50 protein-coding genes, 7 tRNA genes and 4 pseudogenes (1 of these 61 running past the window's edge) are annotated in these 57,671 nt (G+C 51.0%); 45 read left to right on the forward strand and 16 right to left on the reverse strand.

The window, feature by feature from the left end; translation table 11 throughout:
• Both K0778_RS08740 and K0778_RS08745 read right to left on the reverse strand, forming a co-directional pair.
• Positions 1 to 568: pseudogene (locus K0778_RS08740) on the reverse strand (RHS element protein); the annotation flags it as partial.
• 247 nt (positions 569 to 815) lie between these two features.
• A complete protein-coding gene (locus K0778_RS08745) occupies positions 816 to 1,022 on the reverse strand; it encodes a YbfA family protein (RefSeq protein WP_000424924.1) in 207 nt (68 codons plus the stop codon).
• Positions 1,023 to 1,334: 312 nt separating this feature from the next.
• Here K0778_RS08745 and kdpF point away from each other — a divergent pair, with 312 nt between their 5' ends.
• The 11 genes and pseudogenes from kdpF (at position 1,335) to K0778_RS08800 (ending at position 14,206) form a co-directional block, all read left to right on the forward strand.
• Positions 1,335 to 1,424 carry a K(+)-transporting ATPase subunit F gene (gene kdpF / locus K0778_RS08750; protein ID WP_001272653.1) on the forward strand — a complete coding sequence of 30 codons (90 nt, stop codon included), beginning with the start codon at positions 1,335 to 1,337 and terminating at the stop codon, positions 1,422 to 1,424.
• A complete protein-coding gene (gene kdpA, locus K0778_RS08755) occupies positions 1,424 to 3,097 on the forward strand; it encodes a potassium-transporting ATPase subunit KdpA (RefSeq protein WP_000741131.1) in 1,674 nt (557 codons plus the stop codon). Before kdpF ends, kdpA begins: the two co-directional genes overlap by 1 nt.
• A 22-nt stretch (positions 3,098 to 3,119) precedes the next feature.
• The gene (gene kdpB / locus K0778_RS08760; RefSeq protein WP_063084757.1) at positions 3,120 to 5,165 is read left to right on the forward strand and encodes a potassium-transporting ATPase subunit KdpB; all 2,046 of its coding nucleotides are present in this window, start codon (positions 3,120 to 3,122) and stop codon (positions 5,163 to 5,165) included.
• 8 nt (positions 5,166 to 5,173) lie between these two features.
• Entirely contained in the window at positions 5,174 to 5,746 is a 573-nt protein-coding gene (gene kdpC / locus K0778_RS08765) for a K(+)-transporting ATPase subunit C (protein ID WP_001300431.1), read from the forward strand.
• Positions 5,739 to 8,423 (forward strand): two-component system sensor histidine kinase KdpD, encoded by a 2,685-nt coding sequence (gene kdpD / locus K0778_RS08770; protein ID WP_153449069.1) that lies wholly within the window; start codon positions 5,739 to 5,741, stop codon positions 8,421 to 8,423. The genes kdpC and kdpD overlap by 8 nt, the downstream gene beginning before the upstream one ends.
• Positions 8,420 to 9,097: a two-component system response regulator KdpE gene (gene kdpE, locus K0778_RS08775; RefSeq protein ID WP_000186076.1), complete on the forward strand. Its 678-nt coding sequence runs from the start codon at positions 8,420 to 8,422 to the stop codon at positions 9,095 to 9,097. Before kdpD ends, kdpE begins: the two co-directional genes overlap by 4 nt.
• 233 nt (positions 9,098 to 9,330) lie before the next feature.
• On the forward strand, positions 9,331 to 9,435 hold the full coding sequence (locus K0778_RS08780) for a leader peptide SpeFL (protein WP_211180488.1): 105 nt from the start codon (positions 9,331 to 9,333) through the stop codon (positions 9,433 to 9,435).
• A gap of 257 nt (positions 9,436 to 9,692) precedes the next feature.
• Positions 9,693 to 11,891 (forward strand): ornithine decarboxylase SpeF, encoded by a 2,199-nt coding sequence (gene speF, locus K0778_RS08785; RefSeq protein WP_000040192.1) that lies wholly within the window; start codon positions 9,693 to 9,695, stop codon positions 11,889 to 11,891.
• Positions 11,888 to 13,207 carry a putrescine-ornithine antiporter gene (potE, locus tag K0778_RS08790; protein WP_000075845.1) on the forward strand — a complete coding sequence of 440 codons (1,320 nt, stop codon included), beginning with the start codon at positions 11,888 to 11,890 and terminating at the stop codon, positions 13,205 to 13,207. The genes speF and potE overlap by 4 nt, the downstream gene beginning before the upstream one ends.
• Positions 13,208 to 13,297: 90 nt before the next feature.
• Positions 13,298 to 13,432, forward strand: a pseudogene (locus K0778_RS08795) (winged helix-turn-helix domain-containing protein); the annotation flags it as partial.
• Between the two features lie 123 nt (positions 13,433 to 13,555).
• The gene (locus K0778_RS08800; RefSeq protein WP_001208814.1) at positions 13,556 to 14,206 is read left to right on the forward strand and encodes a DUF2625 domain-containing protein; all 651 of its coding nucleotides are present in this window, start codon (positions 13,556 to 13,558) and stop codon (positions 14,204 to 14,206) included.
• Between the two features lie 40 nt (positions 14,207 to 14,246).
• Here K0778_RS08800 and K0778_RS08805 read toward each other — a convergent pair whose 3' ends face one another.
• From K0778_RS08805 to seqA, 3 genes are all read right to left on the reverse strand, one after another.
• Positions 14,247 to 14,741 carry a hypothetical protein gene (locus K0778_RS08805; RefSeq protein WP_000856355.1) on the reverse strand — a complete coding sequence of 165 codons (495 nt, stop codon included), beginning with the start codon at positions 14,739 to 14,741 and terminating at the stop codon, positions 14,247 to 14,249.
• 214 nt (positions 14,742 to 14,955) lie between these two features.
• Entirely contained in the window at positions 14,956 to 16,596 is a 1,641-nt protein-coding gene (gene pgm / locus K0778_RS08810) for a phosphoglucomutase (alpha-D-glucose-1,6-bisphosphate-dependent) (RefSeq protein WP_001297249.1), read from the reverse strand.
• A gap of 25 nt (positions 16,597 to 16,621) precedes the next feature.
• Positions 16,622 to 17,167 (reverse strand): replication initiation negative regulator SeqA, encoded by a 546-nt coding sequence (gene seqA, locus K0778_RS08815; RefSeq protein WP_000848387.1) that lies wholly within the window; start codon positions 17,165 to 17,167, stop codon positions 16,622 to 16,624.
• A 184-nt stretch (positions 17,168 to 17,351) separates the two neighbouring features.
• Here seqA and ybfF point away from each other — a divergent pair, with 184 nt between their 5' ends.
• The 5 genes from ybfF (at position 17,352) to fur (ending at position 19,954) form a co-directional block, all read left to right on the forward strand.
• Positions 17,352 to 18,116, forward strand: a complete 765-nt coding sequence (gene ybfF / locus K0778_RS08820) for an esterase (protein WP_000773301.1) — start codon at positions 17,352 to 17,354, stop codon at positions 18,114 to 18,116.
• Between the two features lie 139 nt (positions 18,117 to 18,255).
• Positions 18,256 to 18,549 carry a LexA regulated protein gene (gene ybfE / locus K0778_RS08825; protein ID WP_001300829.1) on the forward strand — a complete coding sequence of 98 codons (294 nt, stop codon included), beginning with the start codon at positions 18,256 to 18,258 and terminating at the stop codon, positions 18,547 to 18,549.
• A gap of 139 nt (positions 18,550 to 18,688) precedes the next feature.
• Complete coding sequence (gene fldA / locus K0778_RS08830; RefSeq protein ID WP_001018618.1) at positions 18,689 to 19,219, forward strand: flavodoxin FldA; 531 nt, start codon at positions 18,689 to 18,691, stop codon at positions 19,217 to 19,219.
• A 209-nt stretch (positions 19,220 to 19,428) separates the two neighbouring features.
• Positions 19,429 to 19,515 (forward strand): fur leader peptide, encoded by an 87-nt coding sequence (uof, locus tag K0778_RS08835; RefSeq protein ID WP_001406816.1) that lies wholly within the window; start codon positions 19,429 to 19,431, stop codon positions 19,513 to 19,515.
• Positions 19,508 to 19,954 carry a ferric iron uptake transcriptional regulator gene (gene fur, locus K0778_RS08840; RefSeq protein ID WP_000131702.1) on the forward strand — a complete coding sequence of 149 codons (447 nt, stop codon included), beginning with the start codon at positions 19,508 to 19,510 and terminating at the stop codon, positions 19,952 to 19,954. The genes uof and fur overlap by 8 nt, the downstream gene beginning before the upstream one ends.
• Positions 19,955 to 20,037: 83 nt before the next feature.
• Here the strand turns inward: fur and chiQ are convergent, their stop codons facing one another.
• A complete protein-coding gene (chiQ, locus tag K0778_RS08845; RefSeq protein WP_000733592.1) occupies positions 20,038 to 20,364 on the reverse strand; it encodes a ChiQ/YbfN family lipoprotein in 327 nt (108 codons plus the stop codon).
• 49 nt (positions 20,365 to 20,413) lie between these two features.
• On the reverse strand, positions 20,414 to 21,820 hold the full coding sequence (gene chiP, locus K0778_RS08850) for a chitoporin (RefSeq protein WP_001258839.1): 1,407 nt from the start codon (positions 21,818 to 21,820) through the stop codon (positions 20,414 to 20,416).
• Between the two features lie 259 nt (positions 21,821 to 22,079).
• On the opposite strand from chiP, the gene K0778_RS08855 reads away from it, so the two are divergent.
• Positions 22,080 to 22,238, forward strand: coding sequence for a hypothetical protein (locus K0778_RS08855; protein ID WP_152914850.1), 159 nt, complete (start codon positions 22,080 to 22,082; stop codon positions 22,236 to 22,238).
• A gap of 161 nt (positions 22,239 to 22,399) precedes the next feature.
• Here K0778_RS08855 and glnS read toward each other — a convergent pair whose 3' ends face one another.
• Complete coding sequence (glnS, locus tag K0778_RS08860) at positions 22,400 to 24,064, reverse strand: glutamine--tRNA ligase (protein WP_001287154.1); 1,665 nt, start codon at positions 24,062 to 24,064, stop codon at positions 22,400 to 22,402.
• Between the two features lie 267 nt (positions 24,065 to 24,331).
• Positions 24,332 to 26,278, reverse strand: coding sequence for a PTS N-acetyl glucosamine transporter subunit IIABC (gene nagE / locus K0778_RS08865; RefSeq protein ID WP_001023104.1), 1,947 nt, complete (start codon positions 26,276 to 26,278; stop codon positions 24,332 to 24,334).
• A 332-nt stretch (positions 26,279 to 26,610) separates the two neighbouring features.
• On the opposite strand from nagE, the gene nagB reads away from it, so the two are divergent.
• Genes nagB through nagD form a run of 4 tightly spaced genes read left to right on the forward strand, consistent with a single transcriptional unit; the run spans position 26,611 to position 30,648 of the window.
• The gene (gene nagB / locus K0778_RS08870; protein WP_001237072.1) at positions 26,611 to 27,411 is read left to right on the forward strand and encodes a glucosamine-6-phosphate deaminase; all 801 of its coding nucleotides are present in this window, start codon (positions 26,611 to 26,613) and stop codon (positions 27,409 to 27,411) included.
• Positions 27,412 to 27,470: 59 nt separating this feature from the next.
• The gene (gene nagA, locus K0778_RS08875; protein ID WP_063084760.1) at positions 27,471 to 28,619 is read left to right on the forward strand and encodes an N-acetylglucosamine-6-phosphate deacetylase; all 1,149 of its coding nucleotides are present in this window, start codon (positions 27,471 to 27,473) and stop codon (positions 28,617 to 28,619) included.
• Positions 28,620 to 28,627: 8 nt separating this feature from the next.
• Complete coding sequence (gene nagC / locus K0778_RS08880) at positions 28,628 to 29,848, forward strand: DNA-binding transcriptional regulator NagC (RefSeq protein ID WP_000187594.1); 1,221 nt, start codon at positions 28,628 to 28,630, stop codon at positions 29,846 to 29,848.
• Positions 29,849 to 29,895: 47 nt separating this feature from the next.
• Complete coding sequence (gene nagD, locus K0778_RS08885) at positions 29,896 to 30,648, forward strand: ribonucleotide monophosphatase NagD (protein ID WP_000153129.1); 753 nt, start codon at positions 29,896 to 29,898, stop codon at positions 30,646 to 30,648.
• A 50-nt stretch (positions 30,649 to 30,698) separates the two neighbouring features.
• On the opposite strand, the pseudogene K0778_RS28305 reads toward nagD, so the two are convergent.
• Positions 30,699 to 30,797, reverse strand: a pseudogene (locus tag K0778_RS28305) (hypothetical protein); the annotation flags it as partial.
• A gap of 247 nt (positions 30,798 to 31,044) precedes the next feature.
• On the opposite strand from K0778_RS28305, the gene asnB reads away from it, so the two are divergent.
• The 8 genes from asnB (at position 31,045) to K0778_RS08925 (ending at position 33,791) form a co-directional block, all read left to right on the forward strand.
• Complete coding sequence (gene asnB, locus K0778_RS08890) at positions 31,045 to 32,709, forward strand: asparagine synthase B (protein WP_000337077.1); 1,665 nt, start codon at positions 31,045 to 31,047, stop codon at positions 32,707 to 32,709.
• Between the two features lie 379 nt (positions 32,710 to 33,088).
• Positions 33,089 to 33,165: transfer RNA gene (locus tag K0778_RS08895), tRNA-Met, on the forward strand.
• Between the two features lie 8 nt (positions 33,166 to 33,173).
• A tRNA-Leu gene (locus tag K0778_RS08900) sits at positions 33,174 to 33,258 on the forward strand.
• A 23-nt stretch (positions 33,259 to 33,281) separates the two neighbouring features.
• Positions 33,282 to 33,356: transfer RNA gene (locus K0778_RS08905), tRNA-Gln, on the forward strand.
• A gap of 34 nt (positions 33,357 to 33,390) precedes the next feature.
• Positions 33,391 to 33,465: transfer RNA gene (locus K0778_RS08910), tRNA-Gln, on the forward strand.
• A gap of 15 nt (positions 33,466 to 33,480) precedes the next feature.
• Positions 33,481 to 33,557: transfer RNA gene (locus K0778_RS08915), tRNA-Met, on the forward strand.
• Positions 33,558 to 33,604: 47 nt separating this feature from the next.
• Positions 33,605 to 33,679: transfer RNA gene (locus K0778_RS08920), tRNA-Gln, on the forward strand.
• A gap of 37 nt (positions 33,680 to 33,716) precedes the next feature.
• Positions 33,717 to 33,791: transfer RNA gene (locus K0778_RS08925), tRNA-Gln, on the forward strand.
• Between the two features lie 153 nt (positions 33,792 to 33,944).
• On the opposite strand, the gene ubiF is transcribed toward K0778_RS08925, so the two are convergent.
• A complete protein-coding gene (gene ubiF / locus K0778_RS08930; RefSeq protein ID WP_000184541.1) occupies positions 33,945 to 35,120 on the reverse strand; it encodes a 3-demethoxyubiquinol 3-hydroxylase in 1,176 nt (391 codons plus the stop codon).
• 145 nt (positions 35,121 to 35,265) lie between these two features.
• Between ubiF and miaB the strand changes: the two genes are divergently transcribed.
• The 11 genes from miaB to hscC all read left to right on the forward strand — a co-directional run bounded on the left by miaB (position 35,266) and on the right by hscC (position 47,299).
• A complete protein-coding gene (gene miaB / locus K0778_RS08935) occupies positions 35,266 to 36,690 on the forward strand; it encodes a tRNA (N6-isopentenyl adenosine(37)-C2)-methylthiotransferase MiaB (RefSeq protein WP_000162740.1) in 1,425 nt (474 codons plus the stop codon).
• A 152-nt stretch (positions 36,691 to 36,842) separates the two neighbouring features.
• Positions 36,843 to 37,883: a PhoH family protein gene (locus tag K0778_RS08940; RefSeq protein WP_001018040.1), complete on the forward strand. Its 1,041-nt coding sequence runs from the start codon at positions 36,843 to 36,845 to the stop codon at positions 37,881 to 37,883.
• On the forward strand, positions 37,880 to 38,347 hold the full coding sequence (ybeY, locus tag K0778_RS08945; protein ID WP_000084469.1) for an rRNA maturation RNase YbeY: 468 nt from the start codon (positions 37,880 to 37,882) through the stop codon (positions 38,345 to 38,347). Before K0778_RS08940 ends, ybeY begins: the two co-directional genes overlap by 4 nt.
• Positions 38,348 to 38,436: 89 nt before the next feature.
• Positions 38,437 to 39,315: a CNNM family magnesium/cobalt transport protein CorC gene (corC, locus tag K0778_RS08950; RefSeq protein ID WP_001278605.1), complete on the forward strand. Its 879-nt coding sequence runs from the start codon at positions 38,437 to 38,439 to the stop codon at positions 39,313 to 39,315.
• Between the two features lie 24 nt (positions 39,316 to 39,339).
• Complete coding sequence (lnt, locus tag K0778_RS08955; RefSeq protein WP_000853021.1) at positions 39,340 to 40,878, forward strand: apolipoprotein N-acyltransferase; 1,539 nt, start codon at positions 39,340 to 39,342, stop codon at positions 40,876 to 40,878.
• Between the two features lie 396 nt (positions 40,879 to 41,274).
• On the forward strand, positions 41,275 to 42,183 hold the full coding sequence (gene gltI, locus K0778_RS08960) for a glutamate/aspartate ABC transporter substrate-binding protein GltI (protein WP_153449070.1): 909 nt from the start codon (positions 41,275 to 41,277) through the stop codon (positions 42,181 to 42,183).
• Between the two features lie 169 nt (positions 42,184 to 42,352).
• On the forward strand, positions 42,353 to 43,093 hold the full coding sequence (gene gltJ, locus K0778_RS08965) for a glutamate/aspartate ABC transporter permease GltJ (RefSeq protein ID WP_153449071.1): 741 nt from the start codon (positions 42,353 to 42,355) through the stop codon (positions 43,091 to 43,093).
• Positions 43,093 to 43,767 (forward strand): glutamate/aspartate ABC transporter permease GltK, encoded by a 675-nt coding sequence (gltK, locus tag K0778_RS08970; protein ID WP_000272824.1) that lies wholly within the window; start codon positions 43,093 to 43,095, stop codon positions 43,765 to 43,767. The genes gltJ and gltK overlap by 1 nt, the downstream gene beginning before the upstream one ends.
• A complete protein-coding gene (gene gltL / locus K0778_RS08975) occupies positions 43,767 to 44,492 on the forward strand; it encodes a glutamate/aspartate ABC transporter ATP-binding protein GltL (RefSeq protein ID WP_000631384.1) in 726 nt (241 codons plus the stop codon). The genes gltK and gltL overlap by 1 nt, the downstream gene beginning before the upstream one ends.
• A gap of 117 nt (positions 44,493 to 44,609) precedes the next feature.
• A complete protein-coding gene (gene rihA / locus K0778_RS08980) occupies positions 44,610 to 45,545 on the forward strand; it encodes a pyrimidine-specific ribonucleoside hydrolase RihA (protein ID WP_001207520.1) in 936 nt (311 codons plus the stop codon).
• An 83-nt stretch (positions 45,546 to 45,628) separates the two neighbouring features.
• Positions 45,629 to 47,299, forward strand: coding sequence for a molecular chaperone HscC (gene hscC, locus K0778_RS08985; RefSeq protein WP_063084761.1), 1,671 nt, complete (start codon positions 45,629 to 45,631; stop codon positions 47,297 to 47,299).
• A gap of 59 nt (positions 47,300 to 47,358) precedes the next feature.
• On the opposite strand, the gene djlC is transcribed toward hscC, so the two are convergent.
• The gene (gene djlC, locus K0778_RS08990; protein ID WP_153449072.1) at positions 47,359 to 48,810 is read right to left on the reverse strand and encodes a co-chaperone DjlC; all 1,452 of its coding nucleotides are present in this window, start codon (positions 48,808 to 48,810) and stop codon (positions 47,359 to 47,361) included.
• Entirely contained in the window at positions 48,807 to 49,514 is a 708-nt protein-coding gene (locus K0778_RS08995) for a DUF1266 domain-containing protein (protein ID WP_001030934.1), read from the reverse strand. The genes djlC and K0778_RS08995 overlap by 4 nt, the downstream gene beginning before the upstream one ends.
• Before the next feature lie 101 nt (positions 49,515 to 49,615).
• On the opposite strand from K0778_RS08995, the gene K0778_RS09000 reads away from it, so the two are divergent.
• Complete coding sequence (locus K0778_RS09000; protein ID WP_063084762.1) at positions 49,616 to 50,170, forward strand: tetratricopeptide repeat protein; 555 nt, start codon at positions 49,616 to 49,618, stop codon at positions 50,168 to 50,170.
• Between the two features lie 9 nt (positions 50,171 to 50,179).
• Here the strand turns inward: K0778_RS09000 and K0778_RS09005 are convergent, their stop codons facing one another.
• Positions 50,180 to 51,607, reverse strand: a complete 1,428-nt coding sequence (locus K0778_RS09005; protein WP_000786572.1) for a J domain-containing protein — start codon at positions 51,605 to 51,607, stop codon at positions 50,180 to 50,182.
• Positions 51,604 to 52,311 (reverse strand): annotated as a pseudogene (locus tag K0778_RS09010) (DUF1266 domain-containing protein). Before K0778_RS09010 ends, K0778_RS09005 begins: the two are co-directional and overlap by 4 nt.
• A 163-nt stretch (positions 52,312 to 52,474) precedes the next feature.
• Between K0778_RS09010 and ybeQ the strand changes: the two are divergent.
• On the forward strand, positions 52,475 to 53,452 hold the full coding sequence (gene ybeQ, locus K0778_RS09015; protein WP_000578178.1) for a Sel1 family TPR-like repeat protein YbeQ: 978 nt from the start codon (positions 52,475 to 52,477) through the stop codon (positions 53,450 to 53,452).
• Between the two features lie 69 nt (positions 53,453 to 53,521).
• On the opposite strand, the gene K0778_RS09020 is transcribed toward ybeQ, so the two are convergent.
• Entirely contained in the window at positions 53,522 to 54,004 is a 483-nt protein-coding gene (locus K0778_RS09020; RefSeq protein WP_001044880.1) for a zinc ribbon-containing protein, read from the reverse strand.
• A gap of 234 nt (positions 54,005 to 54,238) precedes the next feature.
• Between K0778_RS09020 and leuS the strand changes: the two genes are divergently transcribed.
• The 3 genes in view from leuS to holA are tightly spaced (at most 14 nt apart) and all read left to right on the forward strand, a layout consistent with a single transcriptional unit that may run on beyond the window.
• Positions 54,239 to 56,821 (forward strand): leucine--tRNA ligase, encoded by a 2,583-nt coding sequence (leuS, locus tag K0778_RS09025; protein WP_001157886.1) that lies wholly within the window; start codon positions 54,239 to 54,241, stop codon positions 56,819 to 56,821.
• A 14-nt stretch (positions 56,822 to 56,835) separates the two neighbouring features.
• Positions 56,836 to 57,417, forward strand: coding sequence for an LPS assembly lipoprotein LptE (gene lptE / locus K0778_RS09030; protein ID WP_001269673.1), 582 nt, complete (start codon positions 56,836 to 56,838; stop codon positions 57,415 to 57,417).
• Positions 57,417 to 57,671 carry the 5' end (the start) of a DNA polymerase III subunit delta gene (holA, locus tag K0778_RS09035; protein ID WP_000620529.1) on the forward strand. 777 nt of this gene lie beyond the right edge of the window, so 255 of the gene's 1,032 nt are visible here — the first part of the coding sequence; its start codon is at positions 57,417 to 57,419; the stop codon falls past the right edge of the window. The genes lptE and holA overlap by 1 nt, the downstream gene beginning before the upstream one ends.

Raw genomic sequence — 57,671 nt, forward strand, 5'->3', positions numbered from 1 at the left:
GGTCAGACAGCAGGCTGTTCAGGTGCTGGCTCTGTAACTGCCCGGCAGGGGTATAAGCGGTGGTGAGTTCATAACGGCCGAAGCTGCGCAGCGTTTCCCGGTGCAGGCGGTCGCGGGTGAAATCCACCAGCGGTGTGTCGCCGAGCTTCATGCCTGCCAGGTAACCGCTGCCGTAGGCCAGCCATTCCACGGCGGGCAGGCTGTCCGGTATACAGCGGTTCGCCAGTCCCTGCGCGTTGTACGCATGTCTGGTCTCATGCTGCCAGAGCAGTGCTTCCGTCTCCGGGTGATGCACCGTCTGACGCTCACCGGTCAGCCGGCCTTTCTCATCATACCCGTAATGCACCGTCACCCGGTGCCCTTCGCTGATATGGCTGATGTCTGTCAGCCAGCCGCGTTCGTCATACTGCCACCGCTCTGCGGTTTCGCCATTCACGGTGCGGTGCGTGAGGCGGTCTGCTTCGTCATAGTACCAGTGGGTGACCAGCCCCTCATCCTCGCTGCGGATAAGTTTGCCGGTCAGGTCGTGGTGATAACGCTGTGTGCGGCCGTCAAAGCCGGTTTTCCGCTCATCTGCTCATCCTTGTTTTATCGGGTTATTTGTCTGCTGACAGGCGAAACCCTACAGATTTATAAGAAAGCCTTAAGTGAGATATCTGTCAGATAAGAACAATTAGGAAAATATTTATATATATTTCATGAATATATGTTTCGATTGGTATAACGATGTCTAAATATTCCTCTGAACATCTTCCTGATACAAAAAACCGCCAGCGTTTCCGCTGGCGGTTTTCAATGTATTCAAAACTCAGCAATCAATAAAAATCACCAGTTGCCTTTTCGGCCTGATCCATCCACACCGGTTTATCGCTGGTTTTCGACCAGACGCGATGCAGGTAGCTGTAAAAGCGGGCGCGGTCTTTCCAGAAAAGCATGAAAGGCAGCGCCAGAACGCCCGCTGCAACCGCATAAGTACGGCGTAAAAAGATAAGCCATGCAGGATATTCTCTGTAGAGTTCCATACTTTTCTCCCCCTTTTGTATCTACCCGGTGAATGGCACCGGAAAAATGAATTTGTTTATCTGATGAAAATAGTACCGCCTTTTGTGTAATTTTACTACTCATCCGACCACTTATTTTTGCTTATTGATGGTTTATTTACATTCATCCTGTAATTAAGTTACACAAAAGTTAAATTAATACTAAACATTAGTTAAATCATGGCTTTTGCCATTTTTATACTTTTTTTACACCCCGCCCGCAGATTTTTGCGAAATCTTTGCAGCCAGAATTCTACCCTTCCGGTATCACTTTTAGGCCACTGGAGGTGCACTGTGAGTGCAGGCGTGATAACCGGCGTATTGCTGGTGTTTTTATTACTGGGTTATCTGGTTTATGCCCTGATCAATGCGGAGGCGTTCTGATGGCTGCGCAAGGGTTCTTACTGATCGCCACGTTTTTACTGGTGTTAATGGTGCTGGCGCGTCCTTTAGGCAGCGGGCTGGCGCGGCTGATTAATGACATTCCTCTTCCCGGTACAACGGGCGTTGAGCGCGTACTTTTTCGCGCACTTGGCGTCTCTGACCGTGAGATGAACTGGAAGCAATATCTTTGTGCCATTCTCGGCCTGAACATGCTGGGGCTGGCGGTGCTGTTTTTTATGTTGCTCGGTCAGCACTATCTGCCGCTTAATCCACAGCAGTTGCCAGGGCTGTCGTGGGATCTGGCGCTGAATACCGCCGTCAGCTTTGTCACCAATACCAACTGGCAATCTTATAGCGGTGAAACCACGTTGAGCTATTTCAGCCAGATGGCGGGCTTAACGGTGCAAAACTTTCTTTCTGCCGCCAGCGGGATTGCGGTGATTTTTGCCCTCATCCGTGCGTTTACCCGCCAGAGCATGAGCACGCTCGGGAATGCCTGGGTCGATCTGCTACGCATCACGTTATGGGTGCTAGTCCCTGTGGCGTTGTTGATTGCACTGTTTTTTATTCAACAAGGTGCGCTGCAAAACTTTCTGCCTTATCAGGCTGTGAATACCGTTGAAGGAGCGCAACAGCTGTTACCCATGGGGCCTGTAGCTTCTCAGGAAGCGATCAAGATGCTCGGTACTAACGGCGGTGGCTTCTTTAATGCCAACTCGTCGCATCCGTTTGAAAACCCAACCGCACTGACCAACTTCGTGCAGATGCTGGCGATCTTCTTGATCCCAACGGCGCTGTGCTTTGCCTTTGGTGAAGTGACGGGCGATCGCCGCCAGGGGCGCATGTTGCTGTGGGCGATGTCAGTGATTTTTGTCATCTGCGTAGGCGTGGTGATGTGGGCAGAAGTTCAGGGTAATCCTCATCTGCTGGCACTGGGCACGGACAGCAGCATCAATATGGAAGGTAAAGAGAGCCGTTTCGGCGTGCTGGTCAGTAGCCTGTTTGCGGTCGTGACGACGGCGGCTTCCTGTGGCGCGGTGATTGCGATGCATGATTCGTTTACCGCTCTCGGTGGCATGGTGCCGATGTGGCTGATGCAAATTGGTGAAGTGGTGTTCGGCGGTGTCGGTTCTGGTCTTTACGGCATGATGCTGTTTGTCCTGCTGGCGGTGTTTATTGCCGGGCTGATGATTGGTCGTACACCGGAATATCTGGGTAAAAAAATCGACGTACGCGAGATGAAACTGACTGCACTGGCAATTCTGGTTACCCCGACGCTGGTGCTGATGGGCGCGGCGTTGGCGATGATGACCGACGCCGGACGTAGCGCCATGCTCAACCCTGGCCCGCATGGTTTTAGCGAAGTGCTGTACGCCGTGTCATCCGCCGCTAACAACAACGGCAGCGCCTTTGCCGGATTAAGCGCCAACTCTCCGTTCTGGAACTGTTTACTGGCGTTCTGCATGTTTGTCGGTCGCTTCGGGGTGATTATCCCGGTGATGGCAATTGCCGGTTCGCTGGTGAGTAAAAAGAGCCAAGCCGCCAGCTCCGGCACGCTGCCAACGCACGGCCCGCTGTTTGTTGGCCTGTTAATCGGCACCGTGTTGCTGGTTGGCGCACTGACCTTTATCCCTGCCCTGGCGCTTGGTCCGGTGGCGGAATATCTCTCCTGATGATATTGAGTGAGCACTGAATATGAGTCGTAAACAACTGGCGCTATTCGAACCAACACTTGTCGTTCAGGCGCTGAAAGAAGCGGTGAAAAAATTAAACCCGCAGGCGCAATGGCGCAATCCGGTGATGTTTATCGTCTGGATCGGCAGTCTGCTGACCACCTGTATTAGCATCGCGATGGCAAGCGGTGCGATGCCCGGCAATGCGCTGTTTAGCGCGGCCATTAGCGGTTGGCTGTGGATCACCGTACTGTTCGCTAATTTCGCCGAGGCGCTGGCAGAAGGCCGCAGTAAAGCGCAGGCCAACAGTCTGAAAGGGGTGAAAAAAACTGCCTTTGCCCGCAAGCTGCGTGAGCCGAAATATGGCGCTGCGGCGGACAAAGTTCCTGCCGACCAACTTCGTAAAGGCGATATCGTACTGGTAGAAGCTGGCGATATTATCCCCTGCGATGGTGAAGTTATTGAAGGGGGTGCATCGGTCGATGAAAGCGCCATCACCGGGGAATCGGCACCGGTGATCCGTGAATCCGGCGGCGATTTTGCCTCCGTTACCGGCGGCACGCGTATTCTTTCTGACTGGCTGGTGATTGAGTGTAGCGTTAACCCCGGCGAGACATTTCTGGATCGGATGATCGCGATGGTGGAAGGCGCACAGCGACGTAAAACGCCGAACGAGATTGCCCTGACCATCCTGCTGATTGCCCTGATTATCGTCTTTTTACTGGCAACCGCCACGCTGTGGCCGTTTTCTGCGTGGGGCGGTAATGCAGTCAGTGTAACGGTACTGGTGGCGCTGCTGGTCTGTCTGATCCCAACCACTATTGGCGGCCTGTTGTCAGCGATCGGCGTCGCCGGGATGAGCCGGATGCTGGGCGCGAATGTGATTGCCACCAGCGGACGTGCAGTTGAAGCGGCAGGTGACGTTGACGTTCTGCTACTGGATAAAACCGGCACCATCACACTCGGTAACCGTCAGGCGTCGGAGTTTATCCCCGCGCAGGGCGTGGATGAAAAAACGCTGGCTGACGCCGCACAACTGGCTTCGCTGGCTGATGAAACGCCGGAAGGCCGCAGTATTGTGATCCTCGCCAAGCAACGTTTTAACCTGCGCGAGCGCGATGTGCAGTCGCTCCATGCCACCTTTGTACCGTTTACTGTGCAAAGCCGGATGAGCGGGATCAACATCGACAACCGCATGATCCGTAAAGGTTCTGTCGATGCCATTCGTCGCCATGTTGAGGCTAACGGTGGTCACTTCCCTACCGATGTTGATCAAAAAGTCGATCAGGTTGCGCGTCAGGGAGCCACGCCGCTGGTGGTGGAAGGTTCTCGTGTGCTGGGCGTTATTGCGCTGAAAGATATCGTCAAAGGCGGTATTAAAGAGCGCTTCGCCCAGCTGCGCAAAATGGGCATTAAAACGGTGATGATTACCGGCGATAACCGTCTGACTGCCGCCGCGATTGCTGCGGAAGCGGGTGTCGATGATTTTCTCGCCGAAGCGACACCGGAGGCCAAGCTGGCATTGATCCGTCAGTATCAGGCGGAAGGTCGTTTGGTAGCGATGACCGGCGACGGCACCAACGATGCTCCGGCGCTGGCGCAGGCAGATGTCGCGGTGGCGATGAACTCCGGCACCCAGGCGGCGAAAGAGGCGGGCAATATGGTCGATCTCGACTCTAACCCGACCAAGTTGATCGAGGTGGTGCACATTGGCAAACAGATGCTGATGACCCGTGGCTCGCTGACCACCTTCAGCATTGCCAACGATGTGGCGAAATACTTCGCCATTATTCCGGCGGCATTCGCGGCAACGTATCCGCAGTTAAATGCGCTGAACATCATGTGCCTGCATTCGCCCGACTCCGCAATCCTCAGTGCGGTGATTTTCAACGCCTTGATTATCGTCTTTTTGATTCCCCTAGCGTTAAAAGGCGTGAGTTATAAACCGCTTACCGCTTCTGCCATGTTGCGCCGTAACTTATGGATTTACGGTCTGGGTGGGCTGCTGGTGCCGTTTATCGGTATCAAAGTCATTGATTTACTGCTGACCGTTTGCGGTCTGGTGTGAGGTTTACCATGAGTGGATTACGTCCGGCATTATCAACATTTATCTTTCTGTTATTGATTACTGGCGGCGTTTACCCGCTGCTGACCACCGTACTGGGGCAATGGTGGTTTCCCTGGCAGGCCAATGGTTCGTTGATTCGTGAAGGTGATACGGTGCGCGGTTCGGCATTAATCGGGCAGAATTTTACCGGCAACGGCTATTTTCATGGTCGCCCGTCGGCAACGGCAGAAATGCCCTATAATCCACAGGCTTCTGGCGGGAGCAATCTGGCGGTCAGTAACCCTGAGCTGGATAAACTAATAGCCGCACGCGTTGCTGCATTACGGGCCGCTAACCCGGATGCCAGCGCGAGCGTTCCGGTTGAACTGGTGACGGCATCGGCAAGCGGGCTGGACAATAATATCACCCCGCAAGCGGCGGCCTGGCAAATCCCACGCGTGGCGAAAGCGCGTAATCTCAGCGTTGAACAGCTCACGCAACTGATCGCAAAATACAGCCAACAACCGCTGGTGAAATATATCGGCCAGCCGGTTGTCAACATTGTTGAACTCAATCTGGCGCTGGATAAACTTGATGAATAACGAACCCTTACGTCCCGACCCCGATCGTCTGCTGGAACAAACTGCCGCGCCGCATCGGGGGAAGCTGAAAGTTTTCTTCGGTGCCTGTGCAGGCGTCGGGAAGACCTGGGCGATGCTGGCAGAAGCCCAGCGACTGCGGGCGCAAGGGCTGGATATTGTGGTTGGCGTGGTAGAAACCCACGGGCGAAAAGATACCGCCGCCATGCTGGAAGGGCTGGCTGTTCTGCCGTTAAAACGCCAGGCGTACCGTGGGCGGCATATCAGCGAGTTTGATCTCGATGCCGCCCTCGCCCGCCGCCCGGCGCTGATCTTAATGGACGAACTGGCGCACAGTAATGCGCCAGGTTCCCGTCATCCCAAACGCTGGCAGGATATCGAAGAACTGCTGGAAGCTGGCATTGATGTTTTCACTACCGTCAACGTTCAGCATCTGGAAAGTCTGAATGATGTGGTCAGCGGCGTCACCGGAATTCAGGTACGGGAAACCGTGCCCGATCCTTTTTTCGATGCCGCCGACGACGTGGTGCTGGTGGACTTGCCCCCGGACGATCTGCGCCAGCGGCTGAAAGAAGGCAAAGTCTATATTGCCGGGCAGGCGGAGCGCGCCATTGAACATTTTTTCCGCAAAGGTAATCTGATCGCCCTGCGCGAACTGGCACTGCGCCGTACTGCCGATCGCGTTGATGAGCAAATGCGCGCCTGGCGGGGGCATCCTGGCGAAGAGAAAGTGTGGCACACGCGCGACGCGATCCTTTTATGCATCGGCCATAACACCGGCAGCGAAAAACTGGTCCGCGCAGCGGCGCGGCTGGCGTCACGGCTGGGTAGCGTCTGGCACGCGGTGTATGTTGAAACCCCTGCCCTGCACCGCTTACCGGAAAAAAAACGTCGGGCAATTCTCAGCGCCTTACGTCTGGCGCAGGAACTGGGCGCGGAGACGGCAACACTTTCTGATCCAGCGGAAGAGAAAGCGGTAGTGCGTTATGCCCGTGAACATAATCTCGGCAAGATTATTCTCGGTCGCCCGGCCTCGCGCCGCTGGTGGCGTCGGGAAACGTTTGCTGACCGACTGGCGCGCATCGCCCCCGATCTCGATCAGGTGCTGGTCGCGCTTGATGAACCACCCGCCCGCACGATTAACAACGCGCCGGATAACCGCTCTTTTAAAGACAAGTGGCGTGTACAAATTCAGGGATGCGTGGTTGCCGCCGCGTTATGCGCCGTTATCACCTTAATTGCCATGCAGTGGCTGATGGCGTTTGATGCCGCCAACCTGGTGATGCTGTATCTGCTTGGCGTGGTGGTGGTGGCGCTATTTTATGGACGCTGGCCTTCAGTGGTTGCCACCGTCATTAATGTAGTGAGTTTCGATCTCTTTTTTATCGCCCCACGCGGCACGCTCGCCGTCTCTGATGTGCAATATCTGCTGACCTTCGCGGTGATGTTAACCGTCGGGCTGGTGATCGGGAACCTTACTGCTGGCGTGCGTTATCAGGCGCGGGTAGCCCGTTACCGCGAGCAACGCACACGGCACTTATATGAAATGTCGAAAGCTCTGGCGGTGGGCCGCAGTCCGCAGGATATCTCTGCCACCAGCGAACAATTTATTGCCTCCACGTTTCATGCCCGCAGTCAGGTGTTGTTGCCCGATGACAACGGTAAATTGCAGCCGTTAACACATCCGCAAGGAATGACGCCGTGGGACGATGCCATCGCGCAGTGGAGTTTTGATAAAGGCCTGCCTGCGGGCGTGGGCACCGACACGTTACCCGGTGTACCGTACCAGATTTTGCCGCTAAAAAGCGGCGAGAAAACCTACGGGCTGGTGGTGGTGGAGCCGGGGAATCTGCGCCAGTTGATGATCCCGGAACAGCAGCGCCTGCTGGAGACGTTTACGCTGTTAGTCGCCAATGCCCTTGAGCGGCTGACGCTAACCGCCAGCGAAGAACAGGCGCGGATGGCAAGCGAACGTGAACAGATCCGCAACGCCCTGCTGGCGGCGCTTTCGCATGATTTACGCACGCCGCTTACGGTGCTGTTTGGTCAGGCAGAAATCTTAACGCTCGATCTGGCAAGCGAAGGATCACCCCACGCCCGCCAGGCCAGCGAGATCCGTCAGCATGTGCTGAACACTACCCGACTGGTGAATAATCTACTGGATATGGCGCGAATTCAGTCCGGCGGCTTTAATTTGAAGAAAGAGTGGTTAACGCTGGAAGAAGTAGTCGGCAGCGCGCTGCAAATGCTGGAACCGGGTTTATCGTCGCCCATCAATCTTTCTCTGCCAGAACCGCTGACCTTAATCCACGTTGACGGGCCACTCTTTGAACGGGTGCTGATTAATCTGCTGGAGAACGCGGTGAAATATGCGGGTGCGCAGGCCGAAATTGGTATCGATGCCCACGTTGAGGGCGAAAATCTACAACTGGATGTCTGGGATAACGGCCCCGGTCTTCCGCCAGGCCAGGAGCAGACGATATTTGATAAGTTTGCTCGCGGGAATAAAGAGTCGGCAGTACCGGGGGTAGGGCTTGGACTGGCAATTTGTCGGGCGATAGTGGATGTACACGGGGGCACTATTACCGCGTTCAACCGACCGGAAGGTGGTGCCTGTTTTCGTGTTACACTTCCCCAGCAAACTGCCCCTGAACTTGAAGAATTTCATGAGGATATGTGACAAACGTTCTGATTGTTGAAGATGAACAGGCTATTCGTCGCTTTCTGCGCACGGCGCTGGAGGGCGACGGGATGCGCGTCTTTGAGGCCGAAACGCTGCAACGCGGCTTGCTGGAAGCGGCAACCCGTAAGCCAGATTTGATTATTCTCGATCTCGGCCTGCCCGATGGTGATGGGATTGAGTTTATCCGCGACCTGCGCCAGTGGAGCGCGGTGCCGGTGATTGTGCTTTCCGCACGCAGCGAAGAGAGCGACAAAATCGCCGCGCTGGATGCCGGAGCGGATGATTATCTGAGTAAGCCGTTTGGCATTGGCGAATTGCAGGCCCGTCTGCGCGTCGCATTACGCCGCCACTCTGCCACCACCGCGCCCGATCCGCTGGTAAAATTTTCCGATGTTACCGTCGATTTAGCCGCCCGCGTGATTCACCGGGGTGAGGAAGAGGTGCATCTCACACCAATTGAGTTCCGCCTGCTGGCGGTGCTGCTCAACAATGCCGGAAAAGTACTCACCCAGCGCCAGCTCCTTAACCAGGTGTGGGGGCCAAACGCGGTCGAACACAGTCACTATTTGCGTATTTATATGGGACATCTGCGACAAAAACTGGAACAGGATCCCGCCCGCCCACGCCATTTCATTACTGAAACCGGTATTGGCTATCGGTTTATGCTTTGAATATTAATTTTAATACAGCCTGCCTTTTATTAATTAAAGCCGTAATAATAAATACGGCTTTTTATCTTAAACAACACACAAAAATAACAATTCAATATTTTATATTACTGAGTAAAAAGCTCATCATTAAATAAATTAAGATTGATCATTTTTTATTGATCACCTTCACAGTTCAACCGTATTTCCTGGATAGAATATCTTCACCTTCATTCACATCAGGAAAGGTAAATTAAATGGAAAATAACAGCCGCACTATGCCCCATATAAGGCGGACAACTCATATTATGAAGTTTGCTCATCGCAATAGCTTCGACTTTCACTTCTTCAATGCCCGTTAGTCTACCGACTAAGGGCACTTCAGCGTACAGGTCTTCCTGACTCTCTGTATTACAGGCATATGCCTGTATTCCGCAGTGCTCATTCTCTGTTAACCCTTGTATTATCAGCCACCTGACTGGTAAGGGTTTCTGCATTCTGAAAAAAGCAATCTACCTGATTTATTTATCAGCGGGGTAACTTTGCTTTTTTCCGGCACGATCGATTTCTCATTCGAGAAATTGAGGACCTGCTATTACCTAAAATAAAGAGATGAAAAATGTCAAAATTAAAAATTGCGGTTAGTGATTCTTGCCCGGACTGTTTTACCACGCAGCGAGAATGTATCTACATTAATGAAAGTCGTAATATCGATGTGGCGGCAATAGTTTTATCGCTCAACGATGTTACATGCGGAAAACTCGATGAAATCGATGCCACGGGTTATGGCATCCCGGTATTTATTGCTACTGAAAATCAAGAACGTGTACCCGCAGAGTATTTGCCCCGTATTTCGGGTGTCTTTGAGAATTGCGAATCGCGACGAGAATTTTATGGTCGCCAGTTAGAAACCGCTGCCAGCCATTATGAAACTCAACTGCGCCCACCTTTCTTCCGCGCACTGGTCGATTATGTCAATCAAGGTAACAGCGCGTTTGATTGCCCTGGTCATCAGGGCGGCGAATTTTTCCGTCGCCATCCGGCGGGGAATCAGTTTGTGGAATACTTTGGTGAGGCGCTGTTCCGTGCCGACTTGTGCAACGCCGACGTAGCGATGGGCGATCTGCTGATTCACGAAGGCGCGCCATGCATTGCACAGCAACATGCGGCAAAAGTGTTTAATGCCGATAAAACCTACTTCGTTTTAAATGGCACTTCATCTTCTAACAAAGTGGTTTTAAACGCCCTGCTAACACCGGGTGATCTGGTGCTGTTTGATCGCAATAACCACAAATCTAACCACCACGGAGCGTTGCTACAGGCTGGTGCAACACCGGTTTATCTGGAAACGGCACGTAACCCGTATGGCTTTATCGGTGGCATTGATGCGCACTGTTTTGAAGAAAGTTACCTGCGTGAGCTGATCGCGGAAGTCGCACCGCAGCGGGCAAAAGAGGCTCGTCCTTTCCGCCTCGCTGTGATTCAGTTAGGCACCTACGACGGTACGATTTATAACGCCCGCCAAGTGGTGGATAAAATTGGTCATCTGTGTGACTACATCCTGTTTGACTCAGCATGGGTCGGCTATGAACAGTTTATTCCGATGATGGCGGACTGTTCGCCGCTGTTGCTGGATCTTAATGAGAACGATCCGGGTATTCTGGTTACGCAATCTGTGCATAAACAACAGGCTGGTTTTTCTCAGACTTCACAAATTCATAAAAAAGACAGCCACATCAAAGGGCAACAGCGTTATGTACCGCACAAACGCATGAACAACGCCTTTATGATGCACGCCTCCACCAGCCCGTTCTATCCGCTGTTTGCCGCACTGGATATCAACGCCAAAATGCATGAAGGTGTCAGCGGTCGTAATATGTGGATGGATTGTGTGGTAAATGGCATTAATGCCCGCAAACTGATCCTCGATAACTGTCAGCATATTCGTCCGTTCGTACCTGAACTGGTGGATGGTAAACCCTGGCAGTCGTATGAAACAGCGCAAATTGCGGTTGATCTGCGCTTCTTCCAGTTTGTACCAGGGGAACACTGGCATTCTTTTGAAGGCTATGCAGAGAATCAATACTTTGTCGATCCATGCAAACTGTTGCTGACAACCCCAGGTATTGATGCACGTAACGGCGAATATGAAGCGTTCGGTGTACCCGCGACGATTCTTGCTAACTTCCTGCGCGAAAATGGCGTAGTGCCGGAAAAATGCGATCTTAACTCCATCCTCTTCCTGCTGACTCCGGCAGAAGATATGGCCAAACTTCAGCAACTTGTTGCCCTGCTGGTACGCTTCGAAAAACTGCTTGAGTCCGACGCGCCATTAGCAGAAGTGCTACCTTCCATCTACAAACAGCATGAAGAGCGCTACGCCGGTTATACCCTGCGTCAGTTGTGTCAGGAAATGCATGATTTGTATGCCCGCCACAACGTGAAACAACTGCAAAAAGAGATGTTCCGTAAGGAGCACTTCCCACGCGTCAGCATGAATCCGCAAGAAGCCAACTACGCCTATTTACGCGGTGAAGTGGAACTGGTTCGTCTGCCGGATGCAGAAGGCCGTATCGCTGCCGAAGGTGCGCTTCCTTATCCTCCGGGTGTGCTGTGTGTTGTTCCGGGTGAAATCTGGGGTGGTGCTGTTCTGCGTTACTTCAGCGCTCTGGAAGAAGGGATCAACCTGCTGCCAGGTTTTGCACCGGAGCTGCAGGGTGTCTATATCGAAGAACATGATGGTCGTAAGCAAGTTTGGTGCTATGTCATCAAGCCTCGTGATGCGCAAAGCACCCTGTTGAAAGGGGAAAAATTATGAGTCAGGCTAAATCGAACAAAATGGGCGTCGTTCAGTTAACCATACTGACGATGGTCAACATGATGGGCTCCGGTATCATCATGCTGCCGACAAAGCTTGCCGAAGTCGGGACAATCTCAATTATCTCCTGGCTGGTGACAGCCGTAGGCTCAATGGCACTGGCATGGGCATTCGCAAAATGCGGTATGTTCAGCCGTAAATCAGGCGGTATGGGCGGTTATGCCGAGTATGCTTTCGGTAAATCCGGTAACTTTATGGCGAACTATACCTACGGCGTCTCACTGCTGATTGCTAACGTCGCGATTGCTATTTCGGCGGTTGGTTACGGCACCGAACTGCTCGGCGCGAGTTTGTCGCCAGTGCAGATTGGTCTTGCGACCATCGGGGTGCTGTGGATTTGTACCGTGGCTAACTTTGGTGGTGCGCGCATTACCGGGCAAATCAGTAGCATTACCGTGTGGGGGGTCATTATTCCGGTCGTCGGTCTGTGCATTATTGGCTGGTTCTGGTTTAGCCCGACGCTGTACGTTGATTCCTGGAATCCGCATCATGCACCGTTCTTCAGTGCGGTAGGTTCTTCCATCGCTATGACGCTGTGGGCTTTTCTTGGTCTGGAGTCTGCGTGTGCAAATACTGATGTAGTGGAAAACCCGGAACGTAATGTGCCAATCGCGGTACTCGGCGGTACGTTAGGTGCGGCGGTGATTTATATCGTCTCCACCAACGTGATTGCCGGGATTGTGCCAAATATGGAGCTGGCAAATTCAACGGCACCATTTGGTCTGGCCTTCGCGCAGATGTTCACGCCGGAAGTGGGTAAAGTCATTATGGCGCTGATGGTGATGTCCTGCTGCGGTTCGCTACTTGGCTGGCAGTTCACCATTGCCCAGGTGTTTAAATCTTCATCTGATGAAGGCTACTTCCCTAAAATTTTCTCCCGTGTAACCAAAGTGGATGCACCGGTGCAGGGAATGTTGACCATTGTGATTATCCAGAGCGGGTTGGCGCTGATGACGATTAGCCCGTCGCTAAACAGTCAGTTCAACGTGCTGGTTAACCTGGCCGTGGTGACCAATATCATTCCGTATATTCTGTCAATGGCGGCATTAGTCATTATTCAGAAGGTCGCTAATGTGCCCCCCTCAAAAGCGAAAGTTGCAAACTTTGTTGCTTTTGTTGGCGCGATGTACAGTTTCTATGCGCTGTACTCATCCGGGGAAGAAGCCATGCTGTACGGTTCCATCGTGACCTTCCTTGGTTGGACACTGTATGGTCTGGTATCACCACGCTTTGAACTGAAAAATAAACACGGTTAATAAAACAAAGTAAAAAAGGGCGATTGAATGATCGCCCTTTCTGTTTGTTGGCAAATAGTTCGTTATTTATGCCGCATCCGGCAGATGTAGGGTCTAAACGCGATCGAACACAGCAACTATTTGCGTAATTATATGGGGCATCTGCGACAAAAACTGGAACAGGATCCGGCCCGGCCTCGCCATTTTATTACTGAAACCGGTATTGGGTATCGGTTTATGCTTTGAAAAAAGTGGCAATGTATGGATAAAGTCATTTTTTATTCAAATATAAGGAACTTAATATTTAAAAAATGTTCCATACAATTCCTCATCATAAATGACACCGTAGCACACAAGGAGCAAGTAGCGATGCGTGAAATGAATCAGTTAGTAAATACTGAAGATTCAGCCTGGCCAATAATCCAGAACTGGTTAAAAGACGCCACAAACCATACCGAACTCTTACCGGTTAATAAAGATTTAGCCGAAACCGCACTTTATCAATTACAGGTGACAACAAAATCACCAATGGGTGCGCTTGTCTATGGCTCCGGAGGTCTGCTGATTGATAATGGTTGGTTACGCATAGCAGGATCTGGTCACCCCCGGTTGCCACGAGATCCAGTAAGTTGGACACAACGCCCTGAATTCGCAGGCGTGCGGGCTTTACCCATCGCTGACGATGTCGCAGGGGGAATTTTTGCTCTTAATGGTGGCGATCTTGGGGAAGATACTGGCTGCGTTTATTATTTTGCGCCAGATACGCTGAATTGGGAAAGTCTGGAAGTTGGATATTCTGAGTTTCTTCAGTGGGCATTATCCGGTGATTTAGATACCTTCTATGAAAATGTACGATGGCAGCAATGGCGAGAAGACGTAATAAAATTATCGGCAACGGAAGCCTTCACGTTCTACCCTTTCTTATGGGTACAAAGTGAAGAAGCAAGAACAAGAAAAGTTATTTCGCTTACTGAACTCTGGGAAATGCAGTATCAAATGAAAGAAACATTCACGCAATAAGACATGTTCAGGTCCGGGTTTCATTTCCGGACTCACTATTTTAATGTGTATTTATCGCTTTCAATTCTTGCTGGCAATTTTCTGACTGGCAGCGTCGTAACTCAATAATCCCGACATGCATCATCGAGCCAAAAAATCCGCTTTCGCTGACATAATCCTCATTGACTATCGGTCGAGTGCCGGGCTTGCCCTGGCAAACCCGCATAAAAAATGAGGTGTAGCATTGCCAACCGGGATTTAAACCGACCTTTTCTTGTGCTGACATATTATGAAGATAAGTAAGTTCTTTTTCGTTCCCGCCTGACAACTGCCAGCGGCGGGTATTATCAGGTAAGTTATCACCACGGCAATTTGTCTTACACCGGGAAGGTGCAATATTTACCGCAATGCTACCCGTTAATCCTCTGGTTTTATCTTTAGGGGTCAGTAACCAGTCGCCAGCTAATGATGATTGTTCAGGTTGGGCGCATGCAGTCAGCAGTAATGTGGCGGTAATTAGTGACACTATGACGACCAGACTCCTGTTGGTCTTCATTGGGATTTCCTTGAGCTACTCAGTTTGTTGACAAAGTGTTCGTTGTTTTTGCCGGATGCGGCGTGAACGCCTTATCCGGCCTACAAAATCGCGTAAATTCAATATATTGCACCATCCTCGTAGGCCTGATAAGCGTAGCGCATCAGGCAATTCTGTGTTTGTCATACGTAAAAAAGGGCGATCTTCCGACCGCCCTTTTTCTTATTTAATGTGTTTACGCGTTTTTCAGAACTTCGCTAACAATCTCAACCGCTTCTTTCTCAATCTGCTTGCGATGTTCTTCACCGAGGAAGCTTTCGCAGTAGATCTTATATGCGTCTTCCGTGCCTGACGGACGCGCGGCGAACCAGCCGTTGTCAGTCATCACTTTCAGACCGCCAATAGAAGCACCGTTGCCCGGAGCAGCAGTCAGGCGCGCGGTGATCGGGTCACCTGCCAGGGTGCTGGCGCTCACCATTTCCGGAGACAGCTTAGACAGCGCCGCTTTTTGTGCGGAAGTCGCAGCTGCCTGCAAACGGTTGTAGCTCGGCGCACCAAAGCGTTTTGCCAGTTCGTTGTAGTGTTCCTGCGGGTTCTTACCGGTGACAGCGGTGATTTCCGCCGCCAGCAGACACATGATGATGCCGTCTTTGTCGGTGGACCACGGCGTGCCGTCGAAACGCAGGAAGGAAGCCCCTGCGCTCTCTTCGCCGCCAAAGCCGAAGCTGCCGTCGAACAGACCATCAACAAACCATTTGAAACCTACCGGGACTTCTACCAGCTTACGACCCAAGTCATTGACCACACGGTCGATCATCGCAGAAGAAACCAGCGTTTTACCAACGGCAACATCTTTGCCCCACTGCGGACGATGCTGGAACAGGTAATTGATCGCCACCGCCAGGTAGTGGTTCGGATTCATCAAACCTGCCGGAGTGACGATACCGTGACGGTCATAATCCGGGTCGTTAGCAAACGCCAGATCGAACTTATCACGCAGTGCCAGCAGGCCCGCCATCGCACACTCGGAGGAGCAGTCCATACGGATCGCGCCGTCTTTATCAAGGTGCATAAAGCGGAAGGTTTGATCGACCTGATCGTTAACGATAGTCAGGTTGAGGTTGTAATACTCGCCAATGCGCTTCCAGTATTCGATACCGGAACCGCCCAGCGGATCAACGCCAAGCGTCAGGCCCGCTTTCTGAATCGCCGCCATATCAACGATATCGGCCAGCCCTTCCACGAACGGCTGCACCAGATCCTGCTCTTTCACATGACCGGATGCCATCGCTTCGTCGAGGGAGATACGCTTCACGCCTTTCAGGCCATCGGCCAGCAGTGCGTTGGCACGATCTTCCACCACTTTAGTGACGTTGGTATCAGCCGGGCCACCATTTGGCGGATTGTACTTGATACCACCATCTTCCGGCGGGTTATGGGACGGTGTAATAACGATACCGTCTGCCAGCGGGCCACCTTTTTTATTGTGAACCAGGATGGCATTGGAAACGGCAGGCGTCGGGGTGAAGCCATTGTTTTCCTGCACAATAACATCTACGCCGTTCGCTGCCAGCACTTCCAGAACGGAAATAAATGCAGGTTCGGACAGGGCGTGAGTATCTTTACCCACATAGCAAGGGCCAGTGATACCGTTTTTCGCACGTTCTTCAGCAATTGCCTGAGCGATCGCCAGAATGTGCGGCTCGTTAAAGCTGTGGCGCGCTGCACTGCCACGGTGACCGGAAGTACCGAATTTCACCGCGTGCTCCGCATTCCCTGCTTCTGGTTTCAGTACATAATATTGCGCCGTCAGTTGGGCGACGTTAATCAAATCACTCTGTTGTGCAGGTTGGCCTGCACGATTGTGGATTGCCATTGCTTTGTCCTTTGTCTGCAACGTTTTAGATAGTTCCGCAAACCTTCTCAATCAATTCCGCCGGGAATTGCATCGACTGCATGATGTGTTCGATCATGCTGCATTTACGGCCGGTGTTGGTGTTGGTGATCACCCAATACGGCGTGCCTGGCACATGTTTCGGCTTGGTCTGATTACCATTTTTCAGCAGCGTTTGTTCATCTGCCGCAAAGTAAACGCGTGTACGACCGTGCAACGATTCCGTTGCTTCGGCAAACGCCTGGGCGTCAAGAGAATATAGTGTAGACAACAGCAGCATAAAGCGATTGACCGCTCGCTTTTGCTCTGCGTATTCGTCCGAAAGCAGAAGTTCACGCATTGCGCGAACCTTGTCTTTAATCGTTTTGACCGGCTTCGCTTCGACGATAGCAGGTGACGCAACGCGAACCTCTTTCGTCACCGGAGCAGCAGGCTGTGATGCGGCGGAAAATTTCAACATACGCCGTAAAATGTCGGATGCGCTCTCGCCGATATGCTTAGTGTGGCTGGCAATATAGCTGTAGAGTTCATCATCAACTTCAATCGTTTTCATCTTAATCCAGTGCAGTGTCTTAGCTGAATACAAGTCGCCAGGAGTATATGAATAAATCCCGGCAGCGGATAGCGTCAAGCCTGGCTTGCAGAAAAACTCGGAATAAACCTTATTTGTTGCAGCCCTGTGGCACAATGGTCAACATAATACCCTAACCCGACAACGCGAAAAAAAGAACTTTGCCATGAAATTGAATATCCGCGCGCAAACTGCACAAAACCAGCACAATAATTCTCCCATCGTTCTTGTCCATGGTCTGTTTGGTAGCCTCGACAACCTTGGCGTACTGGCTCGCGATCTGGTAAACGATCACAATATCATCCAGGTTGATATGCGTAACCACGGTCTTTCACCGAGAGAGCCGGTAATGAATTACCCGGCGATGGCGCAGGATCTTGTTGATACCCTGGATGCACTGCAGATCGACAAAGCAACATTTATCGGTCACTCCATGGGCGGTAAAGCGGTAATGGCACTTACTGCACTGGCCCCCGATCGCATCGATAAACTGGTGGCGATCGATATCGCACCGGTCGACTATCACGTACGCCGTCATGATGAGATTTTCGCAGCTATCAACGCGGTCAGTGAATCGGACGCACAAACTCGCCAGCAAGCAGCAGCAATAATGCGCCAGCATCTTAATGAAGAAGGGGTGATTCAGTTTCTGTTGAAATCTTTTGTTGACGGGGAGTGGCGCTTTAACGTGCCGGTATTGTGGGATCAGTATCCGCATATTGTGGGTTGGGAGAAAATCCCGGCATGGGATCACCCTGCCCTGTTTATCCCTGGTGGTAATTCTCCGTATGTTAGCGAGCAGTACCGTGATGATTTACTGGCACAATTTCCACAGGCACGGGCGCATGTCATTGCAGGCGCGGGTCACTGGGTCCATGCTGAAAAACCAGATGCGGTATTACGCGCTATCCGTCGCTATCTCAATGATTAACGCAACTGATTAAAAACCCAGCGTCCGCGTCGCTTTCCGCGCGTGGGCGTTGGCGTGACTCATCGCGCTGATGTATTATGGCGCGCTATCCATCCGGGCAGAGGCCTGGCTGATTGTTTCCCCCGAAGTCACCAAGATCATGGCCAAAGAACAAACGGACCGTACGACATTAGATCTGTTCGCGCACGAGCGTCGACCGGGACGACCGAAAACTAATCCGCTTTCGCGCGATGAACAGCTGCGTATTAATAAACGCAACCAACTAAAACGCGACAAAGTACGTGGCCTTAAGCGTGTCGAACTGAAGCTGAACGCGGAAGCTGTCGAGGCGCTGAACGAGCTGGCGGAATCGCGCAATATGAGCCGTAGCGAACTGATCGAAGAGATGTTAATGCAGCAACTGGCGGCGCTGCGTAGTCAGGGCATCGTTTAAATTTCCACTTTCATGTAGCACAGTGTGCAGTCCTGCTCGTTTGCTGATTCCGCAAGACTGCCTGTTCTGCTATGATTGCCTTTATCCGTGGGCAATTTTCCACCCCCATTTCAATAAGTTTCAAGAGGTTATTTCACTCATGGCTATCACTGGCATCTTTTTCGGCAGCGACACCGGTAATACCGAAAATATCGCAAAAATGATTCAAAAACAGCTTGGTAAAGACGTTGCCGATGTCCATGACATTGCAAAAAGCAGCAAAGAAGATCTGGAAGCTTATGACATTCTGCTGCTGGGCATCCCAACCTGGTATTACGGCGAAGCGCAGTGTGACTGGGATGACTTCTTCCCGACTCTCGAAGAGATTGATTTCAATGGCAAACTGGTTGCGCTGTTTGGTTGTGGTGACCAGGAAGATTACGCCGAATATTTCTGCGACGCATTGGGCACCATCCGCGACATCATTGAACCGCGCGGTGCAACCATCGTTGGTCACTGGCCAACTGCGGGCTATCATTTCGAAGCATCAAAAGGTCTGGCAGATGACGACCACTTTGTCGGTCTGGCTATCGACGAAGACCGTCAGCCGGAACTGACCGCTGAACGTGTAGAAAAATGGGTTAAACAGATTTCTGAAGAGTTGCATCTCGACGAAATTCTCAATGCCTGATGTGATGCGGCGTAGACTCATGTCTACGCCGTATTAATAGATAATGCCAATCAAAATAATTGCTACAAATTTGTAACTTTTGCTGTTGTACCTGTACAATGTCCCGGTGTTCAAGTGGCCTTGCCGTTGTAAATGTAAGCTATGCCACGTTTTTATTAACAATATTTGCCAGGGACTTGTGGTTTTCATTTAGGCGTGGCAATTCTATAATGATACGCATTATCTCAAGAGCAAATTCTGTCACTTCTTCTAATGAAGTGAACCGCTTAGTAACAGGACAGATTCCGCATGACTGATAACAATACCGCCCTAAAGAAAGCTGGCCTGAAAGTAACGCTTCCTCGTTTAAAAATCCTGGAAGTTCTTCAGGAGCCGGACAACCATCACGTCAGTGCGGAAGATTTATACAAACGTCTGATCGATATGGGTGAAGAAATTGGTCTGGCTACGGTATATCGCGTACTGAACCAGTTTGACGACGCTGGTATCGTCACCCGCCACAATTTTGAAGGCGGTAAATCCGTATTTGAACTGACACAGCAACATCACCACGATCACCTGATCTGCCTCGACTGCGGCAAGGTTATCGAATTTAGTGATGATTCCATCGAAGCGCGTCAGCGTGAAATTGCCGCAAAACATGGCATTCGCCTGACTAACCACAGTCTCTATCTTTACGGTCACTGTGCCGAAGGCGATTGCCGCGAAGATGAGCACGCGCACGAAGGCAAATAAGCCAGCCTGAACGAGAAAAGCCAACCTGCGGGTTGGCTTTTTTATGCAAGGGAAATAAGAAAAGCGAGAGTTACAGCTCTCACTTATTTGTTATTACTGCGAATTTCCTGCCAGACCTTATCACAATCGGCTTTCACCGCCTGATCATTTCCGGTTTGCGTTGCACGCAGACACTGCTGATAATCCAGTACGCGGACACTTTCCTGGTCGGCAAACTGCTGATGTTGTTTCTCTTTCTTCAGCACGTTTAACACGCTCTGGCAGGCTTCAATTTTTTCCGGCGAACCTTGCGCGGTGTTGATACAGGCGCTGTATGCCTCTTTCAGACGGCTGTCTTCCTGTGGTGCGGTTGATTGCGCACAAGCTACCAGCCCCGATGCCATCATGGCGATGAGAATCAGTTTTTTCATAGCAAATTCCTCAAACGTGCGGCAGGCACAAAACCTGCCGCGTCGGGCATCAGAAGATGGTGAATGGTGCGATTACCATAAATTTTACGTCACGCTCATCCTGGAAGATGTTGCCGTAACCACCGCCCCAGCTTGGGATGTCGGAGTGGTTGTCGTATTCGGTGAAGTGCAGTTTGAACATCGTGCCTTTGGCGCGACCGTCCTGAATGGTATAGACCGCATCCAGGCTGTATGCAGACTCTTCAATAGTCCGGTTTTTGTCGTAGTACGCATCCGGATTGCTCTGCCAGGTCGCAGGTTTAGCATCCCATGCGTAAACGTAGGAAGCGCCGATGGCGAAGCCTGGAAGATTCCAGTTTTTCAGGTCATACATCGCACCGAAGAAGACTGCTTTTTCGCCGTTGGCGTTGAAGTCAGAACGGTTGTCCCACCAGATATCCAGGCGACCGTTTGAGGAAGCGTAGGTTGGAGTCATACGTTGCAGGAAGTATCCCTGCTGACCGTCAGCCTTAACCCAGGTGCCTTCGAGGCGCAAATCCACTACGTCAGCCGCCCGGTAACCAAAGGTCAACGCCTGCAGCCAGGCGGTGCCGTCATAAAGGTCGTTGACGCTGCGATCGTCAACTTTATCGCGGGTACCGTAGAACTGGTAGCTGGTGGTTAACGGGCTACCGGCGATATCAAATTTGTAGCTGGCTTTGGCAAAATATTGATCGATATACCCTTCCGCCTGACCAAAAGCCGCTTCCAGTACGAAGTTATTTTTGAAGTCGTATTTCGCCCCAAGGGAGTGCAGATAATCAACTTTGGTGGTTTTATCGTTCTGATAAAACTCATCCATTTCCAGATGCCACGGCGCTTTGTATTCGTTGGTCCACATGTAGGAGAAACTCAATGCACCGGCATCGCCGTAATCAAAATTCGCTCCGGCTTCCGCACCCTGATAAGTACCCGGCATAAAGCTCCAGTGAGGCGCTAACAGCGTCTGACCGGTTGGCTGAATATAACCTGCCCTCGCCCAAACCGGACCGTATTTAAATTTGGCCGCTGCTTTATACAGGCTTATACCGCTTTTGTCGCCGGACCAGTCTTCGTCATAGGCTTTATTACTTTTTGAAAACGCGATTTCGTTCGGGTGAGAGCTGTCGCCGTTTTCCGCCATTTCAATCGCCGTAAACGCGGCAATATCAAGGCCGAACATATCAGCAGCATAACCAGACTGAAAATCGAGGTTGGCATTCCAGGTGGAGTGAGAAAGGTTGGTTTTGTATTTGTCGCCGTCGGTAACATCTTTACGGTCGCGTTCACGCTGCCAGTAATATATACCGCCGGTTAAGGTTGAATCGTCGATGAATCCTTCGGCGCGAGCCTCCGGCATTGCCATAAAGCCCGACATTGCTGTAACACCGGCGATAGCCAGCGCCAGCGTACTACGTTTGCCACTAAACGTACGCATGGGTTAATCCTCTTTGACGTATAAATTGCTGCACCAAAGGTGAACAGCGAAAAAAAATAAAAATTAAAAAAGTAGCGTTGAGAAAAGTCTCGCTGACTACAGGAACAGACTATTTTTCGCGACGCGAATTATCAATCTCTTTCTGTAACCAGAATGTAAGAACATGAGCAACCGCACATATTTTGATGATTTTTGTTACAAGGCTTAAGTTTGCGGTTGAAAGGCTTGCAGAAGAATAAAAGCGTGAATTTCCAGCAAGATGAAAGCGGTTACATTTTATTTAATTATGTTTTGTGATTTTAAATTTATTTTATGGATAAATTGCGAAGCGGAATTAATTCGCGAAGAAAAGCAGAAAAAACGCCGCAGAGCGCGGCGTTTTGGATTGTTTGCATATTTCTTGCCGGATGCGGCGTGAACGCCTTATCCGGCCTACAAAAGCACGCAAACTCAATATATTGCAGAGATCATGTAGGCCTGATAAGCGTAGCGCATCAGGCAATTTAGCGTTTGAAACTGTTTGTCTGTTCCTTGCCGGATGCGACGTAAACGCCCCATCCGGCATAGCGAAACTTAAAATTACTCGCCTACTTTCGCCCAGGTATCACGCAGCCCAACGGTGCGGTTAAATACCGGTTTTTCCGCCGTAGAATGGCGGCTATCGAGGCAGAAGTAACCTTCACGCTCAAACTGGAATGCTTTACCCGCAACCGCATCTTTCAGCGACGGTTCAGCAAAGCCCTGTTTGATCACCAGCGATTCCGGGTTAATCACCGACAGGAAATCATCCGCAGCACCTGGGTTAGGCACGCTGAACAGACGGTCATACAAACGGATTTCAACCGGCAGCGCATGTGCCGCGCTCACCCAGTGAATAACACCTTTGACTTTACGACCATCTGCCGGATCTTTGCTTAAGGTATCGGCGTCATAAGTACAGAAGATGGTGGTGATATTACCTTCGGCATCTTTCTCGACGCGTTCTGCCTTAATCACATAAGCATTACGCAGACGCACTTCTTTACCCAGCACCAGACGTTTGTACTGCTTGTTAGCTTCTTCGCGGAAATCGGCGCGATCAATCCAAATCTCACCGCTAAACGGCACCTGACGGCTGCCCATTTCCGGTTTGTTCGGATGGTTCGGCATGGTAACCATTTCGCCTTCGCCCTGATAGTTTTCGATAACCAGTTTCACCGGATCGATAACCGCCATTGCGCGCGGCGCATTTTCGTTGAGATCTTCACGGATGCAGGATTCCAGCGACGCCATCTCAATGGTGTTGTCCTGCTTGGTCACGCCGATGCGTTTGCAGAACTCACGAATAGAAGCCGCAGTGTAACCACGACGACGCAGACCGGAAATGGTCGGCATACGCGGGTCATCCCAGCCTTCAACGTGCTTGTCGGTCACCAGCAGGTTCAACTTACGCTTGGACATCACGGTGTATTCCAGATTCAGGCGCGAGAACTCATACTGGCGCGGGTGAACAGGAATCGTGATGTTGTCCAGTACCCAGTCGTACAGACGACGGTTGTCCTGGAACTCAAGCGTACACAGAGAGTGCGTAATACCTTCCAGGGCATCGCTGATGCAGTGGGTGAAGTCGTACATCGGGTAGATGCACCACTTGTTGCCAGTCTGGTGGTGTTCAGCAAATTTAATACGGTACAGCACCGGATCGCGCATCACGATAAACGGTGAAGCCATGTCGATTTTCGCACGCAGGCAGGCTTTACCTTCTTCAAAACCACCGGCACGCATTTTTTCGAACAGCGCCAGGTTCTCTTCAACGCTGCGGTCGCGGTACGGGCTGTTTTTACCCGGTTGCGTCAGGGTGCCGCGGTATTCGCGGATCTGTTCCGGCGTCAGTTCATCAACGTACGCCAGGCCTTTATTGATCAGTTCGATCGCATAGGCGTGGAGCTGATCAAAATAATCGGAGGAGTAACGGACGTTACCAGACCAGTGAAAACCTAACCACTCTACGTCGTTTTTGATCGACTCAACATACTCGATATCTTCTTTTACCGGGTTAGTGTCGTCGAAACGCAGGTTGCACTGGCCTTTATAGTCCTGGGCGATCCCGAAGTTCAGGCAGATAGATTTCGCATGGCCAATATGCAGATAGCCATTCGGCTCCGGCGGGAAACGGGTGTGTACTGTGGTGTGCTTACCACTGGCCAGATCTTCATCGATGATCTGACGGATAAAGTTAGTCGGGCGGGCTTCTGCCTCACTCATCGTGGATTCCTCAAAGCGTAAACAACGTATAACGGCGTATGATCTTATAAGCGGGACAGGCTGACAACTGTTAGTTAGTGAAAATCGAAAATCTCACTGAGATTATGGGGATGATTGATGAAAAAAAAAGCGGCAGAGAAGATCTCCACCGCTTTTGCCAGTCCTGCGTCATTGTTGGATGCGACGCTTAAGCGTCTTATCCAACCTGGACTGAGCTTTTGTAGGCCTGATAAGACGCGTCAAGCGTCGCATCAGGCATAAAGCAGATTACTTTTTGATTTCATACAGCGGTGTTTGACCCGCCACAACATGGCCCTGAGCTTTAATGATCAAGCCACTGAAATCGTCGATATTGCTGCAAACCACCGGGCTAATCATCGAGCGGGCGTTAGCGTTCAGGTAATCCAGATCCATTTCCAGAATCGGTTGCCCTGCGCTTACCTGCGCACCCTCTTCCACCAGACGTTTAAAGCCTTTACCTTCCAGCGCTACGGTGTCGATACCCATATGGACGACGATCTCCGCGCCTTTTTCGGTTTCCAGGCAGAACGCGTGGTTGGTGTTGAAGATTTTCACGATTGTCCCTGCGGCTGGTGATACGACGATTTTATCTGTCGGTTTCACCGCCACACCGTCACCCACCGCTTTGCTGGCGAATGCTTCGTCAGGAACCTGATCCAGTGCCACGACATCACCGGTAATCGGCGATACCAGCTCCGCGATAGATACCGCGTTTGGTACAGCCTGCGGTTTTGCTACAGGCGCGGCAGTTGCCGGAGTTGCTTCAGCTGACGCAGCTGCTACCGGACCGCGGGCAACGACTTTCTTCATCGCATCGCCGATGGATTCTGCTTTCGCGCCAACAATCACCTGAATAGTCTGTTTGTTCAGTTTTACTACACCAGAAGCACCCAGACGTTTACACATCGTATCGTTAACGCGGGCAGAGTCAGCCACTGTAAGGCGCAGACGGGTGATACAGGCGTCAATTGCTTTCAGGTTGTCAGTGCCGCCAACCGCAGCAATATAGTTGGTCGCCAGTTGATTGAGGCCTTCTTCAGTGTTGCTGTTGGCTTCTTCAGTAACGATCTCGTCTTCTTTATCTTCACGACCCGGCGTTTTCAGGTTGAACATGCGGATAACCAAACTGAACACCACGAAGTAGATAGCGAAGAAGACAACACCCATCACCAGCAGCATCCAGACGTTCTGGCTGGCGGCCGGCAGGTTATACATCAACGCGTAGTCGATAGCCCCCGCAGAGAAAGAGAAGCCAGCATGGATACCCAGCAGTGTTGCCACAAACAGGCTGATACCGGTCAGCAGTGCGTGCAGGAGGTACAGCAGCGGTGCAAGGAACATGAACAGGAATTCCAGCGGCTCAGTCACACCGGTCAGGAACGCAGTAACAGCAACAGAAAGCAGCATCCCGCCAACCATCGGACGACGCTCTTTCGGTGCTGCGAAGTACATCGCCAGCGCCGCACCCGGCAGACCGAACATCATAATCGGGAAGAAGCCGGACATGAACATCCCCGCGGTGCCGTCACCGGCATAGAAGCGGTTGATATCACCGTGGAAAACCGTACCCGCCGCGTTGGTGAATTCACCAATCTGGAACCAGGCGATGGTGTTCAGCACCTGATGCAGACCGGTTGGGATCAGCAGACGGTTGATGAAACCAAAGATACCGGAACCCAGCGCGCCCGCAGAAACGATCCACTCGCCTCCTGCATGGATAGCGTGCTGTACCGGCGGCCAGACGTAACCAAAAATGGCCGCCAGCACCAGGCAGAAGAAGCCGGTGGCAATCGGCACAAAGCGTTTGCCGCCGAAGAAGCTCAGGAAGTCCGGCAGTTTAATATCGGACCAACGGTTATAGGCTGCGCCACCAACCAGACCGGTAATGATACCCGCCAGTACACCCATGTTTATTTCTGGGTTGATGGTCACCATCGCTTTGGTTAACACAAAGTAACCTACCGCACCCGCCAGCGCCGCCGCACCTGCGCTGTCTTTCGACCAGCTGGATGCCACACCGATGGCGAAGATTAATGCGAGGTTATCAAAAATCGCACCGCCCGCCTGGGCAATAAACGCAACGTTAAGTAAATCTGGCTGACCGAATCGCAGCAACAGTGCCGCCACCGGCAGCACCGCGATAGGGAGCTGTAACGCCCTACCGAGTCGCTGGAAAAAACCTAAAATATTCATCTTATTCCCCCTACGAGAACCCTATTTGGCTCGTTTAAAGCCGTATTTTTATTTTGCTGCAAATTGTACTGCCGATGTTCTGTAATCAGATTGTTAGATCATCTGCTACAGAGTGTGTGAAAATTTAATTCGTATCGCAAATTAAACGCGTGTCTTTTGTGAGTTTTGTCACCAAATATCGTTATCATCACTCCCTTTTACTGGCTAAACCAGAAAACTTATTTTATCATTCAAAAAATCAGGTCGGATTGACGCCTGTCTGCGCAAATCCAGGTTACGCTTAAAGATGCCTAATCCGCCAACGGCTTACATTTTACTTATTGAGGTGAATAATGAGACTGATCCCCCTGACTACCGCTGAACAGGTCGGTAAATGGGCTGCTCGCCATATCGTCAATCGTATCAATGCGTTCAAACCGACTGCCGATCGTCCGTTTGTTCTGGGCCTGCCAACTGGCGGCACGCCAATGACCACCTATAAAGCGTTAGTCGAAATGCATAAAGCAGGCCAGGTCAGCTTTAAGCACGTTGTCACCTTCAACATGGACGAATATGTCGGTCTGCCGAAAGAGCATCCGGAAAGCTACTACAGCTTTATGCACCGTAATTTCTTCGATCACGTTGATATTCCAGCAGAAAACATCAACCTTCTCAACGGCAACGCCCCGGATATCGACGCCGAGTGCCGCCAGTATGAAGAAAAAATCCGTTCTTACGGAAAAATTCATCTGTTTATGGGCGGTGTAGGTAACGACGGTCATATTGCATTTAACGAACCGGCGTCTTCTCTGGCTTCTCGTACTCGTATCAAAACCCTGACTCATGACACTCGCGTCGCGAACTCTCGTTTCTTTGATAACGATGTCAATCAGGTGCCAAAATATGCCCTGACTGTCGGTGTTGGTACATTGCTGGATGCCGAAGAAGTGATGATTCTGGTGCTGGGTAGCCAGAAAGCACTGGCACTGCAGGCCGCCGTTGAAGGTTGCGTGAACCACATGTGGACCATCAGCTGTCTGCAACTGCATCCAAAAGCGATCATGGTATGCGATGAACCTTCCACCATGGAGCTGAAAGTTAAGACTTTAAGATATTTCAATGAATTAGAAGCAGAAAATATCAAAGGTCTGTAATTGTTATCCCTGCCCTGGCTCCTTGCTCAGGGCAATATTTTTTAAAATCGGGGGTCAGAATGTATGCATTAACCCAGGGCCGGATCTTTACCGGCCACGAATTTCTTGATGACCACGCGGTTGTTATCGCTGATGGCCTGATTAAAAGCGTCTGTCCGGTAGCGGAACTGCCGCCAGAGATCGAACAACGTTCACTGAACGGGGCCATTCTCTCCCCCGGTTTTATCGATGTGCAGTTAAACGGCTGCGGCGGCGTACAGTTTAACGACACCGCTGAAGCGGTCAGCGTGGAAACGCTGGAAATCATGCAGAACGCCAATGAGAAATCAGGCTGTACTAACTATCTGCCGACGCTTATCACCACCAGCGATGAGCTGATGAAACAGGGCGTGCGCGTTATGCGCGAGTACCTGGCAAAACATCCGAATCAGGCGTTAGGTCTGCATCTGGAAGGTCCGTGGCTGAATCTGGTAAAAAAAGGCACCCATAATCCGAATTTTGTGCGTAAGCCTGATGCCGCGCTGGTCGATTTCCTGTGTAAGAACGCCGACGTCATTACTAAAGTGACCCTGGCACCGGAAATAGTTCCTGCAGAAGTCATCAGCAAACTGGCAAATGCCGGGATTGTGGTTTCTGCCGGTCACTCCAACGCGACGTTGAAAGAAGCGAAAGCCGGTTTCCGCGCGGGGATTACCTTTGCCACCCATCTGTACAACGCGATGCCGTATATTACCGGTCGTGAACCGGGCCTGGCGGGCGCGATCCTCGACGAAGCTGACATTTATTGCGGTATTATCGCTGATGGCCTGCATGTTGATTACGCCAACATTCGTAACGCTAAACGCCTGAAAGGCGACAAACTGTGTCTGGTTACCGACGCCACCGCGCCAGCAGGTGCCAACATTGAACAGTTCATTTTTGCGGGTAAAACAATATACTACCGTAACGGACTTTGTGTGGATGAGAACGGTACGTTAAGCGGTTCATCCTTAACCATGATTGAAGGCGTGCGTAATCTGGTCGAACATTGCGGTATCGCACTGGATGAAGTGCTGCGTATGGCGACGCTCTATCCGGCGCGTGCGATTGGCGTTGAGAAACGTCTCGGCACACTCGCCGCAGGTAAAGTAGCCAACCTGACCGCATTCACACCTGATTTTAAAATCACCAAGACCATCGTTAACGGTAACGAGGTCGTAACTCAATAAGAGAAAGTATGACACCAGGCGGACAAGCTCAGATAGGTAATGTTGATCTCGTAAAACAGCTTAACAGCGCGGCGGTTTATCGCCTGATTGACCAGTACGGGCCAATCTCGCGGATTCAGATTGCCGAGCAAAGCCAGCTTGCCCCCGCCAGCGTAACCAAAATTACGCGTCAGCTTATCGAACGCGGGCTGATCAAAGAAGTTGATCAGCAGGCCTCCACCGGGGGCCGCCGCGCTATCTCTATCGTCACCGAAACCCGCAATTTCCACGCAATCGGTGTACGGCTTGGTCGTCACGACGCCACCATCACTCTGTTTGATCTCAGCAGCAAAGTGCTGGCAGAAGAACATTACCCGCTGCCGGAACGTACCCAGCAGACGCTGGAACATGCCCTGCTGAATGCCATTGCTCAGTTTATTGATAGCTACCAACGCAAGCTGCGCGAGCTGATCGCCATTTCCGTGATCCTGCCTGGACTTGTTGACCCGGACAGCGGCAAAATTCATTACATGCCGCATATTCAGGTGGAAAACTGGGGGCTGGTAGAAGCACTGGAAGAGCGTTTTAAAGTGACCTGTTTCGTTGGTCACGATATCCGTAGTCTGGCGCTGGCAGAGCACTACTTCGGTGCAAGTCAGGATTGCGAAGACTCCATTTTAGTGCGTGTCCATCGCGGAACCGGGGCCGGAATCATCTCTAACGGGCGCATTTTTATTGGCCGCAACGGCAACGTCGGTGAAATTGGCCATATTCAGGTCGAACCGCTGGGTGAACGCTGCCACTGCGGCAACTTTGGCTGCCTGGAAACTATCGCCGCCAACGCTGCCATTGAACAACGGGTGTTGAATCTGTTAAAGCAGGGCTACCAGAGCCGCGTGCCGCTGGACGACTGCACCATCAAAACGATCTGCAAAGCCGCGAACAAAGGCGATAGTCTGGCGTCGGAAGTAATTGAGTATGTCGGTCGTCATCTGGGTAAAACCATCGCCATTGCTATCAACTTATTTAATCCGCAAAAAATTGTTATTGCCGGTGAAATCACCGAAGCCGATAAAGTGCTGCTCCCTGCTATTGAAAGCTGCATTAATACCCAGGCGCTGAAGGCGTTTCGCACTAATCTGCCGGTGGTACGTTCTGAGCTGGATCACCGCTCGGCAATCGGCGCTTTTGCGCTGGTAAAACGCGCCATGCTCAACGGTATTTTGCTCCAGCATTTGCTGGAAAATTAATGTGCTTTTATAGTGGCGCTTATTGTTGTCAATATTCTGGGTAGTCCATGACCATTAAAAATGTAATTTGCGATATCGACGGCGTGCTGATGCACGATAACGTCGCCGTACCGGGTGCAGCGGAATTTTTGCACGGAATTATGGATAAAGGCCTGCCGCTGGTGTTGCTGACCAACTATCCTTCGCAGACTGGGCAAGATCTGGCGAACCGCTTTGCCACCGCAGGTGTCGATGTACCTGACAGCGTGTTTTATACCTCTGCGATGGCGACTGCCGATTTCCTGCGTCGCCAGGAAGGCAAGAAAGCGTATGTGGTGGGCGAAGGCGCACTGATTCATGAACTGTACAAAGCCGGTTTCACTATTACCGATGTGAACCCTGATTTCGTGATTGTTGGCGAAACGCGTTCCTACAACTGGGACATGATGCATAAAGCAGCCTATTTCGTCGCTAACGGTGCACGTTTTATCGCCACCAATCCGGACACCCACGGGCGCGGTTTTTATCCCGCTTGTGGCGCGTTGTGTGCAGGGATTGAGAAAATCTCCGGGCGCAAACCGTTCTATGTTGGTAAGCCCAGCCCGTGGATCATCCGCGCAGCATTAAACAAAATGCAGGCGCATTCGGAAGAAACAGTGATTGTCGGCGATAACCTGCGTACCGATATTCTGGCCGGCTTCCAGGCAGGTCTGGAGACGATTCTGGTGCTTTCTGGTGTTTCGTCGCTCGACGATATCGACAGTATGCCTTTCCGCCCCAGCTGGATTTACCCGTCAGTCGCTGAAATCGACGTTATCTGAATAGCAACCACGTCTCAGGACGTGGTTGGCTCTGATGACAAACGCCAAACTGCCTGATGCGCTACGCTTATCAGGCCTACGCAGCTCCTGCAATATATTGAATTTTCATGCTTTTGTAGGCCGGATAAGGCGTTCACGCCGCATCCGGCATGAACAAATCGCACTTTGTCAGCAATTTGGCCCCCGTAAAATATAAACATTCAATAAAACCCGCTAAAAATTATCGATTCATCAATAAATATATCCTCACACCAGACCTTTTTTCACCAATCGACAATCACCATTACGTTTTTTATTTTTTCACCGCCAAATCGCTTGCGCACAGTGCTGCTTTGCGGCATTTTTTTAAACAAGCAAACACAACAAGCAACAAATACCAGGTTAACGGAGAAGGTTATGTGTTCAATTTTTGGCGTATTCGATATCAAAACAGACGCAGTTGAGCTGCGTAAGAAAGCCCTCGAGCTGTCACGCCTGATGCGTCATCGTGGCCCGGACTGGTCCGGTATTTATGCCAGCGATAACGCCATTCTCGCCCACGAACGTCTGTCAATTGTTGACGTTAACGCGGGGGCGCAACCTCTCTACAACCAACAAAAAACTCATGTGCTGGCGGTAAACGGTGAAATCTACAACCACCAGGCACTGCGCGCCGAATATGGCGATCGTTATCAGTTCCAGACCGGATCTGACTGTGAAGTGATCCTCGCGCTGTATCAGGAAAAAGGGCCGGAATTTCTCGACGACTTGCAGGGCATGTTTGCCTTTGCCTTGTACGACAGCGAAAAAGATGCCTACCTGATTGGTCGCGACCATCTGGGGATCATCCCACTGTATATGGGCTATGACGAACACGGTCAGCTGTATGTGGCCTCAGAAATGAAAGCCCTGGTGCCAGTTTGCCGCACGATTAAAGAGTTCCCGGCGGGGAGCTATTTGTGGAGCCAGGACGGCGAAATCCGTTCTTATTATCATCGCGACTGGTTCGACTACGATGCGGTGAAAGATAACGTAACCGACAAAAACGAGCTGCGTCAGGCACTTGAAGATTCCGTTAAAAGCCATCTGATGTCTGATGTGCCTTACGGTGTGCTGCTTTCTGGTGGTCTGGATTCCTCAATTATTTCCGCTATCACCAAGAAATACGCAGCCCGTCGCGTGGAAGATCAGGAACGCTCTGAAGCCTGGTGGCCGCAGTTACACTCCTTTGCTGTAGGTCTGCCGGGTTCACCGGATCTTAAAGCAGCCCAGGAAGTGGCAAACCATCTGGGCACGGTGCATCACGAAATTCACTTCACTGTACAGGAAGGTCTGGATGCCATCCGCGACGTGATTTACCACATCGAAACTTATGATGTGACCACTATTCGCGCTTCAACACCGATGTATTTAATGTCGCGTAAGATCAAGGCGATGGGCATTAAAATGGTGCTGTCCGGTGAAGGTTCTGATGAAGTGTTCGGCGGTTATCTTTACTTCCACAAAGCACCGAATGCCAAAGAACTGCATGAAGAGACGGTGCGTAAACTGCTGGCCCTGCATATGTATGACTGCGCGCGCGCCAACAAAGCGATGTCAGCCTGGGGCGTGGAAGCACGCGTTCCGTTCCTCGACAAAAAATTCCTTGATGTGGCGATGCGTATTAACCCACAGGATAAAATGTGCGGTAACGGCAAAATGGAAAAACACATCCTGCGTGAATGTTTTGAAGCGTATCTGCCTGCAAGCGTGGCCTGGCGGCAGAAAGAGCAGTTCTCCGATGGCGTCGGTTACAGTTGGATCGACACCCTGAAAGAAGTGGCTGCGCAGCAGGTTTCTGATCAGCAACTGGAAACTGCCCGCTTCCGCTTCCCGTACAACACGCCAACCTCTAAAGAAGCGTACTTGTATCGGGAGATCTTTGAAGAACTATTCCCGCTTCCGAGCGCCGCTGAGTGCGTGCCGGGCGGTCCTTCCGTCGCTTGTTCTTCCGCTAAAGCGATCGAATGGGATGAAGCGTTCAAGAAAATGGACGATCCGTCTGGTCGCGCGGTTGGTGTTCACCAGTCGGCGTATAAGTAAGAAATGCGAAACAGCCCCGGTGAAATCCGGGGCTGTTTCAGTTATTGAGGTGCTTGTTGATTCTGATATGCAGTAAGGAAATGTTCCGGGTTTGCCACATCACTGTTTGACAACTCATCACTGTAGGCCAGTATTTCATAGATTAATTTCCCACCACTATTGTTAAATTCCGAATTTCATCCTGTATGACAAAAGAATGGCTGTAGGGTGGGAAAAAACACAAAGTAAACAATAATTGACGAATATAGCGCCACGCTGTTCGCAACCTAACCAAACAGTCACTTTCGAGCAATTTTCCTTGAAAAAGAGGTTGACGCTGCAAGGCTCTATACGCATAATGCGCCCCGCAACGCCGATAAGGTATCGCGAAAAAAAAGATGGCTACGTAGCTCAGTTGGTTAGAGCACATCACTCATAATGATGGGGTCACAGGTTCGAATCCCGTCGTAGCCACCATCTTTTTTGCGGGAGTGGCGAAATTGGTAGACGCACCAGATTTAGGTTCTGGCGCCGCAAGGTGTGCGAGTTCAAGTCTCGCCTCCCGCACCATTCACCAGAAAGCGTTGTACGGATGGGGTATCGCCAAGCGGTAAGGCACCGGTTTTTGATACCGGCATTCCCTGGTTCGAATCCAGGTACCCCAGCCATCTTCTTCGAGTAAGCGGTTCACCGCCCGGTTATTGGGGTATCGCCAAGCGGTAAGGCACCGGTTTTTGATACCGGCATTCCCTGGTTCGAATCCAGGTACCCCAGCCATCGAAGAAACAATCTGGCTACGTAGCTCAGTTGGTTAGAGCACATCACTCATAATGATGGGGTCACAGGTTCGAATCCCGTCGTAGCCACCAAATTCTGAATGTGTCGAATATGTTCGGCAAATTCAAAACCAATTTGTTGGGGTATCGCCAAGCGGTAAGGCACCGGATTCTGATTCCGGCATTCCGAGGTTCGAATCCTCGTACCCCAGCCAATTTATTCAAGACGCTTACCTTGTAAGTGCACCCAGTTGGGGTATCGCCAAGCGGTAAGGCACCGGATTCTGATTCCGGCATTCCGAGGTTCGAATCCTCGTACCCCAGCCACATTAAAAAAGCTCGCTTCGGCGAGCTTTTTGCTTTTCTGCGTTCATTCAATGTCGAATGCGATGTTGACACGTCTTATCCTTCAATGTCGGATGCGACGCTGCCGCGTCTTATCCGACCTACGGTTGGCACGCATCCGGCAATGTTGTAAGGCTACAACCCTAACGCATATTTCAGCGCCTGACGTTTCAACACGCCAGCACGCTCCGCCGCCATTAACCCGAGATTACGCATAAAACGCAGTGGTGGCAGATTATTGCTGAATCCGGCATAAAACAGATCCATACCGCTTTGCATAATGAAGTTATCCGCCATGCGCCGCATCTGGTAACGCTTGAGGACAGGATAACTGGCCCACGCTTCGCCGTAGCTGCGGGCGTTGACCAGAACATCAATCAGGGCATCGACATCACGATAACCAAGATTCACTCCCTGCCCCGCCAGCGGATGGATGGTATGCGCGGCATCGCCCACCAGCGCAAGCCCTGGCTGCACGTACTGCAACGCATGGCGACGCGTCAGCGGAAACGCACCAGCGGCAAGCGGTGTAACGTAACCCAGACGCGACGGGAAATGCTTCGCGATTTCCGCCTGGAGCTGTGCCATATTCATATTCTGCAACTGGCGAATACGCGCCGGAGAGTCATACCACACCAGCGATGCCCAGTTATCAAACAACGGCAGAAACGCACGCGGTCCGTCCGGAGTAAATTGCTGCCAGGTGCTGTCGCCGGGATCGTTCTCGCACTGGACGCTAATCAACATGCACGACTGCGCATACTGCCATGCATGAACGCCAATTCCCGCCATCTGCCGCACCTGCGAATTTGCGCCGTCGGCACCAATCACCAGCTTCGCGCGAATCACTTCACCGCCTTTCAGCTCCAGCTCCTGAAGATCATCATGGCGATGCAGCGCAATCAGCGAGCCTGGCACACGTAACGTTACTTTCGGATGCGCTTCCAGCGCCTGCCACAACGCCTGTTGCAGGACAGTGTTTTCCACCATATAGCCAAGCAGCGGTAGCTTAAGTTCAGCGGCGTCAAACACCACATGCGCCGTTTCCCACTCCCACGTTTCCAGTCTGCGGTAAGGATGGCAACGCATAGCCTGTACTGCATCCCAGACCCCTAACCCTTTAAGCAATGATACCGAAGCCGCGCTGATCGCCGAGATCCGCACGTCCGGTTGGCTATCAGCGACAAACGGCGCTGGTTCTGCGTGCTCGATCACCGTTACCGCAAATCCGTGCTGTGCCAGCCCCAGCGCCAGTGCGCCGCCGACCATTCCTCCGCCGACAATGGCAATTTCCGTTGGTTGATTTGTCATGGTCAATCATCCTGTTAGCAATATGCTTTAAGTTTACAGGATTTTTACCCCTAAGGGCTGATAACGCTCATACTGGTCACAACGGCAGCAAAGCATTACACTATGCGCCCTGCATTCCTGGCTACTATTTCGCAAGAGCAAGTCGATGACCAAAAAACTCCATATTAAAACCTGGGGCTGTCAGATGAACGAGTACGATTCATCGAAGATGGCCGATCTGCTGGATGCCACCCACGGCTATCAACTGACCGACGTGGCGGAAGAAGCGGATGTGCTGCTGCTGAACACCTGCTCAATCCGCGAGAAGGCTCAGGAAAAAGTCTTCCATCAGTTGGGTCGCTGGAAACTGTTAAAAGAGAAGAATCCAGACCTGATTATCGGCGTCGGTGGCTGCGTGGCATCGCAAGAAGGCGAGCACATTCGCCAGCGCGCCCACTATGTCGATATTATTTTTGGGCCGCAAACGCTGCACCGTCTGCCGGAGATGATCAACTCCGTGCGCGGCGACCGCAGCCCGGTGGTAGATATCAGCTTCCCGGAAATCGAGAAGTTTGACCGTCTGCCGGAACCGCGCGCCGAAGGGCCGACCGCGTTTGTCTCCATCATGGAAGGCTGCAATAAATATTGCACCTACTGCGTGGTGCCTTACACCCGTGGTGAAGAGGTAAGCCGTCCGTCCGACGATATTCTGTTTGAGATTGCCCAGCTTGCGGCTCAGGGCGTGCGTGAAGTCAACCTGCTCGGTCAGAACGTGAACGCCTGGCGTGGTGAAAACTACGACGGCACCACCGGATCGTTTGCCGATCTGCTGCGTCTGGTTGCTGCGATCGACGGGATCGATCGTATTCGCTTTACCACCAGCCATCCGATCGAATTCACCGACGATATCATCGAAGTGTATCGCGACACGCCGGAGCTGGTGAGCTTCCTGCATCTGCCGGTACAGAGCGGTTCCGATCGCATTCTGAACCTGATGGGCCGTACCCATACGGCGCTGGAGTACAAAGCGATCATCCGTAAACTGCGTGCGGCGCGTCCAGATATTCAGATCAGTTCTGATTTCATCGTTGGCTTCCCTGGCGAAACCACCGAAGACTTCGAGAAAACGATGAAGCTGATTGCCGACGTCAATTTCGACATGAGCTACAGCTTTATCTTCTCTGCACGTCCGGGTACACCAGCCGCCGATATGGTTGATGATGTTCCGGAAGAAGAGAAGAAGCAGCGTCTGTATATTCTGCAAGAGCGCATTAATCAGCAAGCGATGGCGTGGAGTCGCCGGATGCTCGGCACCACCCAGCGTATTCTGGTAGAAGGTACATCGCGTAAGAGCATCATGGAGCTTTCCGGGCGTACGGAAAATAACCGCGTGGTCAACTTCGAAGGCACGCCGGATATGATCGGTAAATTCGTCGATGTAGAAATTACCGACGTCTACCCGAACTCTCTGCGCGGTAAAGTGGTGCGTACTGAAGATGAAATGGGTCTGCGCGTGGCAGAAACACCGGAATCAGTGATTGCCCGTACCCGCAAAGAAAACGACCTTGGCGTGGGTTATTATCAGCCGTAATTCTCAGGCCTGCCGTTCCGGTGGGCCTTGTTTTTTCTCTCTTTATCCCCATCTTTATTGCAATGCTTGCGCCTTTTTCCTGTGGCGTGAATAATTTCCTTATAGGCCGGTGAATGTTCAGCTTCCGGCGGCATACAGATAAGAGGAACGGTTTGAACATAGACACTCGCGAAATCACCCTGGAGCCAGCAGACAATGCGCGTCTGTTGAGCCTGTGCGGCCCGTTTGATGACAACATCAAGCAGCTCGAACGCCGTCTCGGCATCGAGATCAATCGCCGCGATAACCACTTTAAACTGACCGGCCGTCCGATTTGCGTCACCGCTGCGGCAGACATTCTGCGTAGCCTGTATGTCGATACTGCCCCGATGCGCGGTCAGATTCAGGATATCGAACCGGAACAGATCCACCTTGCGATTAAAGAAGCGCGGGTACTGGAGCAAAGCGCGGAGAGCGTGCCGGAGTACGGCAAAGCGGTCAATATCAAAACCAAACGCGGCGTAATTAAGCCGCGCACGCCAAACCAGGCGCAGTACATCGCCAATATTCTCGACCATGACATTACCTTCGGCGTTGGCCCGGCGGGTACGGGTAAAACCTACCTGGCAGTGGCTGCGGCAGTTGATGCCCTGGAGCGTCAGGAAATTCGCCGTATTCTGCTGACTCGTCCGGCAGTAGAAGCCGGTGAGAAACTGGGCTTCCTGCCTGGCGATTTAAGCCAGAAAGTAGACCCGTATCTGCGCCCGCTGTACGACGCGCTGTTTGAAATGCTGGGCTTTGAGAAAGTCGAGAAACTGATTGAGCGCAACGTTATTGAAGTCGCACCGCTGGCCTATATGCGTGGTCGTACGCTGAACGACGCGTTTATCATTCTCGATGAGAGCCAGAACACCACCATCGAACAGATGAAGATGTTCCTGACCCGTATCGGTTTTAACTCAAAAGCGGTTATCACCGGCGACGTCACACAGATCGACCTGCCGCGTAATACTAAATCAGGCTTACGTCACGCCATCGAAGTGCTGGCCGATGTCGAAGAGATCAGCTTTAACTTCTTCCACAGCGAAGACGTGGTTCGTCACCCTGTGGTGGCGCGTATCGTTAACGCCTATGAAGCCTGGGAAGAAGCCGAACAAAAACGAAAAGCGGCGCTGGCAGCAGAACGCAAGCGCGAAGAACAGGAACAAAAATGAGTCAGGTGATCCTCGATTTACAACTGGCATGTGAAGATAATTCCGGGTTACCGGAAGAGAGCCAGTTTCAGACATGGCTGAATGCGGTGATCCCGCAGTTTCAGGAAGAATCGGAAGTGACGATTCGCGTGGTCGATACCGCCGAAAGCCACAGTCTGAATCTGACCTATCGCGGTAAGGATAAGCCGACCAACGTGCTCTCCTTCCCGTTTGAAGTGCCGCCTGGCATGGAAATGTCGCTACTGGGCGATCTGGTTATCTGCCGTCAGGTGGTTGAGAAGGAAGCTCAGGAGCAAGGCAAACCACTGGAGGCGCACTGGGCGCATATGGTGGTGCACGGCAGTCTGCATTTGTTAGGTTACGATCACATCGAAGATGACGAAGCAGAAGAAATGGAAGCCCTCGAAACAGAGATTATGCTTGCTCTGGGCTATGAGGATCCGTACATTGCCGAGAAAGAATAATTTGCCAGGCATTTGACTGGCAGACGTCCCCGCCGTTGGTGATTAACGACGGCGTTTTGATTAACTAACATGAGAACCCATACGACGCCATGAGCGACGACAATTCACACAGTAGTGACACGATAAGCAACAAGAAGGGATTTTTCTCCCTGTTACTCAGCCAACTTTTCCACGGTGAACCGAAAAACCGTGACGAACTGCTGGCGCTGATCCGTGATTCCGGGCAGAACGACCTTATCGACGAAGATACGCGCGATATGCTCGAAGGGGTGATGGACATCGCAGACCAACGCGTTCGCGACATCATGATCCCCCGCTCCCAGATGATTACCCTGAAACGCAACCAGACGCTGGACGAATGTCTTGATGTCATCATCGAGTCCGCCCACTCACGTTTCCCGGTGATTAGCGAAGACAAAGATCACATTGAAGGGATTCTGATGGCGAAAGACTTGCTGCCGTTTATGCGCAGCGATGCTGAAGCCTTCAGCATGGACAAAGTGTTACGTCAGGCGGTTGTCGTTCCTGAAAGTAAGCGCGTAGACCGGATGCTGAAAGAGTTTCGCTCTCAGCGTTACCACATGGCGATCGTTATTGACGAATTCGGTGGGGTTTCCGGTCTGGTGACCATTGAAGACATCCTGGAACTGATTGTTGGTGAGATTGAAGACGAGTATGACGAAGAAGATGATATCGACTTCCGTCAGCTGAGTCGTCATACCTGGACCGTACGCGCACTGGCTTCCATTGAAGACTTCAACGAAGCGTTCGGCACCCACTTTAGCGATGAAGAAGTCGACACTATCGGTGGTCTGGTGATGCAGGCATTTGGGCATCTTCCGGCGCGTGGCGAAACTATCGACATCGACGGTTACCAGTTCAAAGTGGCGATGGCCGACAGTCGGCGTATTATTCAGGTTCATGTCAAAATCCCGGATGACTCACCCCAGCCGAAGCTGGATGAATAAAACCGAAACTGGATAGATAACTACATGGCTTTTGCCTCATTAATTGAACGCCAGCGCATTCGCCTGCTGCTGGCGTTATTATTCGGTGCCTGCGGAACGCTGGCCTTCTCTCCTTACGACGTCTGGCCTGCGGCGATTATTTCGCTGATGGGGCTTCAGGCGTTGACCTTTAACCGCCGTCCACTCCAGTCTGCCGCTATTGGCTTTTGCTGGGGATTTGGCCTCTTTGGCAGCGGTATTAACTGGGTCTATGTCAGCATCGCGACCTTTGGCGGAATGCCTGGCCCGGTTAACATCTTCCTGGTGGTGCTGCTGGCGGCGTATTTGTCGCTGTATACCGGACTGTTTGCTGGCGTGCTGTCGCGTCTGTGGCCGAAAACCACCTGGCTGCGCGTAGCGATTGCCGCCCCTGCCCTCTGGCAAGTGACCGAGTTTCTGCGCGGTTGGGTACTGACCGGCTTCCCGTGGTTACAGTTCGGCTATAGCCAGATTGATGGCCCGTTAAAAGGGCTGGCACCGATAATGGGCGTGGAAGCCATTAACTTCCTGCTGATGATGGTTAGTGGCCTGCTGGCACTGGCGTTGGTCAAACGCAACTGGCGTCCGCTGGTGGTGGCCGTCGTGCTGTTTGCCCTTCCCTTCCCGCTGCGTTACATCCAGTGGTTTACCCCACAACCGGAGAAAACCATTCAGGTTTCGATGGTTCAGGGCGATATTCCGCAATCGCTGAAATGGGACGAAGGCCAGCTTCTTAATACGCTGAAGATTTACTACAACGCAACGGCACCGCTGATGGGCAAATCATCGTTGATTATCTGGCCGGAGTCGGCGATAACCGATCTGGAAATTAATCAGCAACCGTTCCTCAAAGCACTGGACGGTGAGTTGCGTGATAAAGGTAGCTCGCTGGTAACCGGGATTGTCGACGCGCGTCTCAATAAGCAGAACCGCTACGATACCTACAACACCATCATCACGCTGGGTAAAGGTGCGCCGTACAGCTACGAATCAGCCGATCGCTATAACAAAAACCATCTGGTGCCGTTTGGCGAGTTTGTCCCGCTGGAGTCGATTCTGCGTCCGTTAGCACCGTTCTTTGATCTGCCGATGTCGTCGTTCAGCCGTGGGCCATATATCCAGCCGCCGCTGTCGGCAAATGGTATTGAGCTTACTGCGGCTATTTGCTACGAGATCATTCTCGGCGAGCAAGTGCGCGATAACTTCCGCCCGGATACCGACTATCTGCTGACTATCTCCAACGATGCGTGGTTTGGTAAATCTATTGGTCCATGGCAACACTTCCAGATGGCGCGAATGCGTGCGCTGGAGCTGGCGCGCCCACTGTTGCGCAGCACCAACAACGGCATTACGGCGGTGATTGGCCCGCAGGGTGAGATTCAGGCGATGATCCCGCAGTTCACCCGCGAGGTGTTAACCACTAACGTGACGCCGACCACCGGACTCACACCATACGCACGTACCGGCAACTGGCCGCTGTGGGTGCTGACGGCATTGTTTGGTTTTGCTGCTGTGTTGATGAGTCTGCGTCAGCGACGTAAATAATCCCTTCTTATCGTGCCGGAATACATCCCATATTTCGGCACGCTCACCGGATGCGGCATCAGTGCATTATCCGGATAACAATATTCTCCTATCCAACTTTGGCACATCTATTGCTTTGTTATACAAGGCAAACCCTGAATCAGCATCAGTACAACCTAGTTGCACCACAGTAATCCAGCGGTAGCACTAAAAGAGTGCATTTTAAGAATTTTGCTTCGGAATGGTGCGGCGCATCTCGCAAAAACAAACAATAAAACAGCAATATCTTTACATTTAGCCAAACTAAATGTTACCTAACAGGCACAACACTGCACAATAAAGTTGCAGACGATAACAACACAAACACTCACAACGGGTATCCATGCGTTCTTAACGCAGAAGATAAAGGAGTTGGATATGCAATTACGTAAACCTGCCACAGCAATCCTCGCCCTGGCGCTTTCCGCAGGACTGGCACAGGCAGATGACGCCGCCCCGGCAGCGGGCAGTACGCTGGACAAAATCGCCAAAAACGGTGTGATTGTCGTCGGTCACCGTGAATCTTCAGTGCCTTTCTCTTATTACGACAATCAGCAAAAAGTGGTGGGTTACTCGCAGGATTACTCCAACGCCATTGTTGAAGCAGTGAAAAAGAAACTCAACAAACCGGACTTGCAGGTAAAACTGATTCCGATTACCTCACAAAACCGTATTCCACTGCTGCAAAACGGCACTTTCGATTTTGAATGTGGTTCTACCACCAACAACGTCGAACGCCAAAAACAGGCGGCTTTCTCTGACACTATTTTCGTGGTCGGTACGCGCCTGTTGACCAAAAAGGGTGGCGATATCAAATATTTTGCCAACCTGAAAGACAAAGCCGTAGTCGTCACTTCCGGCACTACCTCTGAAGTTTTGCTCAACAAACTGAATGAAGAGCAAAAAATGAATATGCGCATCATCAGCGCCAAAGATCACGGTGACTCTTTCCGCACCCTGGAAAGCGGTCGTGCCGTTGCCTTTATGATGGATGACGCTCTGCTGGCCGGTGAACGTGCGAAAGCGAAGAAACCAGACAACTGGGAAATCGTCGGCAAGCCGCAGTCTCAGGAGGCCTACGGTTGTATGTTGCGTAAAGATGATCCGCAGTTCAAAAAGCTGATGGATGACACCATCGCTCAGGTGCAGACCTCCGGTGAAGCGGAAAAATGGTTTGATAAGTGGTTCAAAAATCCAATTCCGCCGAAAAACCTGAACATGAATTTCGAACTGTCAGACGAAATGAAAGCACTGTTCAAAGAACCGAATGACAAGGCACTGAACTAATTACAAGAACCAGGGGCGGAAATTCCAGCCCTCTCGATTGTTACGTAGCACGGACAGACTATACGCCTGATGGTCGTTCCCCATCGGGCCTGAAAACCGCAATACGCTGGGTAACAATCTTCGAGGGTAGCAGTTAACGCTGCTACCCTCTTTTTTCTGGAGTAGATTTATGTCTATAGACTGGAACTGGGGTATTTTTTTACAACAAGCCCCGTTCGGCAACACCACCTATCTTGGTTGGATCTGGAGTGGTTTTCAGGTGACGATCGCTTTGTCGATCTGCGCCTGGATTATCGCTTTCCTCGTCGGTTCATTTTTCGGCATTTTACGTACCGTTCCAAACCGTTTTCTCTCTGGTCTGGGTACGTTGTATGTCGAACTGTTCCGCAACGTGCCGTTGATTGTGCAATTCTTTACCTGGTATCTGGTGCTCCCGGAGCTGCTGCCGGAGAAAATCGGCATGTGGTTTAAGGCCGAGCTGGATCCCAATATTCAGTTTTTCCTTTCATCCATGCTCTGCCTGGGGCTGTTTACCGCCGCCCGTGTTTGCGAACAGGTACGCGCCGCGATTCAGTCGCTGCCGCGAGGGCAAAAAAATGCCGCGCTGGCGATGGGCCTGACGCTACCGCAGGCTTATCGATACGTACTGCTGCCTAATGCTTATCGCGTTATCGTCCCGCCGATGACCTCAGAGATGATGAACCTGGTGAAAAACTCCGCCATCGCCTCGACTATCGGTCTGGTGGATATGGCGGCGCAGGCGGGTAAATTGCTCGATTACTCAGCCCATGCCTGGGAGTCGTTTACCGCCATTACGCTGGCGTATGTGTTGATTAACGCTTTTATCATGCTGGTGATGACGCTGGTTGAACGTAAAGTTCGCCTGCCTGGCAACATGGGGGGCAAATAATGTACGAGTTTGACTGGAGTTCCATTGTCCCTTCCCTGCCATATCTGCTCGACGGGCTGGTGATCACCCTGAAAATCACCGTCACGGCGGTAGTGATTGGTATTTTGTGGGGCACGATGCTGGCGGTGATGCGTTTATCCAGCTTTGCGCCCGTGGCGTGGTTTGCCAAAGCCTACGTTAACGTATTCCGCTCGATTCCTTTAGTTATGGTTTTGCTGTGGTTTTACCTGATCGTGCCGGGTTTTCTGCAAAACGTGCTGGGATTATCGCCAAAAAATGATATCCGTTTAATTTCGGCGATGGTGGCGTTTTCGATGTTTGAAGCGGCCTACTATTCAGAGATTATCCGTGCTGGTATTCAAAGTATTTCTCGTGGTCAATCGAGCGCCGCGCTGGCGTTGGGAATGACTCACTGGCAGTCGATGAAACTGATTATTCTGCCGCAGGCGTTCCGCGCGATGGTGCCGCTGCTGCTCACTCAGGGCATCGTACTGTTCCAGGATACCTCACTGGTGTATGTGTTATCCCTGGCCGATTTCTTCCGTACCGCCTCAACCATTGGTGAGCGTGATGGTACGCAGGTTGAGATGATCCTGTTTGCCGGATTTGTTTATTTCGTTATTAGTCTTAGCGCGTCGTTGTTGGTCAGCTACTTGAAAAGAAGGACAGCATAATGATTACCCTGAAAAATGTTTCAAAATGGTATGGTCACTTTCAGGTGCTGACCGACTGCTCAACCGAAGTGAAAAAAGGCGAAGTGGTGGTGGTTTGCGGCCCGTCTGGTTCCGGCAAATCAACGCTGATTAAAACCGTCAACGGCCTCGAACCGGTGCAGCAAGGTGAAATCACCGTCGATGGTATCGTGGTTAACGACAAGAAAACCGATCTGGCAAAGCTGCGTTCCCGCGTCGGGATGGTATTCCAGCATTTCGAGCTGTTCCCTCATCTGTCGATTATCGAAAACCTGACCCTGGCGCAGGTGAAAGTGCTTAAACGCGATAAAGCGCCGGCTCGTGAAAAAGCCCTGAAACTGCTGGAGCGTGTCGGGCTTTCTGCTCACGCCAATAAGTTTCCGGCGCAGCTTTCCGGCGGTCAGCAGCAGCGTGTGGCAATCGCTCGCGCGTTGTGTATGGATCCTATTGCGATGCTGTTTGACGAACCGACATCGGCGCTGGATCCGGAGATGATCAACGAAGTACTGGACGTGATGGTGGAACTGGCGAACGAAGGAATGACCATGATGGTGGTGACCCACGAAATGGGCTTTGCCCGTAAAGTGGCGAATCGGGTGATCTTTATGGACGAGGGTAAAATTGTCGAAGACTCGCCGAAAGACGCTTTCTTCGATGATCCGAAATCGGACCGCGCAAAAGACTTCCTCGCGAAAATCCTGCATTAATCACTCTGGCGCGCATACCCAATTGCGCGCCATCTCACGCTTTATCGTTTCGCCCCTCGTATCTGTTACATCCTGGCGTTACCCTTGTCGCAAAGAAGCACACAACAAGGAGCAACAATGGCACTGCCAATTCTGTTAGATTGCGACCCAGGTCATGACGACGCTATCGCAATAGTTCTCGCCCTCGCCTCACCAGAGCTTGATGTCAAAGCAATTACGTCTTCCGCCGGAAACCAGACACCAGAAAAAACCTTACGCAATGTTCTGCGTATGCTGACCTTGCTTAATCGCACCGATATTCCGGTAGCAGGCGGCGCGGTAAAACCGTTAATGCGTGAGTTGATTATCGCGGACAATGTGCACGGCGAAAGCGGTCTCGACGGCCCGGCATTACCGGAACCGACATTCGCACCGCAAAACTGTACGGCGGTAGAGCTGATGGCGAAAACGCTGCGTGAAAGTGCGGAACCTGTCACCATTGTGTCTACCGGACCGCAAACTAACGTTGCCTTGCTGCTCAATAGCCATCCGGAACTGCATAGCAAAATTGCCCGTATCGTGATTATGGGTGGCGCTATGGGGCTGGGTAACTGGACGCCTGCGGCTGAATTTAATATTTACGTTGACCCGGAAGCGGCAGAAATTGTCTTCCAGTCAGGGATCCCGGTGGTGATGGCCGGTCTGGATGTTACTCATAAAGCACAAATCCACGTTGAAGACACCGAGCGTTTCCGCGCGATTGGTAACCCTGTTTCAACCATTGTTGCCGAACTGCTGGATTTCTTCCTCGAATATCATAAAGACGAAAAATGGGGCTTTGTCGGCGCACCACTGCATGACCCATGCACCATCGCCTGGCTGTTGAAACCGGAGTTATTTACCTCTGTTGAGCGCTGGGTTGGCGTGGAAACACAGGGGAAATATACCCAGGGTATGACGGTTGTTGATTATTATTATCTGACAGGCAATAAACCGAATGCCACCGTAATGGTCGATGTTGATCGTCAGGGCTTTGTTGATTTACTGGCTGATCGTCTGAAATTTTACGCTTAACACACGTCATTGATTAAGATCACCACGCGTTACCTGGGTGGTCTTAATCTGTTTATCTCTTTTTCTTTCAAGATATAAATGCAATGGATAATGCAGAACTCGCCATTGGTATCGATCTCGGTACTACCAATAGTTTAATTGCCGTCTGGAAAGACGGTGCCGCGCAATTAATTCCAAATAAGTTCGGTGAATATTTAACACCATCCATAATTAGCATGGATGAAAATAATCATATTTTAGTCGGAAAACCGGCTGTATCACGGCGTACTTCGCATCCGGATAAAACGGCAGCGTTATTTAAACGTGCAATGGGCAGTAATACCAACTGGCGGTTAGGCAGCGACACATTTAACGCGCCAGAACTGTCCTCTTTGGTATTACGCTCATTAAAAGAAGATGCCGAAGAATTTCTGCAACGTCCGATTAAAGATGTGGTGATCTCCGTTCCGGCTTATTTCAGCGATGAACAACGCAAGCATACCCGTTTAGCAGCGGAGTTAGCCGGGTTAAATGCGGTACGCTTAATTAATGAACCCACAGCAGCTGCGATGGCGTATGGCCTGCATACCCAACAAAATACCCGTTCGCTGGTGTTTGATCTCGGTGGCGGCACGTTTGACGTTACGGTGCTTGAGTACGCCACGCCGGTGATTGAAGTTCACGCCTCCGCTGGCGACAACTTTCTTGGTGGCGAAGATTTTACCCATATGCTGGTCGATGAGGTTTTAAAACGCGCGGATGTCGCCAGGACCACGCTTAACGAGAGTGAACTGGCAGCCTTGTACGCCTGTGTGGAAGCGGCAAAATGTAGCAATCAATCGCCATTGCACATTCGCTGGCAGTATCAGGAAGAAACGCGGGAATGCGAATTTTACGAGAACGAACTGGAAGATTTGTGGTTGCCGCTGCTCAATCGCTTGCGAGTGCCGATTGAACAGGCGTTGCGCGATGCGCGTCTGAAGCCGAGTCAAATCGACAGTCTGGTGCTGGTTGGCGGCGCGTCACAAATGCCGCTGGTGCAGCGAATCGCCGTGCGTCTGTTTGGCAAATTACCGTATCAAAGTTACGATCCGAGCACCATTGTCGCGCTGGGCGCAGCAATCCAGGCCGCCTGCCGCTTACGCAGTGAAGATATTGAAGAGGTAATCCTCACTGATATTTGCCCTTACTCGTTGGGCGTTGAAGTTAACCGCCAGGGCGTTTCCGGCATTTTCTCGCCGATTATTGAACGAAACACCACTGTGCCCGTGTCGCGTGTAGAAACTTATTCAACCATGCACCCGGAACAGGATTCAATTACGGTTAACGTCTATCAGGGAGAAAACCACAAAGTTAAAAACAACATTCTGGTGGAAACCTTCGATGTGCCGTTGAAGAAAACCGGGGCTTATCAGTCGATTGATATTCGCTTTAGTTATGATATCAACGGGTTGCTTGAAGTTGACGTGCTTCTGGAAGACGGCAGCGTTAAGTCCAGAGTGATTAACCACAGCCCGGTAACATTGAGCGCGCAGCAGATTGAAGAGAGTCGGACGCGGTTATCCGCATTGAAAATTTATCCGCGCGATATGCTCATCAATCGCACCTTTAAAGCCAAACTGGAAGAGTTGTGGGCGCGGGCGCTGGGTGACGAGCGAGAAGAGATCGGCCGGGTGATCACCGATTTTGATGCGGCGTTGCAGTCAAACGATATGGCCCGCGTGGATGAAGTTCGGCGGCGGGCGAGCGATTATTTAGCCATTGAGATCCCATAAACACGGCTGCCGGATGCGGCGTAAACGCTGCATCCGGCATCGGCGCAAAAAACACATCGTCAGCTAAACAACATCGCGATTTTGCCGAGAGCATAACCTATCACCAGCACCGTTAAACTGATTTTGATAATGCTGGTAATGCTCTGTGGTTTTTCACCCTCATCATTTTTTTCTTCATGATTTTCAGGTGTTGGCTCATCGACATCTTCATCCTCCGGCTCGAGTTTCACTTTCGTCAAAAGCATCCGGGTGACAATGGCCTCTAATGGATGAGCATCTCCGCCTTCCAGCCTTGTATTAAGACGGGCCAGCATCTCTTGTTTCGGAAACGCTTCAAGTACTACCTGTTCCGCTACCCGATACAAATCCAGGAACGGTGAATCTTGCTCTGTCTCGCTACCGACTCTCGATTTCCACCACGCCCATGCTTTGCGCTTGAAGAATAACGACTCAATAAACGATTGACCTAACGGCGATAATTTTCCGCTATGTAAAATCTCCGCCCATAACAGCCGCGTCCGGGCGCTCTCACCAGGAACATATTTCAGCGGTTGACCTTGCGCATCTACCATGCTCCGCGCTTCGATAACCATCACTAATAACGCGAAATAATCCGGGCAATGACGCTTGCTCCACTGCAACAACAAATTATCAGCTTGTGTAGATGGGTAACTTTCCCAGTACGCGCAGAGATCGGCAAGCAGGCTTTCCCCCTCGCCGCAGTACAAACGTTGTGCACACAAGTAATACCGGGCATCTTCGCTTTCTGGTTCTTCCGTTTGCCACTGTTGAGCGACAGGAATGAGTTCCGCCATACCTGTTTGCACCGAGCTGTACCAGCGCAACAGTTTGCGATGTAACTTTGCATCATCAGGAATTAACCACGGACCTTCCATCGCCAAAAACGCAGTGACATAGTCAGGATGGTAACGGCAGCAACGTTCCAGCGCGAAGTAATACTCAACAGTCTGGTTCTGCAACGCAATGGGATATTCCAGAAGGCTAAGGAAATCGAAACAATCACCAGCCTGAATGGCCTCAAGAAAAGCCTCCCTTTCTTCCTCATCCATTCCTTCGCTGTCATTAAATGAATGCCAGTTCAAACGCTCTGCCAGCAAAGAAGCACAATTTAATGAAAGATATCGCGCTTCTATGGCGATTGCACACAGCGGCCAGCGTAATTGATCGACATCCTCCATGTTCCAGGTATTTAATTGCTGAATAAATTTCTGCCAGGCGGAAGGCTGAAAACGATCACTTTCTGAATCCAGTAATGTCCTGAATGCACGTAGTATTTCATGTTCAGCGGCAGCATCTTTTTCTTCATCATCTGCTTCCTCGACAGGATTTACCGCCAGTCGCAGGGCCTCTTCATAGGCCTGGCGTAATGCTTTAAACCCTTGCGGATCGGTTTCGGGATGACACAACGGTAAGCGAGCAAGATAAGCCTGGCGGATAATGTCTATTTGCGTCGTGCTTTTAATTTCGAGGATTTGCCAACATGTTTTCATAGGTCGCTCACATCCTTAAGCGTTACCGGGCATTCAGACTGGACAGTTAATGGCTGCCAGGGAAGCGTGGCATAGAAACGATCGCTTCCCGCTGCCAGCTCTTCGAACATACGACTCCCGGCGCTATCGTATTTGTACAGGGTTAGCGCCTCGCGTAGCGAAGTGTTGTCTTCGCACTGAGAAGATTGCCAGTAGAGACGTCCTAACGAATAGGCGGAAAAATAGTGCATCCAGCTGTGATAGTAATGGTGAGCTCGTACATAGACGCGCGATTGCAGCCATAAACTCTCTTCTTCCGTCAGCCACTTGTTGAGCACACCGACCCGTGACAGAAACCCCATTCGAACATAATCCCAGGCTTTGATTCCCCCTTCCCCACAGCACATAGCGGTTTGGGCAACGAATTGGGTATAAATCAACCCTCTCTCCGAGCCACCAGCAATTAATGCTTTCCACTCTTCAGGGGAAGAGCGATGCCATGTCAGATATAAGCCAGCTAAATCATTGGCATGACCATCATCAGTCATCTGATAAATAGTCTGAATTAAATCATCACGATTATTTATTCCCCAGGATGATGAGAGCTCGAATTCTTTTATCCCAGTATACATTTTTGGCGAGTCATGCGCGGGTTTGCAACCCTGATTAAGTATTTCCATGGGCGCAGAAAGCGCAAAAAGAAGATATTGTTCTTCCTTATTCATTTGTTAATAATCCCTTAAGTGCATTAACTGACTACTTTTTTATTATTGATGAGTATAAACTTGACGCTTTCAAAATAAAAAGAAAATCGAAGCATTCACACATGAATAAAAAATTAATGTATATATTCGCAATTTTTATAGTTGCAGCAATTACCTGTATTAGCCAACCCAAGAAAACGACGTTGCGTGATAAAGCCATGGTGAATTATGCCTTTGATTATTTAAGCTCACCGGGCAGTCTTCCATTCACCACGGCAGCCACGGAGCTTTCCGCGATTCATGGTCACTCAACGTCGCAATATCGCCTTGGAGAATTTTATCTTCATGGTAGCGACGGTAAACCACTGGATTATACACAGGCGAGATACTGGTATGAGCAATCAGCGGAACAGGAAAATCCACGCGCGCAAAGTAAACTGGGGTGGATCTACCTCAAAGGTCTGGGGGTCAACCCCGACACCCGTAAAGCAATTCTCTGGTATAAGGAAGCAGCTGAACAAGGGTATGCTCATGCTCAATATACTTTAGGTTTGATCTACAGAAATGGCTCAGGTATTAATGTTAACCATTATGAATCTCAAAAATGGTTAAAACTGGCCGCCAAACAATATTACAAAAATGCGGAAAGATTACTTGCCGGGCTTCCCGCACATTAACGTCGACTGTCACCCGAACAGATGGAGTATTTTCCCTATCAAACCAGCAAAGATAAAAATATAGAAAATAATTTTAATGATGCCCAGACAGCCTGGCCCACCATCGTCAACGGGCATTGGCTGCGGTTGCGGCTCCGGTTCAACAGTTTGCTTCTCGGTAAAATTCGCCGCCTGAATTAATAATCGACGAATAATTAATGCTTCCAGTGGACAACGATTTTCTGCATCAAGGCGGCTCACAATCGGCATTAATGATTCTTCTGTAGGTTGGCAGGCCTGCACTAATTGTTTGGCAACTAGATATAATGGCCATAAGGTATGTTCTGTATCACGCGTGAGTGAGATCCGCGGCTTACGTCCTTTGTGCAAAACCATCTCGACCAGTGAACGCCCCAGCGCAGAGAGTTTTTCATCGCTGAGTATTTCGTATAAATGAAAACGCGTACGGGCGCTGTCGCCGGGGACATAAAGTAGCGGTTTTCCCTGATCGTTAACCAGATCACGCGCTTCAATCATCATCACCAGTAATGGGTAATAATCGACCCGATGCTGACGGCACCATTGCAACATTAAAGCATCCGCCTGGGTGGAGGGATACTCGCGCCAGTAGTCACAAAGTTCTGCCAACAGGCTTTCGCCTTCTCCACAATAGACGCGTTGCGCGTATTCATAATAAGGCGCATCTTCATTATCAGGTTCAGTTTCCCGCCATGACTGGGCGTAATCCAGAAGTTCGGGGATATCCAGGCGACCTGCGCTATACCAGCGGAGTAAATTTCTGTGCAGTTTTGCATCATCGGGGATAATCACTGCGCGATGTTGCGCTAAATACAATGTCAGCCATTGTGGATGCGATGACCAAATCCGAGCGAACATTTGGTAAAAATCGATGGTGTCATTTTGCACGGCAACGGGCAGATGCAGAATGGTCTGGAAGTTAAAAACATTCCCCTTCGCAATGGCATATAAAAAGGATTCCAGTTCTTCTTCGTCTATTTCCCCGGTATTTTCCTCCTGTAACCACCGCAATCTTTCTGCTAATAACACCACGCACTCGAAGGATAAATGGGCAGTGTTCATGGCGATTGTGCACAGCGACCAGCGTAATTCATCAATCTCCTCCATCGAGCAATAATTTAATTGCTGAATGAATCGCTGCCAGGCGGAGGGCAGAAAACGTTCACTATCAGAGGCAAGTAACGCACGAAAGGCGAGCAGAATTTCATGTTCTGCTACCTCATATTCTTCTGGTTGCCAAACAGATTTAGCAGGCGACTGCGCAATCCGTAGCGCCTCCTCATACGCCTGACGAAGTTGTTTAAAACCCTGCGGATCGGTTTCTGGATGAAAGGACGGTAACAGCGCCAGATAAGCGCGGCGGATAATATCGACGTCAGTCGTTTCCTCTATATCGAGGATCTTCCAGCAATTTTTCATAGGTCGCTCATATCTTTAAGCGTTTCCGGGCATGCAGAATAGTAAGCCAATGGTTGCCAGGACAAGGTAGGGTAATACGCATCATCACTGGCAAATAATTGATAAAACATATCATTGCCGGAATCGTCGTATTCTTAACGCGCTAAGAATTCGCGTAATAAAGGCAGATGATCATCTTCGGGAGACTGCCAATATTGCCGACCAAAGGTATAACCGGCAAAGTATTGCCGCCAGTTACTATAATAACGTAGAGCCCGTAGATGAATGCGCGACTGGATCCATAGACTTTCTTCTTCGCTCAACCAGTTATTAAGTACGCCCATTCGGCTTAAAAAACCCATCCGGACATAATCCCAGGCTTTGATTCCCCCTTCGCCACAGCATTCGGCGGTGCTGGCGACAAATTGCGCATAAGCCTGACCTTGCTCATTTAGTTCAGCAAGATAGTCACGCCATTCACATGGCGAATAACGAAACCAGCGGTGATAAAACCCTGCCAACCGAGCGGCATGACCGTTATCGATCATTCGGTGAATTGTGCGCAGCAGGTCATCACGGTCATCAATTCCCCATGAGGAAGAAAGGTCAAAAAAGCATGTACCTAAATACATTTTGGGTGATGAATGCGAAGGTAAACAGCATTCATTGCGTATTTCCATCGGAGTGGAAAGTGCAAACAATATTTTTTGCGACTCCATGTCCATATAATTTATCCTTAAATATTCATTAAATGAATATTAGCCGCATTGCGAGGCTCGTTTATTTATACTTTTCTGACGCGACATAATACGCATAAAATAAGGCTTACGCAAAAATGGAACACATAAAAATATAATATGTTTTATCTGCAACCATAAGGAAATGATAATGATTTTCACGTCAAGTTGCTGCGATAATTTATCAATAGATGAGATTATCGAACGTGCTGAAAAAGGCGATTGCGAGGCTCAATATATTGTTGGGTTTTATTATAATCGCGATAGCGCAATTGATTCTCCGGACGACGAAAAAGCCTTTTACTGGCTGAAGCTGGCCGCTGAGCAAGGTCATTGTGAAGCACAGTATTCCTTAGGGCAAAAGTATACCGAGGATAAAAGCCGTCATAAAGATAATGAGCAAGCCATCTTCTGGCTGAAAAAAGCTGCCCTACAAGGCCATACTTTCGCTTCCAACGCCCTTGGCTGGACACTGGATCGTGGAGAAGCCCCCAATTATAAAGAAGCGGTTGTCTGGTATCAGATAGCCGCGGAGAGCGGAATGTCTTATGCGCAAAATAATCTTGGGTGGATGTACAGAAATGGCAACGGAGTCGCAAAAGACTATGCGCTGGCATTTTTCTGGTACAAACAAGCTGCATTACAAGGCCATAGTGACGCGCAAAACAATCTGGCCGATCTTTATGAAGACGGAAAAGGCGTTGCTCAAAACAAGACACTCGCCGCATTCTGGTATTTGAAAAGCGCACAGCAGGGTAATCGGCACGCCCAGTTTCAAATTGCATGGGATTATAACGCTGGCGAAGGGGTGGACCAGGACTATAAGCAAGCGATGTACTGGTATCTGAAGGCTGCCGCTCAGGGGAGCGTCGGCGCTTACGTCAACATCGGTTATATGTATAAACACGGACAAGGCGTTGAGAAAGATTATCAGGCTGCCTTTGAATGGTTTACGAAAGCCGCTGAATGCAATGACGCCACTGCCTGGTATAACCTGGCCATTATGTATCACTACGGAGAAGGAAGACCTGTCGATCTCCGACAGGCTCTCGACCTGTATCGTAAAGTTCAGTCATCCGGAACCAGAGATGTCAGTCAGGAAATTCGTGAGACTGAAGATTTACTGTAGAGATAAAAACAAGGGCCGGGGAATTTCATTCGGCCCATATTCTCTTTATTGCTGTGCGAAATCAGACTATTACGGCTCAAACGGGCGTCTCTGGAACTGGTCATGACCACATTTCGGGCATAGCGTCAGCACTTCCGGTGTGTAGATCGGGAGATGGAAGTGACATTTCTCGCAGACCAGATTTCCCAGCCCGACCACTTCTCCGCTGTGATAAACCCCATGATGATTGAGGTCCTGGAAAACTTCGCGCCATTCAAGCTGCGTTTTATCGGTGATGTCTGCCAGCTCCTGCCACAAGCTTTCTTTAATCACCCGCATAAAGACGCTGTCAGATTCTTCTTTCAGGCTCTCTTCATAGCTCATGGCGAACTCTTCCAGGTCACGTCTGACAGCTCGCGTCAGCTCATCGACCTCGGTTCGCGTTAACTCCCCTGTTTTTATTACGCGCTCGCGCGCCTGTTCCACCAGTGCGTCGATATCACGTTCGCCATTGCGCAGGCGTTCGCTCAGTGACGCAACCAGTTCACGGTAATATTGAGCAACCTTGTTCATCGTTTCATCTCCCGGGTCGTTAACTGACTATAATAATAGACGTTCTTTGTTCCTTGCTTTGCTAATACGCCCACAAACTCTGTAAATTAATGTATGAATAATCCGGGCATCATTTCAACGTCGAGTGCGCGAAAGGCTGTTTTGACGCGGACGTTTGGGCTATGCTATGCGGATCTGAAAAACCACCTCAACGCTACATTTGTAGCCGTATTGAAAACAGGACCACTGGCTGCCATGCAAGAGCAATACCGCCCGGAAGAGATAGAATCCAAAGTACAGCTTCATTGGGATGAGAAGCGCACATTTGAAGTAACCGAAGACGAGAGCAAAGAGAAGTATTACTGCCTGTCTATGCTTCCCTATCCTTCTGGTCGACTACACATGGGCCACGTACGTAACTACACCATCGGTGACGTGATCGCCCGCTACCAGCGTATGCTGGGCAAAAACGTCCTGCAGCCGATCGGCTGGGACGCGTTTGGTCTGCCTGCGGAAGGCGCGGCGGTGAAAAACAACACCGCTCCGGCACCGTGGACGTACGACAACATCGCGTATATGAAAAACCAGCTCAAAATGCTGGGCTTTGGTTATGACTGGAGCCGCGAGCTGGCAACCTGTACGCCGGAATACTACCGTTGGGAACAGAAATTCTTCACCGAGCTGTATAAAAAAGGCCTGGTATATAAGAAGACTTCTGCGGTCAACTGGTGCCCGAACGACCAGACCGTACTGGCGAACGAACAAGTTATCGACGGCTGCTGCTGGCGCTGCGATACCAAAGTTGAACGTAAAGAGATCCCGCAGTGGTTTATCAAAATCACTGCTTACGCTGACGAGCTGCTCAACGATCTGGATAAACTGGATCACTGGCCAGACACCGTTAAAACCATGCAGCGTAACTGGATCGGTCGTTCCGAAGGCGTGGAGATCACCTTCAACGTTAACGACTATGACAACACGCTGACCGTTTACACTACCCGCCCGGACACCTTTATGGGTTGTACCTACCTGGCGGTAGCTGCGGGTCATCCGCTGGCGCAGAAAGCGGCGGAAAATAATCCTGAACTGGCGGCCTTTATTGACGAATGCCGTAACACCAAAGTTGCCGAAGCTGAAATGGCGACGATGGAGAAAAAAGGCGTCGATACTGGCTTTAAAGCTGTTCACCCATTAACGGGCGAAGAAATTCCCGTTTGGGCAGCAAACTTCGTATTGATGGAGTACGGCACGGGCGCAGTTATGGCGGTTCCGGGTCACGACCAGCGCGACTACGAGTTTGCCTCTAAATACGGCCTGAACATCAAACCGGTTATCCTGGCAGCTGACGGCTCTGAGCCAGATCTTTCTCAGCAAGCCCTGACTGAAAAAGGCGTGCTGTTCAACTCTGGCGAGTTCAACGGTCTTGACCATGAAGCGGCCTTCAACGCCATCGCCGATAAACTGACTGCGATGGGCGTTGGCGAGCGTAAAGTGAACTACCGCCTGCGCGACTGGGGTGTTTCTCGTCAGCGTTACTGGGGCGCGCCGATTCCGATGGTGACGCTGGAAGACGGTACCGTAATGCCGACCCCGGACGACCAGCTGCCGGTGATCCTGCCGGAAGATGTGGTGATGGACGGCATTAACAGCCCGATTAAAGCAGATCCGGAGTGGGCAAAAACTACCGTTAACGGTATGCCAGCGCTGCGTGAAACCGACACTTTCGACACCTTTATGGAGTCCTCCTGGTACTATGCGCGCTACACTTGCCCAGAGTACAAAGAAGGTATGCTGGATTCCGAAGCGGCTAACTACTGGCTGCCGGTGGATATCTACATTGGTGGTATTGAACACGCCATTATGCACCTGCTCTACTTCCGCTTCTTCCACAAACTGATGCGTGATGCAGGCATGGTGAACTCTGACGAACCAGCGAAACAGTTGCTGTGTCAGGGTATGGTGCTGGCAGATGCCTTCTACTATGTTGGCGAAAACGGCGAACGTAACTGGGTTTCCCCGGTTGATGCTATCGTTGAACGTGACGAGAAAGGCCGTATCGTGAAAGCGAAAGATGCGGCAGGCCATGAACTGGTTTATACCGGCATGAGCAAAATGTCCAAGTCGAAGAACAACGGTATCGACCCGCAGGTGATGGTTGAACGTTACGGCGCGGACACCGTTCGTCTGTTTATGATGTTTGCTTCTCCGGCTGATATGACTCTCGAATGGCAGGAATCCGGTGTGGAAGGGGCTAACCGCTTCCTGAAACGTGTCTGGAAACTGGTTTACGAGCACACAGCAAAAGGTGATGTTGCGGCACTGAACGTTGATGCGCTGACTGAAGATCAGAAAGCGCTGCGTCGCGATGTGCATAAAACTATCGCTAAAGTGACCGATGATATCGGCCGTCGTCAGACCTTCAACACCGCAATTGCGGCGATTATGGAGCTGATGAACAAACTGGCGAAAGCACCAACCGATGGCGAGCAGGATCGCGCTCTGATGCAGGAAGCGCTGCTGGCCGTTGTCCGTATGCTTAACCCGTTCACCCCGCACATCTGCTTCACGCTGTGGCAGGAACTGAAAGGCGAAGGCGATATCGACAACGCGCCGTGGCCGGTTGCTGACGAAAAAGCGATGGTGGAAGACTCCACGCTGGTCGTGGTGCAGGTTAACGGTAAAGTCCGTGCCAAAATCACCGTTCCGGTGGACGCAACGGAAGAACAGGTTCGCGAACGTGCTGGCCAGGAACATCTGGTAGCAAAATATCTTGATGGCGTTACTGTACGTAAAGTGATTTACGTACCAGGTAAACTCCTCAATCTGGTCGTTGGCTAAGCGCGGGAGGAAGCGTGCGATATCTGGCAACATTGTTGTTATCTCTGGCGGTGTTAATCACCGCCGGGTGTGGCTGGCATCTGCGTGATACCACGCAGGTTCCTTCCACTATGAAGGTCATGATCCTGGACTCAGGCGATCCGAACGGGCCATTAAGCCGTGCGGTGCGTAACCAGTTACGTCTGAATGGTGTCGAGTTGCTTGATAAAGAAACCACGCGTAAGGACGTTCCATCCCTGCGTTTGGGTAAAGTGAGCATCGCGAAAGATACCGCATCGGTATTCCGTAACGGTCAAACAGCAGAGTATCAGATGATCATGACGGTTAATGCGACCGTGTTGATCCCCGGCCGTGATATCTACCCGATTAGCGCCAAAGTCTTCCGTTCGTTCTTCGATAACCCGCAAATGGCGTTAGCGAAAGATAACGAACAAGACATGATCGTAAAAGAGATGTACGACCGTGCTGCCGAACAGCTGATTCGTAAGCTGCCAAGCATTCGTGCTGCGGATATTCGTTCCGACGAAGAACAGACGTCGACCACAACGGATACTCCGGCAACGCCTGCACGCGTCTCCACCACGCTGGGTAACTGATGATTCGGTTGTACCCGGAACAACTCCGCGCGCAGCTCAATGAAGGGCTGCGCGCGGCGTATCTTTTACTTGGTAACGATCCTCTGTTATTGCAGGAAAGCCAGGACGCTGTTCGTCAGGTAGCTGCGGCACAAGGATTCGAAGAACACCACACTTTTTCCATTGATCCCAACACTGACTGGAATGCGATCTTTTCGTTATGCCAGGCTATGAGTCTGTTTGCCAGTCGACAAACGCTATTGCTGTTGTTACCA

This window comes from Escherichia sp. XD33 (assembly GCF_019375075.1).
GTDB classification, from domain to species: Bacteria; Pseudomonadota; Gammaproteobacteria; order Enterobacterales; family Enterobacteriaceae; genus Enterobacter; species Enterobacter flexneri_A.

Bases quoted from the DNA above. Each gene is read 5' to 3' on its own strand.
- kdpD (WP_153449069.1), top strand. From the start codon at position 5,739: ATGAATAACGAACCCTTACGTCCCGACCCCGATCGTCTGCTGGAACAA.
- K0778_RS08805 (WP_000856355.1), bottom strand. From the start codon at position 14,741: ATGAAGACCAACAGGAGTCTGGTCGTCATAGTGTCACTAATTACCGCC.
- djlC (WP_153449072.1), bottom strand. From the start codon at position 48,810: ATGAAAACATGTTGGCAAATCCTCGAAATTAAAAGCACGACGCAAATA.
- corC (WP_001278605.1), top strand. From the start codon at position 38,437: ATGAGCGACGACAATTCACACAGTAGTGACACGATAAGCAACAAGAAG.
- potE (WP_000075845.1), top strand. From the start codon at position 11,888: ATGAGTCAGGCTAAATCGAACAAAATGGGCGTCGTTCAGTTAACCATA.
- leuS (WP_001157886.1), top strand. From the start codon at position 54,239: ATGCAAGAGCAATACCGCCCGGAAGAGATAGAATCCAAAGTACAGCTT.
- K0778_RS08995 (WP_001030934.1), bottom strand. From the start codon at position 49,514: ATGAATAAGGAAGAACAATATCTTCTTTTTGCGCTTTCTGCGCCCATG.
- hscC (WP_063084761.1), top strand. From the start codon at position 45,629: ATGGATAATGCAGAACTCGCCATTGGTATCGATCTCGGTACTACCAAT.
- gltK (WP_000272824.1), top strand. From the start codon at position 43,093: ATGTACGAGTTTGACTGGAGTTCCATTGTCCCTTCCCTGCCATATCTG.
- pgm (WP_001297249.1), bottom strand. From the start codon at position 16,596: ATGGCAATCCACAATCGTGCAGGCCAACCTGCACAACAGAGTGATTTG.
- fldA (WP_001018618.1), top strand. From the start codon at position 18,689: ATGGCTATCACTGGCATCTTTTTCGGCAGCGACACCGGTAATACCGAA.
- K0778_RS09000 (WP_063084762.1), top strand. From the start codon at position 49,616: ATGAATAAAAAATTAATGTATATATTCGCAATTTTTATAGTTGCAGCA.
- kdpA (WP_000741131.1), top strand. From the start codon at position 1,424: ATGGCTGCGCAAGGGTTCTTACTGATCGCCACGTTTTTACTGGTGTTA.
- ybfE (WP_001300829.1), top strand. From the start codon at position 18,256: ATGGCCAAAGAACAAACGGACCGTACGACATTAGATCTGTTCGCGCAC.
- gltL (WP_000631384.1), top strand. From the start codon at position 43,767: ATGATTACCCTGAAAAATGTTTCAAAATGGTATGGTCACTTTCAGGTG.
- K0778_RS09020 (WP_001044880.1), bottom strand. From the start codon at position 54,004: ATGAACAAGGTTGCTCAATATTACCGTGAACTGGTTGCGTCACTGAGC.
- K0778_RS08745 (WP_000424924.1), bottom strand. From the start codon at position 1,022: ATGGAACTCTACAGAGAATATCCTGCATGGCTTATCTTTTTACGCCGT.
- K0778_RS08780 (WP_211180488.1), top strand. From the start codon at position 9,331: ATGGAAAATAACAGCCGCACTATGCCCCATATAAGGCGGACAACTCAT.
- nagE (WP_001023104.1), bottom strand. From the start codon at position 26,278: ATGAATATTTTAGGTTTTTTCCAGCGACTCGGTAGGGCGTTACAGCTC.
- nagA (WP_063084760.1), top strand. From the start codon at position 27,471: ATGTATGCATTAACCCAGGGCCGGATCTTTACCGGCCACGAATTTCTT.
- chiQ (WP_000733592.1), bottom strand. From the start codon at position 20,364: ATGAAAAAACTGATTCTCATCGCCATGATGGCATCGGGGCTGGTAGCT.
- kdpB (WP_063084757.1), top strand. From the start codon at position 3,120: ATGAGTCGTAAACAACTGGCGCTATTCGAACCAACACTTGTCGTTCAG.
- ybeY (WP_000084469.1), top strand. From the start codon at position 37,880: ATGAGTCAGGTGATCCTCGATTTACAACTGGCATGTGAAGATAATTCC.
- miaB (WP_000162740.1), top strand. From the start codon at position 35,266: ATGACCAAAAAACTCCATATTAAAACCTGGGGCTGTCAGATGAACGAG.
- chiP (WP_001258839.1), bottom strand. From the start codon at position 21,820: ATGCGTACGTTTAGTGGCAAACGTAGTACGCTGGCGCTGGCTATCGCC.
- rihA (WP_001207520.1), top strand. From the start codon at position 44,610: ATGGCACTGCCAATTCTGTTAGATTGCGACCCAGGTCATGACGACGCT.
- gltI (WP_153449070.1), top strand. From the start codon at position 41,275: ATGCAATTACGTAAACCTGCCACAGCAATCCTCGCCCTGGCGCTTTCC.
- ybfF (WP_000773301.1), top strand. From the start codon at position 17,352: ATGAAATTGAATATCCGCGCGCAAACTGCACAAAACCAGCACAATAAT.
- K0778_RS08800 (WP_001208814.1), top strand. From the start codon at position 13,556: ATGCGTGAAATGAATCAGTTAGTAAATACTGAAGATTCAGCCTGGCCA.
- nagD (WP_000153129.1), top strand. From the start codon at position 29,896: ATGACCATTAAAAATGTAATTTGCGATATCGACGGCGTGCTGATGCAC.
- ybeQ (WP_000578178.1), top strand. From the start codon at position 52,475: ATGATTTTCACGTCAAGTTGCTGCGATAATTTATCAATAGATGAGATT.
- glnS (WP_001287154.1), bottom strand. From the start codon at position 24,064: ATGAGTGAGGCAGAAGCCCGCCCGACTAACTTTATCCGTCAGATCATC.
- asnB (WP_000337077.1), top strand. From the start codon at position 31,045: ATGTGTTCAATTTTTGGCGTATTCGATATCAAAACAGACGCAGTTGAG.
- lnt (WP_000853021.1), top strand. From the start codon at position 39,340: ATGGCTTTTGCCTCATTAATTGAACGCCAGCGCATTCGCCTGCTGCTG.
- nagB (WP_001237072.1), top strand. From the start codon at position 26,611: ATGAGACTGATCCCCCTGACTACCGCTGAACAGGTCGGTAAATGGGCT.
- gltJ (WP_153449071.1), top strand. From the start codon at position 42,353: ATGTCTATAGACTGGAACTGGGGTATTTTTTTACAACAAGCCCCGTTC.
- nagC (WP_000187594.1), top strand. From the start codon at position 28,628: ATGACACCAGGCGGACAAGCTCAGATAGGTAATGTTGATCTCGTAAAA.
- kdpC (WP_001300431.1), top strand. From the start codon at position 5,174: ATGAGTGGATTACGTCCGGCATTATCAACATTTATCTTTCTGTTATTG.
- speF (WP_000040192.1), top strand. From the start codon at position 9,693: ATGTCAAAATTAAAAATTGCGGTTAGTGATTCTTGCCCGGACTGTTTT.
- seqA (WP_000848387.1), bottom strand. From the start codon at position 17,167: ATGAAAACGATTGAAGTTGATGATGAACTCTACAGCTATATTGCCAGC.
- K0778_RS08855 (WP_152914850.1), top strand. From the start codon at position 22,080: ATGAAAGCGGTTACATTTTATTTAATTATGTTTTGTGATTTTAAATTT.
- fur (WP_000131702.1), top strand. From the start codon at position 19,508: ATGACTGATAACAATACCGCCCTAAAGAAAGCTGGCCTGAAAGTAACG.
- uof (WP_001406816.1), top strand. From the start codon at position 19,429: ATGATACGCATTATCTCAAGAGCAAATTCTGTCACTTCTTCTAATGAA.
- ubiF (WP_000184541.1), bottom strand. From the start codon at position 35,120: ATGACAAATCAACCAACGGAAATTGCCATTGTCGGCGGAGGAATGGTC.
- K0778_RS09005 (WP_000786572.1), bottom strand. From the start codon at position 51,607: ATGAAAAATTGCTGGAAGATCCTCGATATAGAGGAAACGACTGACGTC.